Genomic DNA, 45,195 nt, shown 5'->3' with positions numbered 1-45,195 from the left:
TCGATTCCTATTGCCAGCTCCATTTGGATGAGTTCCCGAGTGGCCAAAGGGGGCAGACTGTAAATCTGTTACGTTTCGTTTCGATGGTTCGAATCCATCCTCATCCACCATAAAAAAGTAAGATATGTCTTGCTTTTTTTTCTTTTTTATAATATAATTCTTTTGTATTAAAAATAAATAATTTTAGATAATTAAACTCTTATCAAGAGAGGTGGAGGGACAAGGCCCTATGAAGCCCGGCAACCTGTTTTTCAAGGTGCCAATTCCTGTAGGATTTTTTCTACAAGATGAGAGAGAATACGATAAGTATGACCTCTTCATTTTGTGAAGAGTTTTTTTATTGCAATAAATAACAAAGAGAGGAGATATGAAATGAAAAGATTATTTACATCAGAATCAGTAACAGAAGGACATCCTGACAAAATATGTGATCAAATTTCAGATGGAATACTAGATGCTATATTATCAAAAGATCCTTATGCAAGAGTAGCTTGTGAAACATGCACTACAACAGGTATGGTAATGGTAATGGGAGAAATAACAACTAACTGTTATGTTGATATACCTAAGGTTGTAAGACAAACAATAAGAGAAATTGGATATGATAGAGCAAAGTATGGATTTGACTGTGATACATGCTCAGTACTTACATCTATTGATGAACAATCTGCTGATATTGCTATGGGAGTAGATGAAGCTCTTGAATCAAGAAAAGGAGAAAAGGATGATATAGAAGCGGTAGGTGCTGGAGATCAAGGAATGATGTTTGGTTTTGCTACAAATGAAACACCAGAATATATGCCACTACCAATAGCTATGGCTCATAGATTATCAAGAAAGCTTACTGAAGTAAGAAAAAATGGTACATTACCATATTTAAGACCAGATGGTAAGACACAAGTAACTGTAGAATATGAAAATGATAAACCAGTTAGAATTGATGCTATTGTAATATCAACTCAACATAGTGAAAAAGTCACATTAGAACAAATAGAAAAAGATTTAAGAGAATATGTAATTAAAGCTGTAATTCCACAAGAATTATTAGATGATAATACAAAGTATTACATAAATCCTACTGGAAGATTTGTTGTAGGTGGTCCTCAAGGAGATTCTGGTCTTACTGGTAGAAAGATAATTGTTGATACATATGGAGGATATGGAAGACATGGCGGTGGTGCTTTTTCAGGAAAAGATCCAACAAAGGTTGATAGATCAGCAGCATATGCAGCAAGATGGGTAGCTAAAAATTTAGTGGCAGCGGGAGTTGCTGATAAATTAGAAATACAACTTGCTTATGCAATTGGTGTTGCAAAGCCTGTATCAATAGAAATTGATACATTTGGCACTGGAAAAGTAAGCGAAGAAAAATTAGTTGAAATAGTTCAAAAGGTATTTGATTTAAGACCGGGTGCTATTATTAGAGATTTAGATTTAAGAAGACCTATTTACAAGCAAACAGCTGCTTATGGACATTTTGGAAGAACAGATGTAGATCTTCCATGGGAACACCTAGATAAGGTTTCTGAAATAAAAAAAGAATTATAATTAATTGTAATAGAGAGTTACACATTTTTTTAGAAGTGTAATTCTCTATTTATATTTATACTTCTATTTTTTACTTCATAAAAAGTATGATATAATTATTTCTAATAATAAGTTTTATTTGGAGAGATAATATATATGGAAGTCTTAGAAGGATTTGTGGAGGGCATAAAATACAAAAATGAAGATACTGGTTATATTGTTGCAAGAGTTAATGTGGATAAATCTTCAATAACAGTAGTGGGAACAGTTCCTTTTCTAAAAGAAAGTCAACATATAAAAATCACAGGTCAATGGACAGAACATAGAACTTTTGGAAAACAATTTGCTATATCACAATGTGAAGAAATTGTACCAACTACAATAGAAGGTATAAAACAATATTTGTCTTCTGGAATTATCAGGGGTATAGGTCCTGTTACAGCTAAAAAGATTATTAATCATTTTGGAGAAGATACCATAAAAATATTAGATGAAAATATTGAAAAACTAAAAGAAGTAGATGGAATAGGAGAAAAGAAATTTAATATAATAAAAGAATCTTATCTAGAACATAATGAACTTAAAGATATAATGATATATTTTCAAGGTTTTGGCATTAGCCAGGGGCAGTGTTTAAAAATATATAAAACTTTTGGAAAAGATGCTAAAAATATAATTCAGCAGGATCCATTTTTATTATGTGCAGAAATTAAAGGTATAGGATTTTTAACTGCTGATAGAATTGCAGGCCTTATGGGCGTATTAAAAGATGATGAATCTAGAATTAAAAGTGGTATAATTTATATTATAAATAAATTTTGTAGTTTTGGTAATACATATATGCCTAAAGAAAAGGCTCTTAAAGAAGCAGTAGAACTTTTAGATGTGGATAGTGAATTAGTAGATAGATGTATATATAATTTAATTGCTGATAAAAAAATAGAATGTGAAATTTTTAATGATTTAGAATGTTTATTTATTCCAATATATTATTATAGTGAATTAGGAATAACAGAGCGAATAGCAAAATTATCAATGGAAAATTTTCAGACAATAAATTGTGATATTGATTTTGAGATAAAACAATTTGAAAGGCAAAATAAAATGCAATTTGCTATATCACAAAAGGAAGCAATAAAAGGTGCTTTTACAGATGGAATTGAAATAATAACAGGTGGTCCTGGAACTGGAAAAACTACTATAATAAAAGCTATAATAGAAATATATGAAAATCATAATATGAAAGTTTTGCTTGCAGCTCCAACAGGAAGAGCAGCCAAAAGAATGACAGAGTCAACAGGAAGAGAAGCTAAAACTATTCACAGACTTTTAGATATTGGCGCAGTGGAAGAAGATATAGTATTAGGAGGAGCCGAAGATCCTTTAGAAGGTGACGTTATAATTATAGATGAAGCCTCTATGATTGACATTTTTCTTATGTATAATTTATTAAAAGCTATTAAACTTGGTTCAAGATTAATTATTGTAGGAGATGTTGATCAACTTCCATCAGTAGGTCCTGGAAATGTTTTGAAAGATTTAATACAAAGTGATTTTATAAAAACAGTAAAGCTAAATGAAATATTTAGGCAAGGGAAGGAAAGTCTTATTATTACTAATGCTCATAGAATTAATAATGGTGAAATGCCTATACTAAATCAAAAAGATAAAGATTTCTTTTTTCAAAGATATGAAAATATGGAAGGTATCTTAAAAACACTTTTAGATCTTATTAATAGAAGGCTTCCAGGTTTTAATAAGAAATGGGATAGAATGAGGGATATTCAAATACTCGCACCTATGAAAAAAGGTATTCTTGGAGTTGTGAATTTAAATGAAAAGCTTCAAGAAGTTCTTAATCCACCTTCAAAATCAAAAAAGGAAAGGAAGATGCATAGTACTATCTTTAGAGAAGGAGATAAGGTAATGCAGACTAAAAATAATTATTCGCTTAAATGGAAAAATATAGACGGCGTTGATAATGCTGAAGGTGAAGGCGTTTTTAATGGAGATATGGGATTTATAAAATCAATAAATGAAGAAGAAAGAACAATAACTGTGGAATTTGATGATAATAAAGTTGCTGTTTATACTTCAGAAAATGTTGAAGAATTAGAATTAGCATATGCAATAACAATTCACAAAAGTCAGGGAAGTGAATTTAAAGTTGTTGTTATTCCAGTATATATGGGGTCTCCTTTTTTGATGAATAGAAATCTTATATATACAGCAATTACAAGGGCTAAAGAATTAGTTACAGTAGTGGGATATCCAAAGGCATTAAAGTATATGATTGAAAATACAAATGATATGGAAAGATATTCTACATTGTGTATGAGAATAAAAGCATTGCTATTAAATGATATTTTTGAAGAATAGGTGATAAAATGATTGTTGATAAAAAAGCTGTCAATGAAGAATATAATAATGTAATTAATGAAATTCTTCAGTGGTATTATAAAAAAATAAAAACTTTGAGTATTGTATCTCCACCATATAATGACATAAGTATATTTATTGACATTATTTTAGAAGTTCTTCAAGATAAAAAAAATAAGATTTTGTACATATGGAATGGTGAGAAAAGTAATAAATCTTTATTAGCTTCGTTAAGAGAAAAAAATAATGATTTTACTCATAACTTTATTAGTAGTGGTAAGTGTGATGAAAACTTGGTTTTTACCAACTCAAAATATATTGAAGAAATAAATGACAGTTATGATTTGGTGATTTTTGATGATATTTCTGAATTCTCTAAGGTTACTAAACAAGAAATTGCTATAAAATATTTATGGCTTACTCATATATCTAAAAAGGTTATATTATATACAATGGAAAAAACCTTAAATATAGGAGAATGTCTAGATATACCATATATGCATATACAAAAGCCGTTTTGTGAGCCAAGGGTAATACAAACCAAGGTTAATTTAGAAAAGGATATACCTTTTATGCTTTATGATTATTTAAAATGGTTTATAGATAATAAAGAAATTACTGTTCTTATTGTTCCTGACTGTAAAAAGATGCAATGTGTATATGACTATTATTTAAATAAGTTAAAGTTGAAAAATTGCAAAATATATCTTGCTTATAAGGAAAATAAAAAAAGAATTATTAATGAAGTATTAAATTTAAAAAATAAGTCAATAATTATAATAACTGATAGTATTGATTTAAAGATTTTACAACATAGAAAGGCAAATATAGTTGTTTTGTTTGCTGATAATAGAAAGTTTACTTATAAAAAATTGATTTATCTTTGTGGTGTAGAAAATAAATTAGATGAAAAAGCTCCTGAAATTTTATTCGTTCTTAATGAAATAACAGATGAAATCAATGCTGTTAGGAATATAGCAAGAGGATTTAATAAAAGAATATGGGAAAAGAAATATTTAAAAGAATAAAAGAATATTTTTATATGTTATTGAAAGGACTTCTTGATGTTATATATCCAAGGGAGTCTTTTTGCATTTTATGTAGAAAAAATGAAACTGATTATGTTATATGCAATTCTTGTAAGAAAAAAATAAAAAAATGTTCTAAAGATGATATAGCTTATGGATATTATAAAGGGCAATTAAAAACTATTATTTTGAAATTTAAGTTTGAAAGAGATTTTAATGCAGGAGATGTATTAGTACAATTTTTAGCTGAAAAGATTGATACAAACAAGTACAGTAACTTTTATATAACATATATTCCAATAACAAAAGAAAACTACAGAAAAAGAGGTTTTAATCAATGCAGATATATTGCATTAGAGGTTGCAAGGCTCAATAATATAGAAGTTATAGAATGTTTAAAACTTGTAAAAAAGATAAAAATACAGAAGGAACTTTCAAAGGAAGAAAGAAGAGAAAATATAAAAGGAGCTTTTAAAATTATAAATAGTAATTTAGTTTATAAAAAAAGAATACTACTAATTGATGATGTAATGACAACAGGAGCAACAATAAATGAAGGTAAAAGCGTTTTAATTGCTGCAGGTGCTAGTGAAGTTAAACAATTAGTTTTAGCAAGAGCGGAAATATAACAAAAAATATTAAAGAAATAGCAAAAATAAGTTTAATAATTTAAGTATTTTTTTATATTAGTTAATAGAATGTATACGTTTATAAAAATTCTGTAAACAAACATTAATTCTATTGAGTTTTAATATAAATAGGAGTAATATATATGTATAAAATTAAATAACATAAATGTGAAAAGATAACAGATGAGAGGGGCTGGGAATATGAAAGTAACAATAGTAGCAAAAAATTTAGAGGTAACACCTGCCTTGAAAGAAATGGTTGAAAAGAAGATATCTAAGTTAGATAAATATTTTGAACCAAATATTGAGGCAAAAGCCACATTGTCAGTTCAAAAAAATAGACAAATATTCGAAGTAACAATTCCATTTAATGGAGTTATTTTAAGAAGAGAAGAAGCTACAGATGATATGTACAAATCAATTGATATAGTTGAAGAAAAGCTTCAAAGACAAATAAGAAAGCAAAAAACAAAACTTGCAAGAAAAAATTCTGGTGGTTCACTTAGATATCCAGATTTCTTAGCTAGTGAAGTTAAAGATGAGGCAGAGGTAGAAAATGCTCCTAAAGTTGTAAAAACTAAAAATTTTGGAGTTAAACCAATGTCACAAGATGAGGCAGTACTTCAAATGGAAATGCTTGGCCATAGCTTTTTTGTATATGAAGATGCTGATTCAAATAATATAAGTGTATTATATAAGAGAAACGATGGAAACTATGGTTTAATAGAACCAGAATATTAAATTTTAAATTGTTTTTACCAGACTTTGTAAAAGATATATTATTTTTTACAAAGTCTTTTTTTATAAAAAAAAATATTTAATAATAAAAAAGCTAAAATATGTTAATATTTAAATATATCATGTTGAAAATAGTATACTCTAAGTGGTATAATTGTGTAATGATAATATTGTATGGTTTTAAACAAAGCAATTGAATCAGTATTAATGGAAATATATAGTGTTTTGAAAGGATGAAATTATGGGATTATTTAAAAAAATATTTAAATCATATAGTGAAAGAGAAGTAAATAGAATAAAGCCAATGATTGATAAAATAGATGCATTAGATGAATCTATGCAAAAATTATCTGATGACGAGTTAAAGGCAAAAACTGATGAATTTAAAAAGAGATTAGAAAATGGTGAAACTTTAGATGACATTCTAATAGAAGCATTTGCAGTAGTAAGAGAAGCTTCATCAAGAGTTTTAGGATTAAAACATTATAGAGAGCAATTAATTGGTGGTATAGTATTACATCAAGGAAGAATTGCTGAAATGAAAACTGGTGAAGGTAAAACATTAGTTGCAACTTTACCTGCATATTTAAATGCATTAACAGGTAATGGTGTTCATGTAATTACAGTAAATGATTATCTAGCTACAAGAGATAGTGAACAAATGGGGCAGCTTTATGGCTTTTTAGGTTTAACAACAGGTGTAATAGTTCATGGACTAACAAATGATCAAAGAAGAGAAGCATACGGATGTGATATTACATATGGTACTAATAACGAATTTGGATTTGATTATTTGAGAGATAACATGGTTATTTATGCAGAAGAAAGAGTTCAAAGGGTATTAAACTTTTGTATAGTGGATGAAGTTGACTCTATATTAATAGATGAAGCTAGAACTCCTCTTATAATATCTGGTGCTGGAGACAAGTCAACAGATTTTTATAAAGTAGCCGATTATTTTGTTAAAGGATTAAAGGAAGAAGAAGATTATACAATTGATGAAGAAGCAAAAGCAGTTATGCTTACTGATGAAGGTATAAAAAAAGCTGAAAAAGCATTTAATGTTACAAACTATGCAGATGGTGAAAATATGTCACTTCAACATTATGTAACTCAAGCCTTAAGAGCTAACTATTCAATGAAGAAAGATAAAGATTACATGGTTAAAGATGGTGAAGTAATAATTGTTGATGAATTCACTGGAAGACTTATGGAAGGTAGAAGATATTCAGATGGATTACATCAGGCTATTGAAGCAAAAGAAGGAGTTAAAATTGCTAGAGAATCAAAAACTCTTGCAACTATAACATTCCAAAATTTCTTTAGAATGTATAAGAAACTTTCTGGTATGACAGGTACTGCACAAACAGAAGAAGGGGAATTTAGAGAAATTTATGGATTAGATGTTATTGTTATTCCAACTCACAAACCAATAGCAAGAATTGATTATCCAGATTTAGTATATAAAAATGAAAAAGGTAAATTAAATGCCATAGTTGAAGATATAGTTGAAACTAATAAGACAGGCCAACCAGTGCTTGTTGGTACAGTAAGTATTGAAAAATCAGAAGCTCTTTCTAAGCTTTTAAAGAAGAGAGGTATAAAGCATCAAGTATTAAATGCTAAATATCATGAACAGGAAGCAGAAATAATCAGTCATGCTGGGGAAATGGGCATGGTTACTATTGCTACTAATATGGCAGGTAGAGGTACTGATATTAAGCTTGGAGAAGGAGTTAAAGAAGTTGGAGGTCTTAAGATAATAGGTACATCAAGACATGAATCTAGAAGAATTGATAATCAGCTTAGAGGTCGTTCAGGAAGACAAGGAGACCCAGGTGCATCAAGATTCTATATATCTCTTGATGATGATTTAATGAGAATATTTGGTTCTGAAAGAATTCAAGGTATAGTGGATAAAGGATTAGATGATAATGAAGCATTAGAGAATAAATTCCTTACAAAGCAAATTGAAAATGCACAAAAGAAAGTTGAAGGTAATAACTTTAATATAAGAAAGACTTTACTTGGATATGATGATGTTATGAATACTCAAAGAGAAGTTATATATTCTCAAAGATCTGAAGTCCTTGAAGGTAAGGATCTTAAGGATAACATTATTTCAATGACAAAAGAAGTTATTAAAAATGCAGTACAAATGCATTTAAAAAATGCTGATGATTCAATAGAAAAAGAAGTTAAGAAACTTGTAGCATATTTAGATGAAATTTGTGTGCCAGAAGAACTTGTAGATGTTAAAGAATTATGTGAATTATCTGATGAAGAAATTACAGAAAAATTAACAAATATAGCTTTAGATATATATGAAAAGAAAGAAAAAGAATTTACTCCTGAGAAGATGAGAGAACTTGAAAGAGTTATTCTTCTTAGAACAGTTGATTCAAGATGGATGGATCATATAGACAATATGGATCATTTAAAACAAGGTATGGGACTTAGAGCATTTAAGCAACAAGATCCAGTTCAAGCATATCAAATGGAAGGTAGTGCTATGTTTGAAGAAATGATTGAAGGAATAAAAGTTGATACAGTAAAATATATGTTCCACGTTCAAATGCAAAAGGCACCAGAAAGAGAAAGAGTAGCTAAGGAATCTGCTGCTGTTCATCCAGGTGGAGATGGATCTTCTGAAGAAGTAAAAAGAAAGCCTGTTGTAAAAGAAGTAGAAATAGGAAGAAATGATTTATGTCCATGTGGAAGTGGAAAAAAATATAAAAATTGTTGTGGAAGACAAGTATAAGTGATATTATCTATATAAAGGCAGGATGCAGAGGTTATTTTAATAAATTCTGCATCTTTTTTGTTAATTAATTTTAAGGATGTGATTTTGTGATAGTTGAGCTTGAAAATGAAATGCTTAAAGTATCAAGATTAAAAGAAAGTATAGAAGAAATGAGTGAGTCACTTTGACAAGGAAGGTATTGAAAAACAAATACAAGAGCTTGATCTAAAGATGCAAGAAGAAGGCTTTTGGGACGATGTTAAAAATGCTGAAGAAGTAACAAAGGAAAGCAAAAGATTAAAAGATAAAATAGCTAGATATAAAGATATAAAGGCTAAGATTGATGATGCAGAAGTTTTATATGAACTTATGGAAGAAAATGATGATGAAAGTGCAAGAGAAATTATTGAATCTATAAAATCTGCCGAAAAAGAAATAGAAGCATATAAAATTGAAATATTATTAAATGGTGAATATGATAAAAATGATGCAATTTTAAGCTTACATGTTGGGGTTGGTGGAGCAGATGCTAATGATTGGACTGAAATGTTATTAAGGATGTATACTAGATGGTGTGAAAAGAAAGAATATTCAGTAGAAATATTAGAACTTTTAGAAGGGGATGAGGCAGGAATAAAAAGTGTCATATTAAGTGTGAAAGGTGAAAATGCTTATGGATATCTAAAAGCCGAAAAAGGAATTCATCGTTTAGTTAGAATATCACCTTTTAATGCAAATGGAAAAAGACAAACATCCTTTGCTTCTGTAGAAGTTTTACCACAACTTACAAAAGACCAAGATATTGATATACGACCTGAAGATTTGAAAGTAGATACTTTTAGATCAAGTGGTGCTGGTGGTCAGCATATTAATAAAACTGAATCAGCTATAAGAATAACACATATACCTACTGGCATTGTAGTTCAATGTCAAAACGAAAGAAGTCAATTTTCAAATAGAGAAACTGCTATGGCAATGCTTAAGTCAAAACTTATTGAACTTAAAGAAAGGGCACATAAAGAAAAAATAGAGGATTTAACTGGAGAACTTAAGGATATGGGCTGGGGGAGCCAAATAAGATCTTATGTATTTCATCCATATAGTATGGTTAAAGATCATAGAACAAATGTTGAAACTTCAAATGTAAATGCAGTTATGGATGGTGATATTGATAAGTTTATTAATGCATACTTATCTATGACTAGTAAATAATTTTTAAGTTAATAACAAAATTTGTAGAATATATTTCTAAGGGGGTAAATAATTTGGATACAAATGAAATGTTTAATACAATAAAGTTATTTTGTACACTTATTATTTTATTAACAGTATCAACAGAAATTGGTTTCTTAATACAAAAAATAATTGTTGATATAAGGACAATAGCTATAGCTTCAGCAATTTCAATACTATTATTTATTATTATTTCAGTAAAGAGTATAATATTTGCAGCATTAAGTTCATTAGTTATATACATTTTTCTATTAGATAAATTAGTAAATAAGGATGAAGAAATTCCAGGAGTTGTTTTGGCATCAATTATTGGAATAGGAATTGGAGTAGTTGTACTTATTAATTATGGTACATCAATATTTAATATATAAATTTAAGGCTATTATGATGGATTTTTATAAGCCATTATAATAGCCTAATTTATTTGATTTTGTTAATAAAAAGTAAAAAAAGGCAATATTACAACTTACTTTGGTAAATAAGAAGTATAATTAAGATATGTAAGGAGGGATTACTATGATTTGCAGAGTTGATTATATAAAGAGAAAAAGAATATTGCTACCTATTGATGGAACAGAAAGAAGCCTTCATTCAATAGAATTGATAAAAAGCATTTATGCTAAAAATCAAATAGATATAATTGTTATGAATGTAAAAGAATTAGTATTTATGAATGGAATGATTATTGCAGAAGAATTAAAAAATACAGAAGATTCTGCAAATAACATCTTAAATGAAGCAGCAGAGTTACTAAAGGGGTATTCTGTAAAAACATATTTCACATATGGATATGCAAGTGATGAAATTTTAAGAGTTGCAAAAGAGGAGTATATAGATGTAATAGTTATGACAAAGTCAACCAAGAAAGGATTAACAAGAATGCTTGGTTCTGTCACTACAAATGTTATGAAAAAGGCAAATTGTATAGTTATGATAGTTCCTGAATAGGAAGTATCATAACTTGTTATGAATAGTTCCTGAATAGGAAGTATCATAACTTGTTATGAATAGTTCCTGAATAGGAAGTATAATAATTGTTTTTATAATGTTTTTTATTGTTATATAACTTTTATTAAAAAGAAAGAGTATCTTAATGTAGATTAATTCTAAATTAAGATACTCTCAGTAGTTACAATTAAATACCTAAATTATTTTAGTGTATTTTCGTATTGCTCTACCATTCTTTTTACCATTTCTCCACCTACGGAACCACATTGTTTTGAGCTTAAGTTTCCGTTGTAATCTGAAAATGGAACTCCTAACTCTTGTGCAACTTCAGCTTTAAATCTGTTTAAACCATTTTTTGCTTCTGGAACTAATTCTTGATTAGACATAACAGATCCCTCCTTTGGGTGTTTTGGTATATTTATAAGATGATAATGTAATCACCTTACACTATTATATTTTCCTTATTAAAAATAAATATTCTATGTAATTTGTGGCGGATAAAGAATAATAATCAAAAATATACAATAAATAATATAAAAATAAATATAAAATTGTTGACAGAAGTTAAATATTCATGTAAAATAGAATTTATCTTAGGGGTATGGCTCAATTGGTAGAGTAGTGGTCTCCAAAACCATTGGTTCTGGGTTCAAGTCCTAGTGCCCCTGCCAAATATTAAGTTGTAATGAAAGTGTCATTGCAACTTTTTTTATTTTTAATATTAAAATATTACTAAAATTTGCTAATATTTATTGTTTTAAAAACTTAAATAAGATATACTATTAATGATTAGTTTGATTGTCAAAATATTTTATTGACAAAGAAAGTGAGGAATAAATATGGAAATAAAACCTTTAGTTATAGGAAATATCAAAATACCATTTCCAATAGTACAAGGTGGTATGGGTGTTGGAATATCATTATCTGGATTAGCATCTGCTGTGACAAATGCTGGAGGATTAGGTGTTATATCATCTGCTCAAATTGGATATAGAGAAAAAGGGTTTTTTGACAATGCCAAGAAATGCAATTTAAAAGCGTTAAAAGATGAAATAAAATTAGCGAAGAAAAAAACTAACAATGGCCCTATTGGAGTAAACATAATGGTAGCTACAAGAGATTATGAAGATTATGTAAAGACTGCAATAGAAGCAGGTATTGATATTATAGTATCAGGTGCTGGACTTCCAACAATGTTACCTAAAATAGTAAAAGGAACTAAGGTTAAAATAGCTCCAATTGTATCTTCATTAAAGGCTGCAAAGGTTTTACTAAAATTGTGGGATAAACATGATAATGTAACGGCTGATATGGTTGTAATAGAAGGACCAAAAGCAGGTGGTCATTTAGGGTTTCATAAAGAAAATTTAGAAGAAGAAACAAAGAATTTTAGCAAAATTGTTGAACAAATCATTCCAGAAGTAAAAAAATATGAAGAGAAATATGATAAAAAAATACCAGTAATAGTTGGTGGTGGAGTTTTTGATGGCTCTGATATATATAAATATTTAAAATTAGGTGCTGACGGTGTACAAATGGCAACTAGATTTGTAGCAACTGAAGAATGTGATGCAGACATAAAATATAAAGAATGTTATGTAAAAGCAAAGGAATCAGATGTTGTTATTGTTAATAGTCCAGTTGGTATGCCTGGAAGAGCAATACTAAATGATTTCGTTAAAAAAACAAGAGAATCAAAAATAGAAATAACAAAATGTTTTAGGTGTTTAGCTGCATGTAATCCTACTAAGGCTCCTTATTGTATAAGTAAAGCATTAATAAATGCTGTAAAAGGAAATGTAGATGAAGGACTAATTTTTTGTGGTTCTAATGTTGATAAAGTTAAAGAAATTACTACAGTAAATAATATTTTTAGTGAAATAAAAGATTTTTTATTAAAAGCTGAATAATAAAAGTGTAACTGGATAAAATAATAGTGTAAGCAAGGTAATTAATTTTGGCTTGCACTTTATCTTTTTATTATATCAAATACCAAAGGAGTGATCTGTATGTCAAATCAAAAGTTAGTCCCAGAAGCTAAAAATGGTTTAAACAGATTTAAAACTGAAGTTGCGCAAGAGTTAGGAGTTCCATTTTCAGATTACAACGGAAACTTAAGCTCAAAACAATGTGGTTCCGTAGGTGGAGAAATGGTAAAAAGAATGGTAGCACAATATGAAAATTCAATGAAATAGTAATTATTATTTGTTAGAAGTAAAATAATTATCTTTTAATAAAATAATTCATTAATTTTCGTTGTTACCGAGGAAGCTATAGCTTTGTGCTATAGCTTTCTTTTATACTATTAGAAAGTTGGTGATTTTAAATGGGCAAAATTAATATATACATAAATATAGTAAGTATTATAATATTGTCTTTAATTAATATATTACCTAGCATTTCTTATAATGAATTAAGTAATAATTTTTTTCAATATAAAATAAAAAATGATGAAATAAAAATATTAAAATATATAGGAAATGAAAAAAATATAAGTATTCCAGAAATAATAGATGGCAAGATAGTAACATCAATAGAAAAAAATGCCTTTACATGTAATAAAAAAATAGAAAAAATATATATACCTTATTGCATAAAAAATATTGAGCAAAATGCTTTATTTACTGGAAATTCTCAAACAATAATAGAGGTTTCATCAAAAAATCTAAATTATTATAGCTATGGTGGATCGTTATATAGCAATGATAAAAAAACATTAGTAAGATGGTGTGAAAAGTATGGAGATTTTAGGGGTGTTTTATCATCCGTTGAAAATATAGGTGAATATGCATTTGCAGGATGTAATAAAATAACCAATATAGATATACCTAATAATATAAAAAGTATTGGAGATTATGCATTTGCAAATTGCAGTAATGTAGTAACTATTAAACTTTCAAGCTCTATGACAAGAATAAATCCATATAGCTTTTTTTGTTGTAAAAATTTAAAAAATATATATTCCAAATGAAGTATATGAAATACAGGATTATGCATTTGCAGGTTGCACAAGCATTGAAAATATAACTATTCCTAACAAAACTTTTTTGTTAGGGGAAGGAGTTTTTTATAATTGCATTAGCCTAAAAAAAATAAATATACCTGGAAATATATTAGAATTAAAAAGTGAAGTTTTTTATGGATGTAAAAATTTAGAGAGTGTAATAATATCAAATAATGAAGTTATTATAAATGATGATGCTTTTGATAAAGATTCAAACGTTAAAATAATCTATAGACAGATAATAGATGAAAGTGATTATGATAAAGAAGACGAAAAAATAAATTATTTTCAAAAATCAAATGAAAAAATGTATAAAGATAATAAGGATGAAATTGAAAAACAACAATTAGATGTAAACAATAATTTTAAATATATTATTTCTCATAGCGCAATAATATTATTTGTTTTGATTGTAATATGTCTAATTCTATTTAGAAAAAAAAATATATTTAATTAATTTAAAAACTACACTAAATATGATAAAATAAGAACAAAAGTTCGACATCGTAACAAAGGTGGTATATACAATGGATAAAATAAAAATTGTTCATGCAGCAGACATGCATTTTGATACTCCATTTAAAGGAATTGGAAGTAAACAAGGAAAAATAAGCAGAGAAGAATTAAAAGAAACATTTAAGAATATAATAGACTTCTGTAATGAAACCAATGCACAAATATTCCTTATAGCTGGAGATATATTTGATAATATGACATTAAGCAAGGAAACTATTTTTTTCTTGGAAAATGTATTTAAAGATTTAAAAAATACAAGAGTATTTATTAGTCCTGGAAACCACGATCCGTATAATGAAAATTCATTTTATAAATTAGTTAATTGGCCAGAAAATGTACATATTTTTAAGGGTTCTTTAGAAAAAGTTTATTTAAGTGATTTGAATGTGAATATATGGGGGGCAGCATTTAATGAAAGATATGAAAGAGAATCACTATTAAAGAGCTTTTCCGTGAATTCAGATAAAATAAATATTTTAGTGATGCATGGTGAAGTTACTAAAGGTTTAGATAAAAATGAATATAATCCAATTTCTATTAATGAAATTGAAAATTCTAATTTTGATTATATAGCACTAGGACATAGGCATAAATTTAGTGATATAAAAAAAGCTGGAAATACATTTTATGCTTATAGCGGTTGCATACAAGGACGTGGCTTTGATGAATTAGAAGATAAGGGCATTATATATGGATACATTTTTAAACATAAAGTTGAGCTTGAATTTAAGAGAATGTCAAAAAGAAATTATTATGTGAAAAATATAGATGTATCTGGAATATTAGGATATTCAGAATTAAAAGAAAAAATACTTAATGCTATTCCACAAAAAGAAAGAATGATTAACTTTTATAAAGTAATAATAAAGGGGGAAGTAAGTGATGAATTTAATATAAATGAGGAAGTTATTAAAAGTAAATTAGATGATGAATTTTATTATATAAAAATTAAAGATAAAACTTCAAAGAAGATAGATATAGATAAATTATGCAAGGGATATTCTGTAAAAAGTATATTTGCAAAGTATATGATGAAAGAATTAAAAAATATAAAAAATAGTAATCTGACTGATATTGATGAACAGGAAGAAGTAATAAAAATGGCGTTTAAATATGGCATAGAAGCATTAACAGACAACGAGGTAAATTCATTATGATTATATTAGAAGCTAGAATATATGCTTTTGGCGGCTTGGAAGATAAAATTATTAAATTTGATAAAGAAATTAATGTTATTTATGGTGAAAATGAAAAGGGTAAAAGTACTATAGAAAATTTTATAAAAGTAATGCTTTATGGTATTAACAAGAAAAAAAATAAGGAAGAACGTGAAAGATATGTTCACAATTTGGGAACTGCTAAGGGAGAATTAATTATAGAATATAAAGGTAGAAAGCTTCTTATTAAAAGAACTTTTGGAAAAACTAAAAAGGAAGATAAATCAGTTATTATAGATTGTGATACAGGAGAAAAAGTTTTAAATATAGACTTAGATATGCCGGGAGAAGATTTCCTTAATATAAATAGATCAACATTTGAAAAGACTTTGTTCATAAGTCAATTAGGTGTAGAGTTTACAAAAGATAAAGAAGAAGAAATTATGGATAAAATCACATCAATGTTTGGAGTAGAGGAAAGTGAAGTTCCATCTATTAAAGCAATTGAAAAAATAGAAACTTCAAAGAAAAATCTTCACACAGTTAGGGGAATTGGTAAAATTGATGTGTTAAAAAAGCAAAGAGATAAATTATTAGAAGAAAAATTTGAAGGACAAAAGATAGCAGAAAAAAATATAAAGTGGGAAAATGAACTCTTATTAGAAAAGAGTAAAAGAAAGAATCTTAATGATGAAATAAAAAAGTTAGAAATATATAAAAAATATATAAAAAAGATAAATATTCAAAAAGAATATAAAGAAATAAATGAATACTTAATGAAATCACAAGATTTGAAACAAAAAGAAGAACAAATGGATAATGAATTGAAAAAGGGAGATGAAGTTATAGATTTAGCTTTTATAAATAAATTAAAAGAATATAACAATAAGTATTCATTTGTTAAAGATAAGTATGATGCTGTAGTAAGAGAAGTAGATAATTTAAATAGAAAATTTCAATGTTTAGAAAATAAATGTGCTGATTATAGTTATTTGAATAACTTTGAAAATGGAATAAAAGATAAATTGGTATCATTAAAGTATGAAATGAAATCCTATAAAGAAAAGATAATTATAAATGAAGAAATAATAAAAAGCATAGACGAGGATGAAAAAAAATTAAGTATTAAAAAAAATCAAATTAAAAATTTCAATAAAATTGATAAGATTGCTGTTCAATTAGAAGAGTGTTTAATTAGATATGAAGATAAACTTAAAAATTTAAGTTACCTTATGGAGAATAATGATAATTATAACAGAAATTACTTTAAGCATAGAAAAACAAAATTTTCTATTAGCATAATATTAGATTTGTTTTTATTTTTAATTGGAGTAATTATAAGTATAAATGGGATAATATATATTGGAATAATCATGGTTATTATTTCATGTTTCATTTTCATTTATTTTGTAGGTGAAATTAAAAATGACGTTAAAAATATTAGTAATTTAAATAATATCAATAATATACAGTATGAAGTGGAAGACATTGAAAATACTATAGATATGTACTGTAATAAGATAAATGTTAAAGATTATAAAGAACTTATATTATGTTTTAGAAAATATAAAGAGTTCAAGGAATTAGAAAGTAGTATAAATATAAGAATTAGTGAAAAGAAAAAAATAGTTGATTATAATAATTATGAAAATATAAAAAAGAAATATATTAAAGACAGTGAAATAGTGCAGGCATTAAAAAATGTTTCAAGGTGTACAGAAATTGATGATATATTAAAACAAATTGAGGAATATGAAAATTTAAAAATAGATTTAAAATCATTAATTGCAGAAAAAGATGTAAAGTTAAAGGAACTGCAAGATATAAAATATAGACTAGATGAAATAAAAAATAAGTTAACAGAAAATCTTAGTATAATGGGATTAGGTGAACAAAATATTTTTGAATTGAATAAAATTTTTAATGAGTATGAAGAAAAGATAAAGAAGAGAGAAGAAATTCATTTAAGTTTAATGTCTGTTGAAAAAACATATCAATATTTAATTAAAGATAAAAATATTGATGATATAAAAAACGAACTTCAAAACATTATAAAAAGCGATAGTAGTTGTTTTTATAAATCTGAAGAGGAAATCGAAGTTGAAGAAAAGAAGAAATCAAGACAATTAATTGAATGTGAAAAAAATATTAAGGATTTAGAAAATAATATAAATACAAGGCTGATAGGAAAAAGAACTTTAATAGAAATTGAAGAAGAATTATATAATGTAGAAGAAGAAATAAAAACTGGTGAAAAAGAATATAAGGCTTTATCTATAGCTTCTAACTATATTTTAAAGGCAGATGATGAAATAAGGAGAAATATTGGGCCTAAGATTAATAAGCTTGTGTCTGAATATTTTAGCCAGTTAACAGATAATAAGTATAATGAAGTAATAATTAATGATAAATATGAAATGATGGTTAGATTTAAAGATAATTTACTAGAACAGAAATATTTGAGCAATGGAGCCATAGATCAATTATATTTATGTCTAAGGGTTGCATTTGTAAAATTAATATTTAGTAAAGAAGAATATATTACATTTTTAGATGATGCATTTGTTCAGTATGATGATATTAGAAGAAATCGTGCAATATTATTTTTAATTAATACGTTAAGGGGACAAATTTTAATATTTACTTGTCAAAAGAATGAAATTGAAATATTAGAGAAAAATAATATTAAATTTACAAAAACAATTATGTAGTAGACTATGTTGACAAAAATATTTAAGTAAGTTAAAATTGGTAATGCAAATCATATGCAATAAATAAGAGGTGTGAAATGAAAAAATGTAAATTTAAATTATTATCATTAGTTTTTATCCCATTTATTTTACTTGGTTGTGGTAATTCTAAAAGTGAAGATAGAAGTACTAAAGATAAAATACAAGTTGAAGTATCAATTAACCCACTAAAAGAATTTGCTGAAAAAATTGGTGGTGATAAGGTTTCAGTATCATGTTTTGTTCCTGATAACGTTGAGCCACATGATTATGAATTAAAAACTAGAGATTTTGAAAGTTTAGTAGATAAAGATTTATTTGTTTATAATGGTCTTGGAATGGAAGAATGGCTTGAAGATGTAAAAAAGCAAATGTCTAGTAGTAATATTAAATATGTTAATGCAAGTGAAAATGTGGATATAAGAGAGGAAGATGGAAAGCAAGACCCACATGTATGGTTAAGCATAAAGGAATCAATTAAACAGTGTGAAGAAATAAAAAAATCACTCCAAGAAATAGATCCATCTAATAATGACTATTATGAACAAAATTATAACAATTATAAAAAGGAACTTGATGATTTATATGAAACATATAGTAAAAAATTTAATGATCTTACAAATAAGAGTTTTGTTACAAGTCATGAAGCCTTTGGATATTTGTGTAGAGAATTTGGATTGAAACAACAATATTTAAATGATATGTTTGGTGAAGGAGAGCTAACACCTAAAAAGTATCAAGAGCTTGCAGATTATTGCAAGAAAAATAATATAAATACGATATTTTCAGAAGGCTCAGAAAGTAGTAAAGAAGCTGAAACTTTAGCAAAAGAGATAAATGGACAGGTAAAATCAATAAATACTCTTGAAACAAAAGTAGAAGGCAAAGAATATATTCAAGTAATGAAAGAAAATTATGATACTATTTATGAAGCTTTAAAAAACTAGAAATTAAAAGATGCTTTAGCTATTTATACTAAAGCATTTTTTGTATATAAATATAAAAATATATATTAAAAATGGAAATATATTTTATATTATGATAAGGTTATATTATAAATAAAAATTAGGAGAAGATAATGATGGGTAAAGCTAAAAATTATTATAGTGATAATATAAAAAAATGTAATGAAGAATTAGAACAATTAAATAAGGTAATAAATATTGTTGGCTGGCTCAGGCTATTAGTAGTTATTGTAATACTAGCATTAGCATACTATTTATATAGAAAGTTTGGTATATTTTATTCCATTTTAAGCATTGTTTTAGGAATTGCAGTATTTATGGCAATGGCTAGTTATCATAATAAAAAAATCACTAAAAGAGATAAAATTTTAATTGAAATTGAGTTTAATGAAAAGGGATTAAAAAGAATAAATGGTGAATATAAAGAATTTGAAGATATAGGTGATGATTTAATAGATGAAAATCATCCTTTTGGAAATGATATTGATATTTTTGGAAAAAACTCTTTGTTTCAAATGATAAATACAACAAGAACAAAATCAGGTAGGGAAAAGTTAGGAAAAATTCTAAGCTTAGATAAATTACCTACAAAGGAAGAAATTATAAAAAGACAGGAAGCTGTTAAAGAACTTGGACAAAAGGTTGATTGGAGAAAAAAATTATATGTTAATGCTACTTTTAAAAAGAAAAAAAGTGGTGAACTTAAAGAATTACTAGAATGGTGTAATAGTGAAAGCAAAAATGCCATGCCAAAGGTAGTTGTGGCATGTTTCTTTATTTTAATAACTTTGATAATGATTTTTCTATGTATTAGTGGTGTATTTCCAATTAGCTATTTAATATTAGATTTAATGGTTAATTTTGTTATTATTAAATTTCTTACTAGGGATAAAAATGAAGCAATATATTTATTCCAAGAAGCTAAGTACGATGTTAAAGCATATTCAAATATTTTAATTGCAATTGAAGATGAAGAATTTAAATGTGAATATTTAAAAAATTGTAAGAAGAAATTAAATAATGAAGAAGGTAATAGTTGTAAGGAAGCTATGAAAAAATTATCTAATCTTTTAGATTGGATAGGGGATTCTGCTGGAAATGCATATTTCTTTATATTTAATGTGCTTTTGTTTGCAGATGTATTTATATTATATAATTTAAATAATTGGAAAAAGAATTTTGGAGATAAATTACCTAAATGGCTTGATGTAATGGGAGAATTTGAGGCTATTTCAAGTATTTCTAATTTATCTTTTGATAATGACGAATGGAATTTTGCAGAAATTAGTGAGGTTAGTGAAGTTAAAGCTTTATGTATGGCTCATCCATTAATTGGAGAAAGAGCTGTAGCAAATTCTTATGATTTAGAATATCCTAAAAAGATAACATTAATAACTGGATCAAATATGTCTGGTAAAAGTACATTCTTACGTACAGTTGGAGTTAATTTAGTTCTTGCATATATTGGAGCACCATCAAGGGCAAAAAAATTTAAATGTAGTATTATGGATATATATACATGCATGAGAACTAAAGACAATTTAGAAGAAAGTATATCATCTTTTTATGCTGAAATTTTAAGAATAAAATTAATTATAGAAGCATGTAGGAGTGGAAAAAGAGTATTTTTTCTATTAGATGAAATATTTAAAGGAACAAATTCAAGAGATAGACATATAGGTGCAACTGTTTTAATAAAACAATTATCTGAAAATGGTGCTATTGGTCTTTTATCAACTCATGATTTAGAATTATGTGATTTAGAGAAAGAAATGGATGAAATTCAAAATTATAATTTTAGAGAATACTATGAAGACAACAAAATTAAATTTGATTATAAGTTAAGAAAAGGCAGAAGTACTACACAAAATGCAGTGTACTTAATGAAACTTGCAGGAATTGAAATTAATGATTAAATAGCGCATTTGTAAAATAAATGACATATTGTTATGATATTATATGTATATAGTAATCGTAAAAAGAATTTTTATGCAAATAATAAAGAAAAGGGGGAGCTTATGAACATAGCATTTTTTCTAACACCAAAAAATGAAGTAGTGTGCGAATATACTGATGCAACAATGAGACAAGTAATGGAAAAAATGGAATATCATGGTTATACTGCTATTCCATTAATTAATAAGTTAGGAAAGTATGTGGGAACATTAACAGAGGGAGATTTACTTTGGAAACTTAAAAATACTCCAAACCTTAATTTTTTAAACACTGAATCTGTTAAGGTAAAAGATATTCCAAGAAAATTCAAACATAAATGTGTTACTATAAGTGAGGATATTGAAAGTCTTATAAAGCTTGCAATAAGCCAAAACTTTGTACCTGTGGTAGATGATGATGGAATTTTTATAGGAATAATTAAGCGTAGTGATATAATTGATTATTGTTTTACACAGTTGAACAAATTAAATCAAAAGATAAACCAAATGCAAGAATAATTTTATATATTAAAAAATGTGGTTCATGATTATTTTTTAATTATGAACCACATTTTTGTTTTAAATTTTTTCTATCTTTAGCATATTAGTACAACCAGTTTGAGTTGTAGGCATTCCTGCTGCTACTATAATTGATTCATCTTTCTTTGCAAGGTTTAGATCTAGAACAACTTTCCTTGCTTCATTTATTATTTCGTCAGTTGTATTAAACATTGAACATCTAATAGGGAAAACGCCAAAATTAAGTGATAAACTTCTTCTTACTTCTTCAAAAGGTGTTATTGCTACAATTGGTGCTTTTGGATGATATTTTGCAATAAGAGTTGCTGTTGATCCACTTTTTGTGGCTGCTACTATGGCTTTTGTATTTAGAACAAAAGAAGTTCTGCATGCAGAATAACTTATTGCAGCAGCAGTTGAGTCTAAGTTAGGATCTAAAATGGCATTATGTAAGTGACTGTATTCTAAGTTGCTTTCGGCTTCTTGAGCTATTTTAGCCATTGTTTTTGCAGCTTCAATTGGAAAGTTTCCAGAAGCACTTTCACCAGAAAGCATTATAGCATCAGTACCATCAAAAATAGCATTACATATATCAGAAGCTTCAGCTCTTGTTGGCATTGAATTTCTAATCATAGAGTCAAGCATTTGAGTTGCAGTAATAACAACTTTACCACAATCATTACATTTTTTTATTATTTTCTTTTGAATAATAGGTACCTTTTCAATTGGAATTTCAACACCCATATCACCTCTTGCAACCATTATGCCATCAGTAACTTCAAGTATAGAATCTATATTGTCTACACCTTCTTGACTTTCAATTTTTGCAATTACTTGTATATGATCATTATTTTCTTCTTTTAATATTTTTTTAACTTCAAGTATATCACTAGCTTTTCTTATAAATGATGCAGCTATAAAGTCAACACCCATTTTGCATCCAAATCGAATGTCATCAATATCTTTTTCTGTTACAGAAGGAAGTTTTATACTTACACCTGGGACATTTACACCTTTATGATTTTTAATTGTACCACCAACTTTAACAATACATTTTATTTCTTTTCCTATAATATTTACAACTTGAAATTTTAAAAGACCATCATCAACTAAAATAGTTCCTCCTATTTGTACATCTTTATATAAAACATCGTATGTAATAGAGCATCTACTACTATCTCCTAAAATTTCTTCACCACATATAAAAGAAAATTCTTGACCTTTTTCAAGTACAACACCATCATTTATAAAATTATGAGTTCTGATTTTAGGACCTTTAATGTCTAAAATTATTGCAGTTGATGAATTTTTTTCTTTACGCAATCTTTTTATTAAATCAATTTTTTCCTTATGAGTTTCATGAGTTCCATGAGAAAAATTTAATCTAGCAGCACTCATTCCAATATCAATAAATTTGCTTAAGACTTTTTCATTGTCACTAGCAGGACCAATTGTAAATATCATTTTTGTTTTTTGCATTACTACATCCCCTTTACCAAAGTTATTATATTTTTTATTGTTTGTTATATATATCTTTAATATTCTTTATAATTAAAGATTATTTATAATAAAACAATAAAGTATGTGTTATACTTTATTTATAGTATCATATAATATTTAGACATAATAAGGAAGTGGAAACATGAAAAATTTACAAAATATTAAGGCAAAGTTAGTATTTGACTATTTCAAGGAAATTTCTAGTATACCTAGAGGTTCTGGAAATGAAAAACAAATAAGTGATTATTTAAAGGGATTTGCAGAAAAACTAAATCTTGAAGTTATTCAAGATGATGCATTAAATATAATAATAAAAAAGCCTGCATCTAAAGGATATGAAAATGCCCCTACAGTAATTATCCAAGGACACATGGATATGGTATGTGAAAAAAATAATAATAAAGTTCATGATTTTACTAAAGACGGTTTAGAATTGATTGTAAAAGATGATTATATATATGCAAATGAAACAACTCTTGGAGCAGATGATGGAATTGCAGTGGCATATGCTATGGCTATACTTGCTGATGATAGTATAAAACATCCTAATTTAGAAATTCTATTAACTACAGATGAAGAAACTGGTATGACTGGTGCTATGGCAGTAAGTAAGGATAATATAAAAGGAAAAATATTATTAAATATTGATACAGAAGATGAGGGATATCTTCTAGTAAGTTGTGCTGGTGGTATTAGAACTAAATCAATTATAAAGCTTGAAAAAGAGCCATTAAAAAGTAATGTAAGTTTATTTGAAATATCAATAAAAGGTTTAAAGGGTGGTCATTCAGGTTGTGATATAGAAAAGGAAAGAGGAAATGCTAATAAGATATTAGGAAGGGTACTTAAAGGAATATCAGAAAATTTATCTTTTGATTTAATAGAAATTGGTGGCGGCTCAAAAAATAATGCCATTCCAAGAGAAAGCCATGCAATAATTGCTACAAATGAAGTTTGCAAATTAAAAGAAAGTATTTTAATATTTGATGAAATTATGAAGAATGAATTAAAGGTTTCTGATAGCTTAGTTTCTGTAAATGTCAATGAATATAATAAGGAACCTAAATTAAAAATTTCTGATAAGCGCAAGAAAGACATAATAAATTTATTATTTTTATATCCTAATGGTATAAATTCTATGAGTACTAATATAGATAATTTAGTTGAAAGTTCTACTAACTTGGGGATAATAAAAATGACAGACGATTATATTGAATTTGATAGTGCTGTTAGAAGTTCTACTCGTTCAAGGTTAGATGATATAGTTTCCAAAATTGAACTTTTAACAAATTTATGTAATGCACAATTTGAAAAAAATGATCCATACCCTGCATGGGAATATAAACAGGAATCAAAAGTTAGAGAAATATGTAAATCTGTATATAAAGAAATGTATGGAGAAGATATAAAAGTTTATGCAATTCATGCTGGAGTTGAATGTGGGTTATTTGAAGAAAGAATTGGAGATTTAGATATGGTAAGTTTTGGACCTGATATTATAGATGCTCATACTCCAAATGAACATTTGTCAATATCTTCAACAGAGAGAGTTTATGAGTATTTACTAAAAGTATTAGAAAATATAAAGTAAGTTATTGTTGCAGCACTATTATAAATAATCAATTTAAGAAGGTGTTACTGCCTTTTTGTAGAATATATAATTATGTAATTTTTATTAAATGAGGTGTTTATTGTGCTGCAAACTGATTTTTCTTATGGTGATTATAAATTTAAAAGTATTAGAAGTTCTGATGTGGAAAGAGTAGTAAACTGGATAAGAGATAATATTGATGAGAAAGAATCATACTATTCATTAGATAGTGATATTTTTTATAGAAGATTTTTAGAATATTATATTTCAGAAAATGAATGCTTTATGGAAATATATAAGAATAATCAATTGGTGGCTGTTTTTAAGGGTAGATTAGAAAAAATGAACCATAAAGAACTTGTTATTTGGTTTTTTGTTATGGATAAATTAAAAAGAAATGAAGGAATAGGAACATCTATAATAGATTTAATTATTAAATATTTTAAAGAAGTTCATAATATAGATGATATTTTAGTTGGAGTTGTTCAAAATAACATGGAAGGTATTTCTTTTTGGAATAGTATGGGATTTGATGTATCTAGAATATCAAGAAACTTTTTTGATGGATATGAAGAAAAGGATAGAAATTTAGTAATAATGAAAAAATAAAAGTGTTATTCAAGGAAAACTTGAGTAACATTTTTTTGAAAATATTTACATAATGAATGTACACTCCGAATAAATAATATATATATAATATGAATTTATTTGGAGGTGTTTCTAGTGAGATATACAAGATATAATATAAATAAAAAAGGTAAAGAAAATTTTTTCTTATGGATTATCTTTATTTTATTATTAGCTACTATTTTAGGAATTGGAATATATAAAATATTTATAGGTAATAATACAAAAGAAAAGTTGTCAGAAGAATTAAATATATCGAATGAAGAAAATTATGAATTATTTATAATTCAATGTGGTGTATATCAAAATAAAGATAATGCAGATTTACTAATTAAGGATTTAAGTAATGATTTTAATCCATTTATAGTTGAGGAAGATGGAAAATTTAAAGTTATTGCTGGTATTTATGAGAAAAATATTATAAGTCAAATAGAACAGATACTTAATTCAAGAAATGTGAATAATTTTACAATTAAGTGCAATTTAACTTCTAGTAATAACAATGATAAAATTAAAAAAAATTTAATTTCAGGATACATGCAGATAATAAATAAATTAGTTCAAGATGAAAATGTAAAAGCAATTGATACAACTAAATATAAAGAATGGGCAAGTAGTAGCATATTAAATGATTATAATGGAAATAATAATGATATAAATAGATTAAAAGAAATGATAAATAATATGCCTAAGGAATACACAAAAAATGATATATACAAAGATAGTTTAGTTATATATAATGTGATAATTAATTGTCGAGAAAATTAAAATAATATCTTGTATTTCTTAAATTTAAATTAAAAATTATTTTCTTAATTAAACATACTTGTTTATAACAATATTAAATGATAAACTATATTAGGTATAAAAGTTAATTGACTAACAATCATTTAACTAAATAAAAAATATCATATGTTATTAAAAAATAGGAAGTGATTCATTGAATTTTATATTAGCTTCTGGCTCAGAAAGAAGAAAAGAATTATTATCTAGAATAATAGATAACTATGATATTATTGTCAGTAAATTTAATGAAGCTGAAGTTAAGTTAGAAAGTGATGTTTCTAATTATGTTAAAGATATTGCTTTAGGTAAAGCAAAGGATGTATCATCAAGGGTTTCAAGTGATAATATAATTATAGCTGCAGATACAATTGTTACATTTAATTATGAAATTCTTGGAAAGCCTAAAGATGAAACTGATGCTTTTAGGATGTTAAAGTTGCTTAGTGGAAAATGGCATAAGGTATATACTAGCATTGTTATAATAAATAATTCTACTAATAAAACAATTAAAGACGTTCAATTAACAGAAGTTAAGTTTTCAGAACTTACTGATGATGATATATTAAAATACATAAAAACTGGTGAACCTTTAGATAAAGCAGGTGCTTATGGAATACAAGGACTTGGAGGAATATTTGTTGAACAAATAAAAGGATGCTACTATAATGTAGTTGGTATGTCACTTAATAAATTAAGTCTTATGTTAAAAGAAATATGTAAATAAGAGATAATTGAGAATAATGAGAATTAAGCAATTAAATAAATATATAAAATTAGAAAGGGGAAAATGTAATGGGATTTTTCGGATCAAATAAAGATATGGGAATTGACTTAGGAACTGCTAATACACTTGTTTATGTAAAAGGTAAAGGTATTGTATTAAGAGAACCTTCAGTAGTTGCAATAAATAATATAACTAAAAAACCTTTAGCAGTAGGATCAGAAGCTAAACTTATGATTGGTAGAACTCCTGGAAATATTGTAGCCATAAGACCATTAAGAGATGGTGTAATTGCAGATTTTGATGTTGCTCATACTATGATAAAATCATTAATTGAAAAAGGTGGTAGTAAATCATCTCTAAAAAGTCCAAGAATTATTGTATGTTATCCATCTGGTGTAACAGAAGTTGAAAAGAGAGCCATTGAAGAAGCTACAAAGCTTGCAGGAGCAAGAGATGTTGTATTGATGGAAGAACCAATGGCAGCTGCAATAGGAGCTGGACTACCAGTAAGTGAACCAACTGGTAGTATGATAGTAGATATTGGTGGAGGAACTACTGAAGTTGCAATTATTTCATTAGGAGGTATTGTAACAAGTAAATCTCTAAGAATAGCTGGAGATGAATTTGACCAATCAATTATTGCATATATTAAAAAAGAGTACAATTTAATGATTGGAGAAAGAACTGCGGAACAAATTAAGATGGAAATAGGTTCTGCATATAAAGTAGAGCAAGAAGAAAAAATGGAAATCAAGGGAAGAGATTTAATAACAGGACTTCCAAAAATAGTTGAAATATCTGAAGATCAAATAAGAGAAGCATTAAGAGAACCAGTATTTGCAATAATAGAAGCTATAAAAACTACATTAGAAAAAACACCACCAGAACTTGCTGCTGATATTATGGAAAAGGGAATAATGTTAGCAGGTGGAGGAGCGTTATTAAAAGGACTTGATGTGTTAATAACAAAAGAAACAAATATGCCTGTACATATTGCAGAAGCACCTTTGGATTGCGTTGTTTTAGGCGCTGGAAAGGCTCTACAAGATTTTGATAAAATTAGCAGAGAAGAGAGAGCTTAATAAATGAAATTTTTTAAAAATAAACTGGCAGTAACAGTTGTTGTTCTGTCAGTTACATTTTTAGGGTTGATTATATTTACAAGTGCTAAGCAATATAATGGATTGGAAAGTAGTGCAGGTAGTGCTTTAAATCCATTGCAAAAAATATTATATAGCGTAAATAGAAGTGCTAAAGATTTTGTAGATTTCTTTTTGAATTTTTCAGATGTAAAAGAAGAAAATAAAAATTTAAAAAATGAAAATGAAGAATTAAAAGAAAAACTAAGTCAATATTCTGATTTAGAAGAAGAAAATACAAGACTAAAATCTGTTTTGGATTTTGAAGAAACAAGAAGCCAATATGATTATATATCTACAAATATAATTCATTATGCAGGAGCAGGCGTTGTTGATGGTTATGTAGTAGATAAGGGCTCTAAAGATGGAATAGAAGTGGGAATGGTTGTGATAGCATCTGAAGGCTTAGTTGGTAGAGTTTCAAAAGTTGGTGGCAATTGGTCTATTATCCAATGCATAATAAATGAAAATATAAAGGTAAGTGTTATGCCAGAATCAACACGTGAAAATAGTGGAATTCTTGAAGGATATACTGATAGAAATAAAAATATGTACACTAAAATACAATATTTACCTATGGATTCTCAAATAAAAGAAGGAGATGTTGTTTTAACATCTGGTTTAGGGCTTGTTTATCCAAAGGAAATAAGAGTTGGTGAAGTATTATCAGTAGAGGAAGACAAGGTTAAGGTTATGAAAAGCGCTATAGTAAAACCATTTGTTGATTTTGAAAAACTTGAAGAACTATTTATTATAGTTCCAAAAGATAAAAGGGTAATAGAGTATGATGATGAGGTAAAATAATGAAGAGATTGATTGTTTTTATTATAATGATCTTACTATTAGTATTAGATAATTCATTGTGTCCCTTTTTTGCAATATCAAGGGCTGTCCCTAGTTTATTGTTTGTTTTTGCAATAGCATATTCTATAATTTATGGAAAAACTGAAGCTACAATAGTAGGAATTTTTTCTGGAGTTTTGCAAGATATATATTTTACAAATTGTTTTGGAATAAATTGTCTTGTTAATATGATATGTTGTTTTATAGTAGCAACTATAGGAGAAAGTATTTGGAAAGAAAAAAAGGTCATTCCAGTAGCATCTATGTTTGGCATTAGTATTTTTAAATACTATATAGTTTGTCTTATTTTATATTTAATAGGTATTAATACAGAAATAATTAGAGGAGTATTTATTGCAGTTTATAATTCGGTAATTATGTTTTTTGTATACAGTATAATATTTAAATATTATAAAAAAGAGCACAATGAAGTTACATGGAGGTTTAAATGATAATAAATTCACCAAAAAAGAAAAAAAAGTTTTCAAGATATAATGTATTTATAATTTTAGTAGCTTTGGTGTTTTGTGTTATAATTGCTAAACTTGCATATTTACAATTGTTTAAGCATGATGATTATACTGAAAAAGCAAATACAACATCAACAAGATTTATGTCTGAGGTTGCACCTAGAGGAATTATTTATGATCAAAAGGGAAATTTACTTGCAACAAACTCTCAGACATATGCTATTACTTATACATCAACTACTGATGCAGATAAGTATATTTATAGAACAATAGACTCTGTTTTGAAAATTCTTAATGATAATGGTGATTCTTCTAAGATTCAAGATGATTTAGTTCTTAAATTAGATGAAAATAATAATTGGTATATTCAATTTACAACTAGTGATACAGATGGACAGAAGACTCAGGAAATTAGATTTAAGAGGGATATTGGTCTTAATGATGAAATACAAAATGATTTAAAAAAGCAAGGAATTATAGCAGAAGATACTACTGATTATTCAGATTCAGAAATTGAAATGGTAAATAAAAAATTAATGGATATTACACCAGATGAAGTATTTCAATATTTAGTAAAATCATTTTCAATGTATGATCTTTTAATAGACCAAGATCAGGATCAAGCTGAAATAAAAAAACAACAAAAAAAGTATAAGGATATGGAAGCGTCAGAAATAGCTGATATCTTAACACAAAAATACACAAAAGAACAGTTGAGAAATTATATGGTTATAAAGTATGCAATTAAAATGCAAAGTTTTAAGGGGTATAAGTCAGTAACTATAGCTAAAAATATTACCTTTAATACTGCTTCGGTTATGTATCAAAAGTTAAGTGAATTGTATGGAATTGATGTTACACAACAACCTATAAGAAATTATCCATATAATTCAATGGCTGCACAGGTTTTAGGTTATCTATCGCCTATTGATGCAACTAAATCTGAAAATTATGAGTTAAGAGGTTATGATGTATCAACAGATCTTATTGGTGTTTCGGGAATTGAATCTTCTTTTGAAGAACAACTTAAGGGTGTAAAGGGTGGTACAACTGTAAAAGTTAATTCAAAAGGTCAAGTTACAAGCGAGTTGTTTAAACTTGAATCATATCCAGGAAATAATGTACATTTAACCATTGATAAGAATCTTCAATATGCTGCAGAACAAAGCTTAAAAGACACTATGGAGGGTCTTAGAAGTGGCGCTATAGCAGGTACTCCGTATCCTGGTGCAACAAGAGGTGCAGTAGTTGCTGTAGAAGTAAATACAGGAAGGATACTTGCATCTGCATCAAATCCAGATTATGATCCTAATATTTTTGCTGTTTCTGGTCAGCTTACAGATGAACAAAATGAAGAATATTTTAGTCCTGATTTAGAAAAATTCGGAACAAATTATATTAAATCAAGAGGTTTATCATTATCCCTAGATGACTTATTTCCATTAGATAGTAATGGGAATAGAACTGATAAGAGGGATGTTTATCCAAGAGCATTTTTTAACTATGTAACTCAAGGATTAATTCCACCAGGGTCTTCCTTTAAGCCTATGACAGCTATAGCAGGTCTTGAAGAAGGTATTATTACACCGCAAAGTCCTATATATTGTTCAGGTGTGTTTAATACACATCCTGAAGTATTAGGATCATTTGCACCTAAGTGTTTATCAGCACATGGCTCATTAACATTAGATAATGCTCTAGAAAAATCATGTAATATGTTTTTTTATGAAGTTGGATATCAATTGTATATAAATGGTGGTCAAAATGTTGAAGCTCTGGATTCACTAGCTCAATATGCATGGAAATTTGGACTTGGTTCTGATCCAAATGGACAACAAAAAAATAGTACTGGTATAGAAATAAAAGAAAATTTTGGGCAGGTTTATAATTTTACATCTGCAAAAAATCAAGCAAAGTATTATGCTAGATTTGACCTTGCAAATTATTTAGAACAAGGAAATTATGAAGGTAGAACATATTATGTTCCTTTTGACTATTCAACAAGTGAAGATGACGATGAAGATTTAAAAAATGCAAAGGCATCATTAAAAAAGAAAATATCTGATAGAATTGACAAATTTGGAACAAATGGTGAGGATGCTACAGATCATGATACATTTTCAAAGAGCATATTAGGTGATATTCAAGACATTATGAACTATTCAAGAAAATATGCAGATAATGTTACTAAATATGAAACAGAAAAAAATACTACCGTTGATAGAACAAATCAAGCACAAATAATTGCAGATGTTATTGCAACATTTGTTATAAATGATAGAAGAGCTGAACTTACATCACCAGCACAAGAAATATATGCATCCATTGGTCAAGGAATGAATAATTTTACTCCTATACAAATTGCTCAATATGTATCAACTATTGCAAATGGTGGAACAAGATATGCACTTCATTATGTTGATAAAATAACTAGTCCTGATGGAGATACACTTCAAGAGTTTGGTAAAACTGTACTTGATGAAACTGGTGTTAGTAAGCAAACGTTAGATGCTGTTAAGGCAGGTATGAGAAAGGTTAACATGGATGAAAATGGTACTGCAGTTGGAGCATTTGAAAATTTTCCAATTGAAACTGCAGGTAAAACAGGAACAGCTGATATAAATGATCAAGAACAAGAATCATGGGGAAGAGCTCCTTATGCAACATATATAAGTTTTGCTCCTTATGATAATCCTGAAATTGCAATTGTAGCAGTTGTATATGATGGAGGTCATGGTGGTTATATAGCACCTATTGCAAAGGCTATATATGAAGCATATTTCAAGGATAGAATTTTAAGTATGGATCCTAATTATGCATCAAAATCTGAATCATTCCAAAAGTATGTTTTAAATGCGCCAGCAGACAATAAAAGCAATTAGATAAAAAGTTGTTTTATTAAAAAGTTTTAATTTTAATAAGGCAGCTTTTTTATTTTTAAAATTAAGAATATCTTAATTTATTTACATTGTAGATTTTTAACATTAATGATATAATTGATTGGAAAAGGTCTAAGATTAAGAGATAATTTAGATTAATACTACATTAATAGGGTGGTGCATTAATCATTGATTAACAAAGGAATTATCATAAAAGGTAATAAAGAGGGCTTAAATGCTGAAATTGATATGGATAAATTTGATAATTTTGATGACATGCTAGGAACTCTTACTGAAAAATTATCAAAAGGAAAACAATTTTATAAAGATTCAACTCTTTGTATTACAACAAAGTTATCTGATTTGTCTAAAGACGAAGGTGATAAATTAAAAGAGGTATTATTAAATGAAATTGTTGTAAAGGATATAATATTTGAAGATAGCGCTTCTGCTAATAGTGATAATAATAGCAAATCTAAGGATATTACTGAAAAATGTTTTGAAGGAATTCATGAAGGAAAAACAAAATTTTTTAGAAAAGCAATTAGAGGGGGGCAAATAATTAATTTCCCAGGCAATATAGTTATTATTGGTGATGTTAATCATGGATCAGAAGTATATGCAGGTGGTAATATTATAGTTTTAGGAGCTATAAAGGGAAAGGTGTTTGCTGGAATAGATGGTAATAGAGATGCAATAATAGCAGCATTTTATATGCAACCTGAAATATTAAAAATAGCAGATATAATTACAATGTCTCCTGATTCTGAAAAGCCTAAATATCCAGAAGTAGCAAAGATTAAAGATAATTCAATTCTTGTAGAACCATATCTTAATAATAAGTATATATAACTTTAAGAAAAAATAATTGAGACATAAACTCGTGCTATAAAATTTTATAATTTAAATTTATTACAAACGTATAAATATTTGGAGGGATTAATTAATGGGAGAATCTATTGTAATTACATCAGGAAAAGGAGGAGTTGGTAAAACAACTACAACTGCTAATATTGGTACGGCTTTAGCTGCACTTGGAAAGAAAGTTGTATTAATAGATGGAGATACTGGACTTAGAAATCTTGACGTATTAATGGGATTAGAAAATAGAATAGTATATACACTTATAGATGTTATAGAAGGAAGATGTAGATTAAAACAAGGATTAATAAAGGATAAAAGATTTCCTAATCTATCATTGCTTCCAACAGCACAAATAAAGGATAAAGATGATATTGATGCTGAAGACATGTTAAAAGTAGTAAATGAATTAAAAGAAGAATTTGATTATGTTCTTATAGATTGTCCTGCAGGTATTGAGCAAGGATTCGAAAATTCTGTTATTGGAGCTGACAGAGCTTTAGTAGTAGTAAATCCTGAAATAACTTCAGTTAGAGATGCTGATAGAGTTATAGGAAAACTTGATGCAAAGGGATTAGATGATCATTCAGTTATTGTAAATAGATTGAATTATGATATGACACAAAGAGGAGATATGCTTGATGTAGCTGATATTATAGAAACATTATCAGTAAAATTAATTGGTGTTGTTCCTGCAGATGAAAATGTTACAGTTTCAACAAATAAAGGAGAACCTATTGTTTTAGAAGAAGGATCTTATGCTGGTCAAGCCTTTAAAAATATTGCCAGAAGAATATTAGGCGAAGATGTACCTTTAATGGAATTACATTCAAAAAGTAATGGTATATTATCTTCTATTAAAAGAATATTTAGTCGTAAATAAAAGGGGGATAAAACATGGGATTTTTTAATTTTGGTAATAAGCTAAAGCCCAAAGATGTAGCAAAAGATAGGCTTAGACTTATCTTAATTCATGATAGGGGTGATATTCCAGAAGAGGTATTAGAAAAAATGCGTGATGAAATATTACAAGTTTTATCTAAATATATTGAAATAGATAGTGAAGATGTTGAAATAGCCTTAAACAAGGGGGATGTTGTTGAAGGTGAAGGTTCAACTTCACTTGTAGCAAATATACCTATAAAAAGTGTAAGAGGAAGATAATTAATTAGCTGTTTACAATGTTTAAGCATATGTATTCAGCTTTTTATGTATAAAATAAAGTTTTATTTATATAATAATCTTGTGGTAACAATTATAAATAAAACTAGAAGTGGAAGTGTTAAAAGTAGTGGAAAAGATTGGTGAGTTTTTTAGTCAATTTAAATTAGATATTAGACTTATTAGAGAGATTGATAAGAAGCTTCTTATATCTATATTGTTATTAGTATCTTTTGGGATGTTAAATATATATTTGTGCACAAAAGGCAGAGTAGATGGAATTAGCAATTTCTTTTTTATATCTAAACAGTTACGTTGGTTTTTATTATCATTAATTGTAATGTATCTCTTATTAGTAATAGATTATAGAGCTATTTATAGATTTGTTCCTATTCTTTATTGGATAACTGTTGGTTTATTAGTATTGGTTTTAATAATTGGTAAGGAAATTAATGGAGCTAAAGGATGGCTTAGTCTTGGATTTATGGAATTACAACCAGCAGAACTTGCAAAATTCACCATAATCCTTATGGAAGCTAAAATATTAAATGAATGTGATTTTGAAATAAACAATATTAAGAATTTTGCAAAAATAGCTATATATGCACTTATTCCCATGGCACTTATAGCAGCTCAGCCAGATATGGGTATGACTCTTGTATGTTTCTTTATAATGCTTGGTATAGTTTTTATAGCAGGAATTGATAAAAAAATTATTATTGGTGGTATTTTATTTTGTTTTGTGGCAGTAATAGCTTTATGGCCAACTGGAGTAATAAAAGATCATCAAAAGCAAAGAATATTAACATTTTTAAATCCAGATACTGAAGATTCAGCAGATAGCTATCAATTAAATCAATCTATTATAGGAATTGGTGCAGGTGGACTTATTGGAGAGAGACCATCTTTTTCATCAGAAGTATCTCCAGGATATACAGGGACTCATGTTCCAGAAATACAAACTGATTTTATTTTTTCAGCAATTGGTGAACAATGGGGATTTGTTGGTGCAATATTTCTTCTGATTTTATATTTTATACTCATATCTAGAATTGTGAGTATAGCAAAAAATACTGAAGATAATTTTGCAAAAGTAATATGTATAGGAATGGTATCATATTTCATTTTTGCCATTACTCAAAATATATGTATGACTATTGGATTATTGCCTATAACAGGTATTACTCTTCCATTAATAAGTTATGGAGGCAGCTCTCTTCTTACAATTATGATGTCTCTTGCACTTATTATAAATATCGGAATGAGAAAAAGAAAAATACATTTTTAGTAATATAATAAGAAGGTTTGTACTGAGGCAAACCTTCTTGATTTTTATATAAGCTGTAAAAATAAGTTGTTTTTTGAGAGAATGGTATGTATAATCAACTTATAAATTACAGGAGGGGATGTAATGAAGTTAAAAAAATATTATCTACAATTTTAGCATCATTTGTAATGTCTACATTGGTACTAACTAATATGCCAACTACTAAAATGGCATTTGCTGAAGAAGGTACAAAATATTCTGGAACAGATATAAAAACAGGTATTGATCATTTGAAGGAACTTGGAGTAACACATGTTCAAATATTACCAATGTATGATTATGCATCTGTAGATGAAGCAGTTAATAATGATGATAATAATAATGACAATAATAATGATGATTCAAGTTCTTCATTTGATAATAAAGCTATAATGTTAGTTCTTTTAGCAATGATTGCTTCTGGAAGTGCTTCTTTTGTAGCTTATAGAAAAAAAGATATGTAAATAAAAAATAGAATGCAAAATTAATTTTGCATTCTATTTTTTTAATTATTTATTTAGTAAAGAAAATATTATATAAATTATAATAGCCACAGAAGAAATAGAAGCTATTAAATAATCTATATTATTATCTTCCACATCATCATCACTTTTATTTAGTATATTGTACATAGGAAGAACAATTGCAATTATATAGCATAAAACTATACTTAAATCAGTTATTCCCTTTTGAAATACCATATAGCCGCCAATAAATATAAGAGATATTATTGAAAGTATAATGGTAAAAATTATGTCTCTATTTTTTTTAAACTTATTAATAAGATTATTCATTTTTATTACCCCATAAAATATCTTTTTACATAATTATAAAATATCACATTTATTATTTTTTTTCAATAAATGTGATATTTTTAAATACTATTTTAAAAATGTTAATTTTTTTAAATATGTTAAAGAAACAATGCAAAATTACGATATATTTATTAAGAAGGATAAAAAGAAAGCAAGGTGTGTGATAATATGATTAACTTAATAAGTAGCCGATTAATACTTAGAAATAATTCACCATTATTTGATGCAAAAAAGTATCATCCATCAAATAAAATTGGAGTGCTTTTAAATGATAATGTTATTAAAGTTAATGAAGGAAGTGCCCTTGATGAATTTATTAATGAACGTGAAGAAATTAAAGAAAAAATAAAAAAATTAAATGAACAGGTTATTGAAAAAAAAGAGGAAGCTAATAATTTAAAGCAAGAAAATATAAATGTGTCTAGCACTGAAAATAATAATGATGATAAAGATATAAAAAAGTTAGAAGAAAAATTAAAAAAAGTAGATAAGCTTATAACAGGTTATGAAAAAGGTTTTTTAGTAAATTCCACAGATGAAGATATTCAAATGAAAAGTGATGGTATGAGTTTGCTTGCATAAAAAATGGGAAGAGTATTAATTAAGCTCTTCCCATTCTTCATATAATTTTTCAAGTTGTTCTTCAGAATCTTTTATTTCGTTACTTACCCTTGTACTTTCAGAAGGATTAGAGTAAATTTTTTCATCACATAAATCTTCTTGAAGCTTTCCTAGTTTTTGTTCTAAATTAGATATTAATGATTCGAGTTCCCTAATTCTGGCCTTTTTTGCACGTTCTTCTTTTTGAGATTCTCTTTTTTTCTTTTTTTCATTGTTTATTTGAGTTTTAGTTTTATTATTGTTGTCAGATGATATATCATCAAAGCGTGTAGGATTTAGTTTTTTGTCCATATAATATGTATAATTACCTAAATATTCAGAAACACCATCTTCATTTAATTCTAATATTCTAGAAATAACCTTATTTAAAAAGTATCTATCATGTGAAATAACTATTAGTGTACCATCATAATTTAGTATTGCTTCTTCAAGAGCTTCTCTAGATGGAATATCTAAGTGGTTTGTTGGTTCATCTAAAAGTAGTAAATTTGATTGGGATAAAATAAGTTTGAGTAAATTAATTCTACATTTTTCTCCACCACTTAATTTATCAATTGTTTTAAAGACATCATCACCTTTAAATAAGAAAGAACCTAAAAATGTTCTTATTTTTGATGTTGTAAGATAAGGAAAATCATCCCATACTTCATCTAATATAGTTTTATTTGGAGATAAATTAGATTGTTCTTGATCATAGTAACCAACATTAACATTAGCACCTAAAACTTTTACCCCTGTATCTTGTTTTATTTTATCCATTATTATTTTAAATAAGGTAGTTTTTCCACGACCATTTTCTCCTATTAAAGCTATCTTTTCACCACGCTTTAAGTCAAAGGAAACATTAGAAAATAAATGTTTGTTTTCAAAACTTTTGCTTAAGTTTTCAACATGTAAAACATCATAACCACTTTTTACAGCAGCTTCAAATTTAATTTTAGAAGCATTTTCTTCTTTATCTGGAGCATCTAATTTTTCCATTTTATTTAAAGCTTTTTCACGGCTTTCAGCTCTTTTAATACTTTTTTCTCTATTAAATGATCTGAATTTTTCTATGATAGCTTCTTGTCTTTTTATTTCAGCCTGTTGGAGATTATAAGCTTTTAATTGTGCTTCATAATCCTTTTTATGTAATTCAATAGACTTTGTATATGAAGCATTATAAGAATGAAGATGACCATTTATAAGATAAAAAGTTTTTGTTGTAACAGCATCAAGAAAATATCTATCATGGGAAATTACAATTACAGTTCCCTTATAGGAATTAAGATATTCTTCAAGCCAACTTATTGCTTCAAGATCCAAGTGGTTTGTAGGTTCATCTAAAAGTAATATATCAGGCTTTCCAAGAAGAAGCTTACAAAGGGCAACTCTTGTTTTTTGTCCACCACTTAATGTATTAATAATTTTATCAAAGTCTTTTTCTAAGAAACCAAGGCCTTTTAAAACTTTGCTTATTTCGCCTTTATATGTATAACCACCTCTATTTTTATATAATTCCTGGGCAGTTGTATAATCTTTTATAAGCTTTTCATGGTATGATGAATTATTTTCATCGTAAGGTTCGTTCATTAACTTTTCTGTTTTTGCTATTTTATTTTCAAGGGCAGTTAAATCTGAAAATACAGTAACCATTTCATCATAAATTGTATTGTTAGATTGTAAATCTAGATGTTGAGATAAATAGCCTAAAGTTTTATTTTTATCTATAAATATTTCACCACTATCAAAAGAAAGTTGTTTTGATATTATTTTAAATAATGTAGATTTTCCTTCACCATTAGCACCTATTATAGCTGCTTTTTCTCCTTCATTTACAGAGAGATTTACATTTTTTAATATTTCAGTAATTCCGTAACTTTTACATATGTTTTTTAAGCTTAATACTATCATAATATTAAATCCTTTCTAAAAAATTAACTTATGCATTAATTATATCCTAATTAATGCATAAGTTAAATACTTTGTTATATGCCATCTTCTAAAAATAGATAACCTAATTTGGGATTTCCATAAATTTGTCCTATTATATAAATAGTATAGAAGTGGCCTTTTTTTAAAGTTTTAGAACTTATAAATTTTTTAAATCCTTCTGCTGCTTCAGTTTCTGTTAATAAAAAGTCATAAAGACCAGGCTTTAATTTTACATATCGAGTATTTTCTATATATTGTACTCCGGAAAAAATAGCTTCTTCATTTGATAATGAAAGAGTTAACAGTGGAGAATCTGGTGAAAAATTAATAAATCGCAAAAAGGAATTTTCGGATATAGTTATTGGAAAACCATCAATTATTGTAAAAACCGATAAAGCACTTTCTAAAACTATGATATTCATAGTAAAGCTACTTTGAGGTAAAAAAACAGCTTCTTCACTATATAAGACTTCCGATTTATCGCCAGAGTTATATATTTCAAGTAAATATTCTCCAGATGGAATATTTCTGTAACTAGTTACTTTTCCAAAGGAAAATCCATCTATAAAAAGCTTTTTATTTAAATATATGTCTAAATTGCTAGAGGATGCTGAATTTAAAAAACGTATGTTACAATTTAGATTAGGTAATGAATTTTTTTGTATGTTCATTTATTATCTACTCCTTTATTTAAATCTAAGGTTAGTTTTATAAATCTTCGTCCGATTAATTTTGCAATAGGAAAGGGGATATTATAAGCTTCCATAAGAGTTAATGTCCCTGGACTTAAATTTTTAATCTCATCAAATATTTTATCAATTTTTATACTAGAACCTTCACGTATTAGGTCATCATCAAAATTCATTTTCATATCTTTTATCATATCGCTAGGGCATCTTAATTTTCTTGATTCATTATAAGAGTAAAGCTCATTATTATTTTTAGAACCTTGTGGAAAAGTATATATTCCTTCTTCTTGGGAATTCAAATTATTATCATTATTATTTACCATTACTGGTGACTGAAGATTTAAAGCATCTTTAAATGGTACAAATTTTAAGTCTTCAATAGATTTATTTTTGAAGTTATTATCTTCACTTGGAATCATGTTACTACCTCCTAGTAAGCCTTTTATTATAAATATATATTTATGTTTATAGAAAATATTACTTTTAATTTAATAGAACGATAAAACTATTCTTAGAATATATTAAATTAAGGAGGAATTTGTTATGAAGAGTGATTTTGATGATATTATATTAGGAATAGATTCAAAGGTGATACTTAGAGATGGTAGTGAAGTAAGATCAATAAATTTTGATAATGCTGCTACCACACCTACCTTTAAAGAAGTTATAGATAATATAATAAAATATAGTGATTATTATGGTTCTATAGGAAGAGGTACTGGTCATAAATCAGAAATAACTACAAGATTATATTTAGAATCAAGAAATTATATTTTAAATTATTTTAATGTTCCAAATAAAGATGATTATACAGTAGTATATGTTTCAAATACAACAGATGGAATTAATAAACTTGCAAAAATATTAATTAAAAGCAAAGATGATATTATAATATCTACAAGAATGGAACATCATTCTAACGACCTTCCTTGGAGAGAAGCATGTATGGTAGATTATATAGAAGTGGATAAAAATGGTAGGTTACAATTATGTGAACTTGAGGAAAAACTAATAAAATATAAGGGAAAAGTTAAATATGTTACTATGACAGGTGCTTCTAATGTAACTGGATATGTTAATGATATCCACAAGGCAGCAGAAATTATCCACAGATATAATGCTAAAATAATAGTAGATGGTGCACAACTTGTGCCACATATGAAGGTAAATATGTCAGGAAATACAAGTGAACAAAAAATAGATTTTCTTGTGTTTTCTTCCCATAAATTGTATGCACCATTTGGCTCAGGAGCTATTATAGGAACTAAAGAGGATTTTGATTCTAATATTCCATGTAGTGAAGGTGGAGGAACTGTAAATTTTGTAATGGATAATGAAGTGGAATATTTATTATCACCAGAAAGGGACGAAGCAGGAACACCTAATTTTTTTGGAGTACTAGGAATGATAAGTGCTTTAGAGGTCCTTGATAGAATAGGATTTTCCAATATTCATAAAAATGAATTAGAATTAAAAAAGAGAATGATTGAAGGATTAAGTAAAATTCCAAAAATAAATCAATATGGAGATTGGGATGTTAATAATATTTATGATTCAGTAGGTATTATAGTATTCAATATAGGAACATTATATCATCAATTAGCAGCAGAAATTTTAGCAAAGGATTATGGAATTGCTATAAGACAGGGATGGTTTTGTGCTCATCCATATTGCAGAAGACTTATGCATATATCTGAAAAGGCTGCAGGTGCATTTATAAAAAATCCAAATGAAAGAATGCCAGGAATGCTTAGAATTAGTTTTGGAATTTATAATACTAAAGAAGAGGTAGATTATTTTTTAGAGGCTGTAGATAATATTTCAAAGAAAATGTAAAATAAGAGAGACTATTTAAAGAAAAGTCTCTCTTAAAAAATCTATTTAGTAAAAATCTTGTATTTTGGAGTACCATCAATTAATGGTTTAAAATATTGATAGGCTTCCTTTGATACATGGTTTTGTTCTTCATTAATCCATTCAATAGGAAAGTATTTGACATTGTTAGCTACTTTAGAAGATTCAACTAATGAATAAGAGATTGTGTATGGAAAATTGCTATCACGATTTATTGCAACCATATAACCATTTTTTCCGTTTTGCCCAGCTTTTAATGCCTCATATCCAGCTCTAAAGGCCTCTTCAACATCAGTAGTAGAAGCACAATGCATAGCACATCTTTGAAGAACTCCAAGTTCAAGGGCTTTTACTCTTGATGTAATTCCATCTTTTAAAATAAGTTGTCTTAAATATGATGCAACTCCTCCAAGTTGTGCATGATTAAAATTATCATGTGATGTGCTTTGTATAGAAGTAAGAAAATTACCATTTTTATCTCTTAATCCTTCTGATGCAACTATGTAAACTTGATTTTGCTCTTGAAATTTAGCACGAACATCCTTTAAGAATTTTTCTTTATCAAAAGCAACCTCTGGAAGATATATAAAATCAGCTACAGGTTCACCAAAGTATCTAGCTGCACAAGCAGAAGCCGCAAGCCATCCTGTGTCTCTTCCCATAGTTTCTAATATAAATATTCCATTATTTTTATAGACAGAAGAATCAAGGTATGTTTCTAAAACAGATGTTGCTATAAACTTAGCTGCACTTCCAAAACCAGGAGTATGATCTGTATACATTAAATCATTATCGATAGTTTTAGGAATACCTACAAAATTAATATCAAGATTATTATCTTTCGAGTATTTGCCTAATTTAGCAGTAGTGTCCATAGAATCATTTCCACCTATATAATAAAATGTTTTTATATCTAAGTCTTTTAATATTTTAAGAAGTTTATCATATTCGTCAGTAGATTCGGAAATTTCTTTCATTTTATATCTACAAGATCCAAGTCCAGATGATGGTGTATATTTGAAATCTATTATATCCTTTGAATCAAAATCAGATAAATTTATAATTTTACCAGATAAAATACCTTCTATTCCGTTTAAGCCTCCATAAATTTTATCATAAACTTTTAAATCTTTATTAGCTTGAATTAATCCTACAACACTAGAATTAATTACTGAAGTAGGTCCACCAGATTGAGCTACTATACAATTTGACATAGACTATATCTCTCCTTTGGTTTTAAACTTAAATAACATTCATAATTACTATACAATAAATAAAAATAATAATAAAGTGTTTATAATTAAAATTTAGTTCTAAAAAATTTATATTGTCATATATTATCATAATAATAATAGTGAAAGGTAAAAATATGACTCTTTTAGAGGTTGTTTTTATAGGTATAGCATTAGCTATGGATGCTTTTTCAGTAAGTTTAAGTCTTGCTATAAGTAATGATAACTGCAGAAATAAAAAATTAAGGTCAAAAGTAGTTTTGATATTTGGCTTTTTTCAATTTGCTTTATCACTTATAGGAGGAATTTTAGGATTTTATTTTAATAATTATGTAATGGTTATTCCAGAAAAAGTATTAGCAATAGTATTAGCAATAGTAGGGGGGTTAATGATTTATGATGGTAAAAGGAAAAATAATAATTTAACTAAAAAAAATGGAGTTATAATTTTTCTTGGAATATCTGTAAGCATTGATGCTTTAGCAGTTGGATTTACTGTACTTTCTGAAATTAAATATGTGTCAGTTATAATTTGTTACTGCATAATCATAGGACTTATAACATCAATATTATGTATTATATCATTTATAATAAGTAAACTTGTAAGAAAAATGAGTATCATTTCTAAATATTCTAATTATTTAGGGGGGATTATTTTAATTGTTATGGCAATAAAGGCCGCATTTTAGGTGTAATTAATGTAGACAAAATATGATATAATGTAATTAAGAAATAAAAGATAGTGAGGCTTTTTTATGGAATTTAAAGAATTATTGAAAAGCAGGGGATTAAAAGTTACAAAAGCAAGAATTGCTATTTTAGAAATGTTATCTTATTCTAAATTAAGTTTATCTGCAGAAGAAATATATGAAAAATGCAGATGTTCAGGTCTTAATATTAATTTAAGTACTGTTTATAGATGTTTAGAATCTTTTGAAGAAAAAAATATAGTAGATAAATTTTCTAATACAGATGGAATATGCTCTTATAAGTTAAAAGGCAAAGAGCATAAACATATGTTAAGATGTAGTGTATGTCATAAAGAAGTTGAAATCCCATGTCCAATGAAGCAATTTGAAGAAATAGTAGAAAAGGAAACAGGATTTACACTTACAGAACATAATCTTGTTATGAATGGAGTATGTAAGGATTGTATAAATAAAAAAAGTAATTAAGAAAGTAAATTGCTTTCTTAATTACTTTTTTTATATAGTTTTTTTTGAAATAATAAGGAAAATAACAAGCATAAAAACAGAAACTAATGCTATAGTTCCACCTGGAGCAGTATTAAATATGTAAGAAAGAATTAAACCACTTATTATGTCAATAAAGCCTATTATTATAGAAAAAATAAGTGTTTTTTTAAAGTTTGTTTTAAATTGCATTGCAGTAGCAACAGGAACAACAAGAATTGAAGAAACAACCAATATTCCCATTATATTAATTGATAAAGATATTGTAGTTCCAACAAGTAATGTAAATAAGTAATTTACAAATTTTGTGTTTATACCTGCAGTTTTCGCACCATCTTCATCAAATGTAACATATATAAGTTTATTATATATAATTGCAAGAATTATCATGCATATAAGACCTGCAATAGCTATAATAAGCAAATCTGTTTTTGACACAGTAAGAATACTTCCAAATAAGATTGAATTAACCTTAGCTGTAGCTTTTCCTGTACTTATTAATATAATTGCAATTCCTAAACTAAATGTAAGTACAATAGACATTACAAGTTCTGCATATTTTTTAAAGGATCCTCTAAGCGCTTCAATTATTAATGCACAAGCAGTTGTAAATAAAAATGCAGAAAATATAGGATTTATTCCAAATACAAGACCTATGGCAACCCCAGCAAAGGATGAATGAGATAGAGTGTCTCCAATCATTGAATTTCTTCTAAGTACAATAAATAGTCCTATAACAGGGCATAATATGGAAATAATAATTCCAGCCATAAAAGCGTTTTGCATAAATTCTAGTTTAAACATATTAACAAAAGTTTGAATCATTTCATTTCTGCTACTTAAAATGTAATCAAATATAAACATTTTAAGAATTTTACTGTTTCAATGTATCTGCTTTTGTTATAAAAACTACTTGCATTTGATATGATACTCCACAGTCG

Annotated in this window: 43 protein-coding genes, 2 tRNA genes and 1 riboswitch; of the genes, 37 read left to right on the top strand and 8 right to left on the bottom strand. The window is 27.0% G+C overall.

The genetic code is table 11. The features are described 5' to 3' along the window. The first annotated feature begins 25 nt into the window (after window positions 1–25). The 10 genes from ACTNAO_RS08225 to ACTNAO_RS08180 all read left to right on the top strand — a co-directional run bounded on the left by ACTNAO_RS08225 (window position 26) and on the right by ACTNAO_RS08180 (window position 11,225). Window positions 26–110: transfer RNA gene (locus ACTNAO_RS08225), tRNA-Tyr, on the top strand. A gap of 86 nt (window positions 111–196) precedes the next feature. After that, a riboswitch (SAM riboswitch) is annotated at window positions 197–294 on the top strand. A gap of 78 nt (window positions 295–372) precedes the next feature. After that, complete coding sequence (gene metK, locus ACTNAO_RS08220) at window positions 373–1,548, top strand: methionine adenosyltransferase (protein ID WP_441027985.1); 1,176 nt, start codon at window positions 373–375, stop codon at window positions 1,546–1,548. A gap of 135 nt (window positions 1,549–1,683) precedes the next feature. Continuing rightward, window positions 1,684–3,906, top strand: coding sequence for an SF1B family DNA helicase RecD2 (gene recD2, locus ACTNAO_RS08215; RefSeq protein ID WP_441027984.1), 2,223 nt, complete (start codon window positions 1,684–1,686; stop codon window positions 3,904–3,906). 8 nt (window positions 3,907–3,914) lie between these two features. Beyond that, the gene (locus ACTNAO_RS08210) at window positions 3,915–4,934 is read left to right on the top strand and encodes a hypothetical protein (protein WP_441027983.1); all 1,020 of its coding nucleotides are present in this window, start codon (window positions 3,915–3,917) and stop codon (window positions 4,932–4,934) included. Continuing rightward, on the top strand, window positions 4,907–5,563 hold the full coding sequence (locus tag ACTNAO_RS08205; protein ID WP_441027982.1) for a ComF family protein: 657 nt from the start codon (window positions 4,907–4,909) through the stop codon (window positions 5,561–5,563). The genes ACTNAO_RS08210 and ACTNAO_RS08205 overlap by 28 nt, the downstream gene beginning before the upstream one ends. Window positions 5,564–5,764: 201 nt before the next feature. Then, entirely contained in the window at window positions 5,765–6,304 is a 540-nt protein-coding gene (hpf, locus tag ACTNAO_RS08200) for a ribosome hibernation-promoting factor, HPF/YfiA family (protein WP_441027981.1), read from the top strand. Window positions 6,305–6,542: 238 nt separating this feature from the next. Continuing rightward, a complete protein-coding gene (gene secA / locus ACTNAO_RS08195; RefSeq protein WP_441027980.1) occupies window positions 6,543–9,062 on the top strand; it encodes a preprotein translocase subunit SecA in 2,520 nt (839 codons plus the stop codon). Between the two features lie 89 nt (window positions 9,063–9,151). Next, a protein-coding gene (gene prfB / locus ACTNAO_RS08190; protein WP_441027979.1) for a peptide chain release factor 2 occupies window positions 9,152–10,256 on the top strand; the annotation gives its coding sequence in 2 pieces (ribosomal slippage) (window positions 9,152–9,229 and window positions 9,231–10,256; 1,104 coding nt in all). A 53-nt stretch (window positions 10,257–10,309) separates the two neighbouring features. Beyond that, window positions 10,310–10,648, top strand: a complete 339-nt coding sequence (locus ACTNAO_RS08185) for a hypothetical protein (protein ID WP_441027978.1) — start codon at window positions 10,310–10,312, stop codon at window positions 10,646–10,648. 145 nt (window positions 10,649–10,793) lie between these two features. Beyond that, on the top strand, window positions 10,794–11,225 hold the full coding sequence (locus tag ACTNAO_RS08180) for a universal stress protein (protein WP_441027977.1): 432 nt from the start codon (window positions 10,794–10,796) through the stop codon (window positions 11,223–11,225). Between the two features lie 200 nt (window positions 11,226–11,425). Here the strand turns inward: ACTNAO_RS08180 and ACTNAO_RS08175 are convergent, their stop codons facing one another. Next, window positions 11,426–11,611, bottom strand: coding sequence for a small, acid-soluble spore protein, alpha/beta type (locus ACTNAO_RS08175; protein ID WP_441027976.1), 186 nt, complete (start codon window positions 11,609–11,611; stop codon window positions 11,426–11,428). A gap of 209 nt (window positions 11,612–11,820) precedes the next feature. Between ACTNAO_RS08175 and ACTNAO_RS08170 the strand changes: the two genes are divergently transcribed. From ACTNAO_RS08170 to ACTNAO_RS08125, 10 genes are all read left to right on the top strand, one after another. Continuing rightward, window positions 11,821–11,896: transfer RNA gene (locus ACTNAO_RS08170), tRNA-Trp, on the top strand. A 168-nt stretch (window positions 11,897–12,064) separates the two neighbouring features. Continuing rightward, on the top strand, window positions 12,065–13,135 hold the full coding sequence (locus tag ACTNAO_RS08165) for an NAD(P)H-dependent flavin oxidoreductase (protein ID WP_441027975.1): 1,071 nt from the start codon (window positions 12,065–12,067) through the stop codon (window positions 13,133–13,135). A 99-nt stretch (window positions 13,136–13,234) separates the two neighbouring features. Further along, entirely contained in the window at window positions 13,235–13,420 is a 186-nt protein-coding gene (locus ACTNAO_RS08160) for an alpha/beta-type small acid-soluble spore protein (RefSeq protein WP_441027974.1), read from the top strand. 131 nt (window positions 13,421–13,551) lie between these two features. Further along, window positions 13,552–14,196, top strand: coding sequence for a leucine-rich repeat protein (locus tag ACTNAO_RS08155; protein ID WP_441027973.1), 645 nt, complete (start codon window positions 13,552–13,554; stop codon window positions 14,194–14,196). Continuing rightward, on the top strand, window positions 14,180–14,686 hold the full coding sequence (locus ACTNAO_RS08150) for a leucine-rich repeat domain-containing protein (RefSeq protein ID WP_441027987.1): 507 nt from the start codon (window positions 14,180–14,182) through the stop codon (window positions 14,684–14,686). The genes ACTNAO_RS08155 and ACTNAO_RS08150 overlap by 17 nt, the downstream gene beginning before the upstream one ends. 70 nt (window positions 14,687–14,756) lie before the next feature. Then, entirely contained in the window at window positions 14,757–15,902 is a 1,146-nt protein-coding gene (locus ACTNAO_RS08145) for a metallophosphoesterase family protein (RefSeq protein WP_441027972.1), read from the top strand. After that, window positions 15,899–18,613 carry an AAA family ATPase gene (locus ACTNAO_RS08140; protein ID WP_441027971.1) on the top strand — a complete coding sequence of 905 codons (2,715 nt, stop codon included), beginning with the start codon at window positions 15,899–15,901 and terminating at the stop codon, window positions 18,611–18,613. The genes ACTNAO_RS08145 and ACTNAO_RS08140 overlap by 4 nt, the downstream gene beginning before the upstream one ends. Window positions 18,614–18,690: 77 nt before the next feature. Continuing rightward, on the top strand, window positions 18,691–19,578 hold the full coding sequence (locus ACTNAO_RS08135; RefSeq protein WP_441027970.1) for a metal ABC transporter solute-binding protein, Zn/Mn family: 888 nt from the start codon (window positions 18,691–18,693) through the stop codon (window positions 19,576–19,578). Window positions 19,579–19,709: 131 nt separating this feature from the next. Next, on the top strand, window positions 19,710–21,512 hold the full coding sequence (locus ACTNAO_RS08130) for a MutS-related protein (RefSeq protein WP_441027969.1): 1,803 nt from the start codon (window positions 19,710–19,712) through the stop codon (window positions 21,510–21,512). A gap of 102 nt (window positions 21,513–21,614) precedes the next feature. After that, window positions 21,615–22,049, top strand: coding sequence for a CBS domain-containing protein (locus tag ACTNAO_RS08125; protein ID WP_441027968.1), 435 nt, complete (start codon window positions 21,615–21,617; stop codon window positions 22,047–22,049). Window positions 22,050–22,109: 60 nt separating this feature from the next. On the opposite strand, the gene pyk is transcribed toward ACTNAO_RS08125, so the two are convergent. Continuing rightward, on the bottom strand, window positions 22,110–23,528 hold the full coding sequence (gene pyk, locus ACTNAO_RS08120) for a pyruvate kinase (RefSeq protein ID WP_441027967.1): 1,419 nt from the start codon (window positions 23,526–23,528) through the stop codon (window positions 22,110–22,112). Window positions 23,529–23,691: 163 nt separating this feature from the next. Here pyk and ACTNAO_RS08115 point away from each other — a divergent pair, with 163 nt between their 5' ends. The 13 genes from ACTNAO_RS08115 to ACTNAO_RS08055 all read left to right on the top strand — a co-directional run bounded on the left by ACTNAO_RS08115 (window position 23,692) and on the right by ACTNAO_RS08055 (window position 36,400). Continuing rightward, the gene (locus ACTNAO_RS08115; RefSeq protein ID WP_441027966.1) at window positions 23,692–25,140 is read left to right on the top strand and encodes an aminoacyl-histidine dipeptidase; all 1,449 of its coding nucleotides are present in this window, start codon (window positions 23,692–23,694) and stop codon (window positions 25,138–25,140) included. Window positions 25,141–25,242: 102 nt separating this feature from the next. Further along, window positions 25,243–25,749 (top strand): GNAT family N-acetyltransferase, encoded by a 507-nt coding sequence (locus ACTNAO_RS08110; RefSeq protein ID WP_441027965.1) that lies wholly within the window; start codon window positions 25,243–25,245, stop codon window positions 25,747–25,749. A gap of 114 nt (window positions 25,750–25,863) precedes the next feature. Beyond that, complete coding sequence (locus ACTNAO_RS08105; RefSeq protein WP_441027964.1) at window positions 25,864–26,535, top strand: hypothetical protein; 672 nt, start codon at window positions 25,864–25,866, stop codon at window positions 26,533–26,535. 172 nt (window positions 26,536–26,707) lie between these two features. Beyond that, a complete protein-coding gene (locus tag ACTNAO_RS08100; RefSeq protein WP_441027963.1) occupies window positions 26,708–27,277 on the top strand; it encodes a Maf-like protein in 570 nt (189 codons plus the stop codon). A 68-nt stretch (window positions 27,278–27,345) separates the two neighbouring features. After that, the gene (locus ACTNAO_RS08095; RefSeq protein WP_441027962.1) at window positions 27,346–28,359 is read left to right on the top strand and encodes a rod shape-determining protein; all 1,014 of its coding nucleotides are present in this window, start codon (window positions 27,346–27,348) and stop codon (window positions 28,357–28,359) included. 3 nt (window positions 28,360–28,362) lie between these two features. After that, entirely contained in the window at window positions 28,363–29,220 is an 858-nt protein-coding gene (gene mreC / locus ACTNAO_RS08090; RefSeq protein ID WP_441027961.1) for a rod shape-determining protein MreC, read from the top strand. After that, window positions 29,220–29,711, top strand: a complete 492-nt coding sequence (mreD, locus tag ACTNAO_RS08085; RefSeq protein ID WP_441027960.1) for a rod shape-determining protein MreD — start codon at window positions 29,220–29,222, stop codon at window positions 29,709–29,711. Before mreC ends, mreD begins: the two co-directional genes overlap by 1 nt. After that, the gene (locus ACTNAO_RS08080; protein WP_441027959.1) at window positions 29,708–32,611 is read left to right on the top strand and encodes a penicillin-binding transpeptidase domain-containing protein; all 2,904 of its coding nucleotides are present in this window, start codon (window positions 29,708–29,710) and stop codon (window positions 32,609–32,611) included. Before mreD ends, ACTNAO_RS08080 begins: the two co-directional genes overlap by 4 nt. Window positions 32,612–32,797: 186 nt before the next feature. Continuing rightward, a complete protein-coding gene (minC, locus tag ACTNAO_RS08075; protein WP_441027958.1) occupies window positions 32,798–33,460 on the top strand; it encodes a septum site-determining protein MinC in 663 nt (220 codons plus the stop codon). Window positions 33,461–33,554: 94 nt separating this feature from the next. Then, window positions 33,555–34,352, top strand: coding sequence for a septum site-determining protein MinD (gene minD, locus ACTNAO_RS08070; RefSeq protein ID WP_441027957.1), 798 nt, complete (start codon window positions 33,555–33,557; stop codon window positions 34,350–34,352). Window positions 34,353–34,366: 14 nt separating this feature from the next. Beyond that, the gene (gene minE, locus ACTNAO_RS08065) at window positions 34,367–34,633 is read left to right on the top strand and encodes a cell division topological specificity factor MinE (RefSeq protein WP_441027956.1); all 267 of its coding nucleotides are present in this window, start codon (window positions 34,367–34,369) and stop codon (window positions 34,631–34,633) included. 127 nt (window positions 34,634–34,760) lie between these two features. Continuing rightward, window positions 34,761–35,918, top strand: coding sequence for a rod shape-determining protein RodA (rodA, locus tag ACTNAO_RS08060; protein ID WP_441027955.1), 1,158 nt, complete (start codon window positions 34,761–34,763; stop codon window positions 35,916–35,918). 86 nt (window positions 35,919–36,004) lie between these two features. Further along, the gene (locus ACTNAO_RS08055) at window positions 36,005–36,400 is read left to right on the top strand and encodes a hypothetical protein (protein ID WP_441027954.1); all 396 of its coding nucleotides are present in this window, start codon (window positions 36,005–36,007) and stop codon (window positions 36,398–36,400) included. 45 nt (window positions 36,401–36,445) lie between these two features. Here the strand turns inward: ACTNAO_RS08055 and ACTNAO_RS08050 are convergent, their stop codons facing one another. After that, window positions 36,446–36,730 (bottom strand): hypothetical protein, encoded by a 285-nt coding sequence (locus ACTNAO_RS08050; protein WP_441027953.1) that lies wholly within the window; start codon window positions 36,728–36,730, stop codon window positions 36,446–36,448. A gap of 189 nt (window positions 36,731–36,919) precedes the next feature. Here ACTNAO_RS08050 and ACTNAO_RS08045 point away from each other — a divergent pair, with 189 nt between their 5' ends. After that, window positions 36,920–37,333: a hypothetical protein gene (locus ACTNAO_RS08045; RefSeq protein WP_441027952.1), complete on the top strand. Its 414-nt coding sequence runs from the start codon at window positions 36,920–36,922 to the stop codon at window positions 37,331–37,333. A 15-nt stretch (window positions 37,334–37,348) separates the two neighbouring features. On the opposite strand, the gene ACTNAO_RS08040 is transcribed toward ACTNAO_RS08045, so the two are convergent. The 3 genes from ACTNAO_RS08040 to ACTNAO_RS08030 all read right to left on the bottom strand — a co-directional run bounded on the left by ACTNAO_RS08040 (window position 37,349) and on the right by ACTNAO_RS08030 (window position 40,394). Further along, complete coding sequence (locus tag ACTNAO_RS08040) at window positions 37,349–39,265, bottom strand: ABC-F family ATP-binding cassette domain-containing protein (protein ID WP_441027951.1); 1,917 nt, start codon at window positions 39,263–39,265, stop codon at window positions 37,349–37,351. A 74-nt stretch (window positions 39,266–39,339) separates the two neighbouring features. Beyond that, window positions 39,340–39,957, bottom strand: a complete 618-nt coding sequence (locus ACTNAO_RS08035; RefSeq protein ID WP_441027950.1) for a DUF4397 domain-containing protein — start codon at window positions 39,955–39,957, stop codon at window positions 39,340–39,342. Next, window positions 39,954–40,394 (bottom strand): hypothetical protein, encoded by a 441-nt coding sequence (locus ACTNAO_RS08030; RefSeq protein ID WP_441027949.1) that lies wholly within the window; start codon window positions 40,392–40,394, stop codon window positions 39,954–39,956. Before ACTNAO_RS08030 ends, ACTNAO_RS08035 begins: the two co-directional genes overlap by 4 nt. 124 nt (window positions 40,395–40,518) lie before the next feature. On the opposite strand from ACTNAO_RS08030, the gene ACTNAO_RS08025 reads away from it, so the two are divergent. Further along, window positions 40,519–41,811: an aminotransferase class V-fold PLP-dependent enzyme gene (locus ACTNAO_RS08025; RefSeq protein WP_441027948.1), complete on the top strand. Its 1,293-nt coding sequence runs from the start codon at window positions 40,519–40,521 to the stop codon at window positions 41,809–41,811. Between the two features lie 41 nt (window positions 41,812–41,852). On the opposite strand, the gene ACTNAO_RS08020 is transcribed toward ACTNAO_RS08025, so the two are convergent. Next, complete coding sequence (locus ACTNAO_RS08020) at window positions 41,853–43,043, bottom strand: 6-phosphofructokinase (RefSeq protein WP_441027947.1); 1,191 nt, start codon at window positions 43,041–43,043, stop codon at window positions 41,853–41,855. Window positions 43,044–43,198: 155 nt separating this feature from the next. Between ACTNAO_RS08020 and ACTNAO_RS08015 the strand changes: the two genes are divergently transcribed. After that, window positions 43,199–43,750 carry a manganese efflux pump MntP gene (locus tag ACTNAO_RS08015; RefSeq protein WP_441046167.1) on the top strand — a complete coding sequence of 184 codons (552 nt, stop codon included), beginning with the start codon at window positions 43,199–43,201 and terminating at the stop codon, window positions 43,748–43,750. A 66-nt stretch (window positions 43,751–43,816) separates the two neighbouring features. Then, window positions 43,817–44,236, top strand: a complete 420-nt coding sequence (locus ACTNAO_RS08010) for a Fur family transcriptional regulator (protein WP_441027945.1) — start codon at window positions 43,817–43,819, stop codon at window positions 44,234–44,236. Window positions 44,237–44,266: 30 nt separating this feature from the next. On the opposite strand, the gene ACTNAO_RS08005 is transcribed toward ACTNAO_RS08010, so the two are convergent. Beyond that, window positions 44,267–45,058, bottom strand: a complete 792-nt coding sequence (locus ACTNAO_RS08005; protein WP_441027986.1) for a metal ABC transporter permease — start codon at window positions 45,056–45,058, stop codon at window positions 44,267–44,269. Between the last annotated feature and the right edge of the window lie 137 nt (window positions 45,059–45,195).

Source organism: Clostridium sp. HCP1S3_C6, assembly GCF_052066735.1.
GTDB lineage: Bacteria > Bacillota > Clostridia > Clostridiales > Clostridiaceae > Clostridium.
This window is presented reverse-complemented; position numbering and strand designations above follow the sequence as displayed.

Bases quoted from the DNA above. Each gene is read 5' to 3' on its own strand.
- ACTNAO_RS08140 (WP_441027971.1), top strand. From the start codon at position 15,899: ATGATTATATTAGAAGCTAGAATATATGCTTTTGGCGGCTTGGAAGAT.
- pyk (WP_441027967.1), bottom strand. From the start codon at position 23,528: ATGCAAAAAACAAAAATGATATTTACAATTGGTCCTGCTAGTGACAAT.
- metK (WP_441027985.1), top strand. From the start codon at position 373: ATGAAAAGATTATTTACATCAGAATCAGTAACAGAAGGACATCCTGAC.
- ACTNAO_RS08155 (WP_441027973.1), top strand. From the start codon at position 13,552: ATGGGCAAAATTAATATATACATAAATATAGTAAGTATTATAATATTG.
- ACTNAO_RS08095 (WP_441027962.1), top strand. From the start codon at position 27,346: ATGGGATTTTTCGGATCAAATAAAGATATGGGAATTGACTTAGGAACT.
- ACTNAO_RS08010 (WP_441027945.1), top strand. From the start codon at position 43,817: ATGGAATTTAAAGAATTATTGAAAAGCAGGGGATTAAAAGTTACAAAA.
- ACTNAO_RS08030 (WP_441027949.1), bottom strand. From the start codon at position 40,394: ATGATTCCAAGTGAAGATAATAACTTCAAAAATAAATCTATTGAAGAC.
- ACTNAO_RS08165 (WP_441027975.1), top strand. From the start codon at position 12,065: ATGGAAATAAAACCTTTAGTTATAGGAAATATCAAAATACCATTTCCA.
- ACTNAO_RS08180 (WP_441027977.1), top strand. From the start codon at position 10,794: ATGATTTGCAGAGTTGATTATATAAAGAGAAAAAGAATATTGCTACCT.
- ACTNAO_RS08035 (WP_441027950.1), bottom strand. From the start codon at position 39,957: ATGAACATACAAAAAAATTCATTACCTAATCTAAATTGTAACATACGT.
- ACTNAO_RS08175 (WP_441027976.1), bottom strand. From the start codon at position 11,611: ATGTCTAATCAAGAATTAGTTCCAGAAGCAAAAAATGGTTTAAACAGA.
- ACTNAO_RS08045 (WP_441027952.1), top strand. From the start codon at position 36,920: ATGATTAACTTAATAAGTAGCCGATTAATACTTAGAAATAATTCACCA.
- ACTNAO_RS08050 (WP_441027953.1), bottom strand. From the start codon at position 36,730: ATGAATAATCTTATTAATAAGTTTAAAAAAAATAGAGACATAATTTTT.
- ACTNAO_RS08115 (WP_441027966.1), top strand. From the start codon at position 23,692: ATGAAAAATTTACAAAATATTAAGGCAAAGTTAGTATTTGACTATTTC.
- ACTNAO_RS08025 (WP_441027948.1), top strand. From the start codon at position 40,519: ATGAAGAGTGATTTTGATGATATTATATTAGGAATAGATTCAAAGGTG.
- ACTNAO_RS08055 (WP_441027954.1), top strand. From the start codon at position 36,005: ATGTATAATCAACTTATAAATTACAGGAGGGGATGTAATGAAGTTAAA.
- ACTNAO_RS08210 (WP_441027983.1), top strand. From the start codon at position 3,915: ATGATTGTTGATAAAAAAGCTGTCAATGAAGAATATAATAATGTAATT.
- ACTNAO_RS08205 (WP_441027982.1), top strand. From the start codon at position 4,907: ATGGGAAAAGAAATATTTAAAAGAATAAAAGAATATTTTTATATGTTA.
- secA (WP_441027980.1), top strand. From the start codon at position 6,543: ATGGGATTATTTAAAAAAATATTTAAATCATATAGTGAAAGAGAAGTA.
- hpf (WP_441027981.1), top strand. From the start codon at position 5,765: ATGAAAGTAACAATAGTAGCAAAAAATTTAGAGGTAACACCTGCCTTG.
- ACTNAO_RS08020 (WP_441027947.1), bottom strand. From the start codon at position 43,043: ATGTCAAATTGTATAGTAGCTCAATCTGGTGGACCTACTTCAGTAATT.
- minD (WP_441027957.1), top strand. From the start codon at position 33,555: ATGGGAGAATCTATTGTAATTACATCAGGAAAAGGAGGAGTTGGTAAA.
- mreC (WP_441027961.1), top strand. From the start codon at position 28,363: ATGAAATTTTTTAAAAATAAACTGGCAGTAACAGTTGTTGTTCTGTCA.
- mreD (WP_441027960.1), top strand. From the start codon at position 29,220: ATGAAGAGATTGATTGTTTTTATTATAATGATCTTACTATTAGTATTA.
- minE (WP_441027956.1), top strand. From the start codon at position 34,367: ATGGGATTTTTTAATTTTGGTAATAAGCTAAAGCCCAAAGATGTAGCA.
- ACTNAO_RS08080 (WP_441027959.1), top strand. From the start codon at position 29,708: ATGATAATAAATTCACCAAAAAAGAAAAAAAAGTTTTCAAGATATAAT.
- recD2 (WP_441027984.1), top strand. From the start codon at position 1,684: ATGGAAGTCTTAGAAGGATTTGTGGAGGGCATAAAATACAAAAATGAA.
- ACTNAO_RS08015 (WP_441046167.1), top strand. From the start codon at position 43,199: ATGACTCTTTTAGAGGTTGTTTTTATAGGTATAGCATTAGCTATGGAT.
- ACTNAO_RS08125 (WP_441027968.1), top strand. From the start codon at position 21,615: ATGAACATAGCATTTTTTCTAACACCAAAAAATGAAGTAGTGTGCGAA.
- ACTNAO_RS08130 (WP_441027969.1), top strand. From the start codon at position 19,710: ATGATGGGTAAAGCTAAAAATTATTATAGTGATAATATAAAAAAATGT.
- ACTNAO_RS08040 (WP_441027951.1), bottom strand. From the start codon at position 39,265: ATGATAGTATTAAGCTTAAAAAACATATGTAAAAGTTACGGAATTACT.
- ACTNAO_RS08005 (WP_441027986.1), bottom strand. From the start codon at position 45,058: ATGTTTAAACTAGAATTTATGCAAAACGCTTTTATGGCTGGAATTATT.
- ACTNAO_RS08135 (WP_441027970.1), top strand. From the start codon at position 18,691: ATGAAAAAATGTAAATTTAAATTATTATCATTAGTTTTTATCCCATTT.
- ACTNAO_RS08160 (WP_441027974.1), top strand. From the start codon at position 13,235: ATGTCAAATCAAAAGTTAGTCCCAGAAGCTAAAAATGGTTTAAACAGA.
- ACTNAO_RS08145 (WP_441027972.1), top strand. From the start codon at position 14,757: ATGGATAAAATAAAAATTGTTCATGCAGCAGACATGCATTTTGATACT.